The organism is Xanthomonas sp. CFBP 7698, assembly GCF_003600855.1.
Classification (GTDB): Bacteria; Pseudomonadota; Gammaproteobacteria; order Xanthomonadales; family Xanthomonadaceae; genus Xanthomonas; species Xanthomonas cannabis.
In genome coordinates this window covers 902,508-956,679 of the sequence record NZ_PRDN01000002.1, presented here as the reverse complement: position 1 = coordinate 956,679, position 54,172 = coordinate 902,508, and the positions used below count along the sequence as shown (strand labels likewise).

Here is a 54,172-nt window from a genome sequence, read left to right as displayed (position 1 = left end):
CAGTGGTTCCATTTCAGCGACTGGCCCAGGTAGAACGTCGAGAACCCGGCGAACACCAGCAGCGTGATCACTTCCTGCATGCCCTTGAGCTGCGGCGCCGAATACACCGCGCTGCCCAACCGGTTGCCCGGCACCTGCAGGCAGTATTCGAAGAACGCAATGCCCCAGCTGACCAGGATCGCGATCATCAGAGGGGTGCTCTTGTACTTCAGATGCCCGTACCAGGCGAAGGTCATGAAGACATTGCTGGCGAGCAGCAACAGGACCGGATACAGATAAGCAGTGAACGACGCGGTGGGCATGACGGCAGACGGCAGCGAAGGGGCCGGCAGCATAAGCCAGACCCGTTAAGCGCACGCGACCGTGCCGATGAGCCCGGCAAGCAGGCCAAGGCTGCTCAGGCATGGCCCGACGTGGCCGCGTGCAGCGCAGTCAGGTATCGGCCCCCGGCTGCGCCTCGCCGCCGCCGGGGACAGAGCCGCTAGCGCTGCATGCCCCAGCGCCGCACGGTGAGCCGCTCGATCGCCTGGAACACCACGCCCTCCACCAGCAGGCCCAGCACGATCACCGTGGCCAGGCCGGCAAACACCTTGTCGGTGTAAAGCTCGTTGCGGTTCTGGAAGATGTACCAGCCCAGCCCGCCCTGACCGGAGGTGGCGCCGAACACAAGCTCAGCGGCGATCAGGGTGCGCCAGGCGAACGCCCAGCCGATCTTCAGGCCGGACAGGATCGCCGGCAGCGCCGCCGGGATCAGCAGCTGCGCCACATAGCGTGGGCCGCGCAAGCCGTAGTTGCGGCCGGCCATGCGCAGCGTGTCGGGCACCGCCTGAAAGCCGGCGTAGGTGGTCAGCGCCAGCGGCCACAGCACCGAGTGCACCAGCACGAACACCAGGCTGCCGGTGCCCAGCCCGAACCACAGCAGGGCCAGCGGCAATAGCGCGATGGCCGGCAGCGGGTTGAACATGGCGGTGAGTGTGCCGAGCACGTCGCGGCCCCAGCGGGTGGAGGCGGCCACGGCGGTCAGCAGGAATGCCGACACCACGCCGAGCAGATAGCCCTGCGCCAGCACCTGCAGCGAAGCGCCTACCCGGCGCAGCAGTTCGCCCGACAGCAGGCCGTCGTAGAACGCGCGCGCAGTCTGCACGGCGCTGGGCAGCATCAGATCGTCGCCGACCACGCGTGCGGCGACCTCCCAGGCCGCTCCAAGGACCAGTAGCACTAGGGCCTTGCGCAGCCAGGCGGGTGCCTGCCATCGGATCGGCGCAGCGGCGGTCAACAGGGCCGGGTCCAGTGGCTGCAGCGTCAATTCGTATTCCGCGCGCACCGGTGGAATCGGCGGCAACGCCGTGGCGGGCGAGCGGCTCATGGCAGCGCCTCACGCTGCAGTGGGGCATTGCGACGCAATGGCGCCACCTTGTCGTCGTCCAGGGTGTCGTCGGGCAGATCGAACAGCAGGCGGTGAATCCGTTGCGCGGTCTGCTGAAACGCCACGCTACCGGCGCTATGCGGCCCGAAGGCATGTGCGTTGAGCTCGGCGCGCACCCGGCCCGGGTGCGGCGACAGCAGCAGGACACGGTTGCCGACCACCAACGCCTCTTCGATGGAATGAGTGACGAACAACAGCGTGAAGCGCGATTGTTCCCAGAGCTCCAGCACCTGCTCCTGCATGCGCGAACGCGTCAGCGCATCCAGTGCCGCGAAGGGCTCGTCCATCAGCAACACGCGTGGGCGCATCGCCAGCGCGCGCGCAATGGCGACGCGCTGCTTCATGCCGCCGGACAAGGTGTGCGGGTAGGCATCGGCAAACGCGCTCAGCCCGACCTGGGCCAGACTCTCGTCCGCCCGTTCGCGTGCTTCGGCGCGCGACAGCGTGCGCGCCGCCCGCAGGCCGAAGATCACGTTGTCGCGCACGGTCTTCCAGGGCGCCAGCTGATCGAACTCCTGGAACACCACCACCCGATCCGGCCCCGGCCCGGTCACCGCCCGTCCGTCCAGACGGATCTGCCCCTCGCGCGGGCCGACGAAGCCGGCCACCGCCTTGAGCAGGGTGGATTTGCCGCACCCCGATGGCCCCAGCAGCACGAAACGGTCGGCTTCATGCACATCGAAGCGCACCCGATGGGTGGCGCGCACCACCCGCTGGGCGGAGGCGTATTCCAGGCTGACATGATCGACCTGCAGCAAGGGCGTGCTCATCGCTCAGCTCCCGCCCGCAATCAACGGGTCGTCGAAGAAGTAGTCGCTGACCTTGGCCGGTGCCTGCTTGATCGCCCCGCTGTGCTGCATGAACTTGCCCAGCTTCAACGTGTTCTGCGGCGCCACGGTGAACTGCACCTTGGGGTCCTTGAGGATCTGCAGCACCAGCGCGCGGTCGATCCCCGAGCCATTGCGGCGCAGGAAGATATCCGCCGCCTGATCCGGATGCGCGGTGACGAACTTGGCTGCCTGGTCCAGTGCGGCGACGAAGGCGCGATAGGTCTTGGGATTGTCGCGGCGGAATTTTGCGGTGGCGTACAGCACCGTCGCCGACGAGGGGCCGCCCTCGATGTCGTAGGAACTGGTCACGATATGCGCGGCCGGGTTGCGTGCCAGCTCCTGCTCCTGGAACGGCGGACTGGCGAAATGCGCTGTGATTTCGGTGCGGCCACGGATGATCGCCGCCGCCGCATCCGGGTGCGGCAACGCCACCTGCAGCGGATCGAGCTGATGGGTGCCCTTGTCGCCCCAGCGCTGTTGCGAGGCATGCTGCAGAAAACGCGACTGCACCGACACGCCGGTGGCAGGCACCGCAATGCGGTCCTGCGGGGTGAAATCGCCGATGCTCTTGATGCGCGGGTTATTGCTGATCAGGTAGTACGGAAAATTGCCCAGCGAGGCCACCCCACGCACATTCTGCCGGCCACGCGTGCGGTCCCAGATGGTGAACAACGGTCCCACGCCGGCACCGGCGATATCGATCGACCCGGTGAGCAACGCATCGTTGACCGCTGCGCCACCGGAGAGCTGCAGAAACTGCACGTCGATGTCGACACCGGCGGACTTGCCCTGCTGCTCGATCAACTTCTGGTCCTGCGCCACATCCAGCAGCAGGTAGACGATGCCGAACTGCTTGGCGATGCGCAGCTTGCCTTCGGCCTGCGCCTGCGCGCTATGCAGCAGCGGCAAGGCGGCCAGAAACAGCAGCGCGATGGGCCGCAGAAAGCGTCGGCGCTGCGAAGGTGCGTGAGAAGTGACAGTCAAACGCATGCGGCGCTCCGGTCGATGAGGGAAGAGGGCAGGCGCGCGCTCAGAACGGCGCATCGCCTTCGATGGTGGTGCGGTTGAGACGGCGACGCAGGTGATCGGGCGTACCGGCGGCCAGGTGCATGACCGAGCGGTTGTCCCAGAACACCATGTCATGCGGCTGCCAGCGATGCCGGTACACCAGCGCCGCGCGCGTGCTGTGCGCAAACAAGGTCTGCAACAGCCCCCGGCTTTCGTCCTCGGGCAGGCCGACGATGCGCGTGGTGAAATGCTCGCTGACGAACAACGCTTTCTGGCCGGTTTCCGGATGCGTGCGCACCACCGGGTGCTGCACGGGCGTCACTTCGGCAATCTGCTCTGGCGTCAGTGCCGGCCGCCATGGATTGCGCGCGCGCAGCTCTTCGTACTTGGCGAGATAACTATGTTCGGCGCGCAGGTCCTGCACCGTGCGCTTGAGCGCGTCGGGCAGCGTTTGCCACGCCAGGTGCTGGTTGGCGAACAGGGTGTCGCCGCCCTCGCTTGGCAGCTCCTGCGCGTGCAGCAGCGAACCCAGGCTCGGGGTCTGCTTGTAGGACAGATCCGAGTGCCAGTAATGCCCGGCATCGCCCAGGCCGATCGGCTCGCCGTTTTCCTTGATGTTGGACACCACCAGCACTTCCGGGTGATCGCGCAGCTGGAAATTGCGCAGCACATGGATCTGCAACGGCCCGAAGCGACGGCTGAAATCCACCTGCTGCGCCGGTGTGATGCGCTGATCGCGGAACACCAGCACGTGGTGATCCAGATGCGCCCGATGGATGCGCGCGAACGTAGCCGCGTCCAGCGGTTGCGACAGATCCAGCCCGATCACCTCTGCGCCCAGTGGCGCATCGAACGGCACGATCCGTACGCCCGACGCAGCCGCGGTGGTGGCATCGGCACGCGGCGGTTGCACACGCGCGGCGGAACGACTGCTGGCCATGACCCTGGCACCTCGACAACGGCAAAGGCCGCCAACGGCGACCGGACTGGTCACTCTAGGCAGTCGTGCCGTCGCTGCGAACGTACGATTGGCAAGGTGCTTATGCGCTGCGGGTATATGAAATGCCGCCACCCGCACCGTGCTTCGCCGCCGCAGAGACCGTCGCGCCGATTCCCGCGTTGCCATCAGACGGCGCAGCACATGCCGTCGTCAGCCGGCACGGCGTGCCCGCGCCCAGAACGGCCGCAGAACGAAGCGCGCAACCGTCAGACGGGCGCGGACGGCGTGCGGTAATCGCTGTGTACCGGTGGTACGTGCGAATCCCGAACACCGGCCGCGCCCGCCTGGGGCCTGCGCAGCAGTCTGGTTGGCTGCTCTTATTCGCTGCGCAAGGCCAACGCCGGTGGCGTGGACAGGATGCGACGGGTGCCTGACCAACCGGCCAGCAGACTCAGGGCGAGCCCGAATGCGCCGCCCAGCAGCAGACGCGGCCAGTCCGGTGCCAGTGCGATCTCGAAGGCCTGTTGTCCGACCAGCGCGCCGATCACCGCCGCCGCCGTCACCGCCAGCCCCGCCGCCAGCAGCCCCAGTGCGCCAAATTCCACCAGCACTGCGCCGCGTAGCTGCCCGCGGCGCGCGCCCAGCGTGCGCAGCACGGCACTGTCGTAGCGGCGCTCGCCGGCGGTGGCCTGCAGCGCCGCCAGCAGCACCAGCACACCGGAGAGCAGGCTGAACCCCATCACCAGTTGCACCGCCTGTGCCACCTGGTCGATCACCTCGCGCACGCGGCCCAGGATGGCATCGATATCCAGCACCGAGATGTTGGGGTAGTCGCGGCTCAGCGACGCCAGCTTGGGGGCACTGCCGGGCGGCAGGTGGAAGGCCGAAATCAGGTTGTACGGCGCATCGCCGACTGCGCCCTCATTGAGCAGCAGGAAAAAGTTGACCCTGAACGAATCCCAATCGGCCTTGCGGATGCTGGTGACGGTAAAACTGCGTTGCTGTTCGCCCAGCAGCAGGGTGATGCGGTCACCGAGTTTGAGCTGGTAGCGCTGTGCCCAGCCTTCTTCCACCGAAGCTTCCGCTGCAGTGCTGTCGGCTGCCCAGAACTTGCCCTGCAACAGCGTATTGGCCGGCGGAAATGCGTGCCGCCAGGAAAAATTGACCGGGCGGTTGTCGCCGTCGCCATCGTCGGCCGGGTCGCGGTCGCCGCGCACCGGCGGCTTGTCGTTGATGGCGACCAGGCGTCCGGTGGAAAACGGCTCCACCGCTGCGTTGTCCACGCCCAGGCCGCGCAACGTCTGCAGCACCGGCTCGGTCTGCTCGGGCTGGATGTTCATCAGGAAGTAGTTGGGCGTGTCCGCCGGCAGACGGTCGCGCCATTGACCGAGCAGGCCCGGGCCGACCACCGCCAGCAGCAACAGCGCGCACAAGGACAGCGACAGCCCGACCAACTGCACCACGCTTAGCCCGCGTCGCCGTGTCAACGAGGCCAGGCCCAGCTTCCAGGCACCACGCAGGCGGTGCTGGATCGGCCGCAGCAGCGCGAGCAGGCCAAGGCCCAGCGCCATCGCCACCAGCGCCAGCGCCGCCAGTCCACCCAGCACCCAGCCAGCCAGCACCAGGTTGCCGGTGGCATACACGGTCAGCGCCAGCGTCGCGGCCAAGGCTGCGCCATACACCAGCAACGAGCTCGGCGGCACGGCGGCAAAACTGCGGTTGAGCACGCGCATCGGCGGCACGTTGCGCAGCCGCAGCAGCGGCGGCAGGCCGAAGCCCAGCAACAGGGTCAGGCCGATGCCCGCACCGGCCAGCGCAGGGGTAGCCTGCGGCAGCGGCAGGCGGTTCGGAATCAGGCTGCCGAGTGCCTGCACCAGGCCTTCCTGCGCCAGCATGCCCAGCCCGATGCCGACCAGGCAGGCCGGAATCGCGGTCAGCAGCAGCTGCAGCGACAGCATCGCCAGGATGTCGCGCTGCTTTGCGCCCAGGCAGCGCAATACCGCCACGGTGTCGATGCGGCGCATCGCAAACTGGTTGGCCGCCAGCGCGGTCGCCACGCCGGACAACAGCACCGCTAGCAAGGCCGACAAGGCCAAGAAGCGGCCGGCGCGATCGAACGCCGCACGCATGCCGCGTTGGGTGTCTTCGATGCCGACCAATCGGTATTCGCTGGCACGCGGCTTCAGCCAGGCGCGAAGATCGGCGATGGCCTCCGGTGCGCCGGCGAACATCAACCGGTAGGAGGCGCGGCTACCTGGCCCGAGCAGGCCGGCACCATCGATATCGGCGCGATTGACCAGCAACGGCGGCGACAGTTGCATCAGCTCGCCGGAGGCATCCGGTTCGGCGCGCAGCACGCCGGTGATGGTCAGGTGGCCGGCGCCGAATTCCAGTTGCTCGCCCACGCGCAGGCCCAGCGCCTCGAGCAGGCGCGGATCGGCATAGGCCTGGCCCGGCGGCGGTGCGCTGGCAACGCTGCCCTGCGTGCCGGCGCCGTCCCTGGACACCAGCAGCTGCCCACGCAGCGGGTAACCTGCACCAACGCCGCGGATATTGGCCATCTGGCTGGCATCGCCATGGAACAGCACGCTGGGGAAGCTGACCATGCGCGTGCTCTGCAGGCCACGTCGCTGCGCTTCTTCGGCGAAGTCGGCCGGAATCTCCTGGCGGCCGGTCACGCCCAGATCGCCGCCGAGCACTTCGGCCGCGCTGGAGGTCAAGGCGAGCGTCACCCGGTCGACCAGCGTGCCGACGGCGGTCATTACCGCAACGCCCAGCACCAGCGCAGCGAACACGGTGAGCAGGTCGCCGGCCAGGAATTCGCGGCGTACCGCGCGTGCGGCTTGTCGCAGCACGTTCATGCGGCCGGACCGGTCTGTGCGTGCAGGCGGCCGCTGTCGATGCGGTAGATGTGTTTGCAGCGCTGCGCCAGGGTCATGTCGTGAGTGACCAGCACCAGGGTGGTGTCGCTGGTGGCATTGAGCGCGAACAACAGGTCGCTGATCTGTGCGCCGGTGGCCTGGTCCAGGCTGCCGGTGGGTTCGTCGGCGAACAGGATGCGCGGGCGGGCCACGAATGCGCGCGCCAGCGCCACGCGTTGCTGCTCGCCGCCGGACAGCTGGCGCGGGTAATGGCGCGCACGCGCACTCAGGCCCACCGCTTCCAGCACTTCGCGCACCCGCGCCGGGTCTTCGCGCCCCGCCAGCTCCAACGGCAGCGCGATGTTTTCTTCGGCGGTCAGCGCCGGCAACAGGTGGAAGCTCTGGAACACGAAGCCCACTTCGCGGGCGCGCAGGGCGGCGCGGGCTTCTTCGTCCAGCTGGCCCAGGTCCTGGCCCGACAGCGCGATGCTGCCGCGGCTGGGCAGGTCCAGCCCGGCCAGCAGGCCGAGCAGGGTGGTCTTGCCCGAACCGGAGGCGCCGACGATGGCGATGCTGTCGCCTTCACTGACCGTCAAGCTCACGTTGTCGAGGATGTGGAGTGTTCCCTCCGGGCCACTGACGGACTTGCCGACCTCGCGGACGTCGATGGCGGTGCGGGTGCTGGAGCGGGGGGCCAGACTGTCGATGAGGAATCTCCGAATGCGTGAAAGAACACTGCGATATGGCGCGCTGGCCCTGTGGCTGCTGGCACTGTCCCTGCTTGCACCGGGGATTGCCTCTGCCAAAAGTCCGGCCACCACGGCACCGATCCTGGTCGTTGGCGACAGCCTGAGCGCTGCGCACAACATTCCGGTGCAGTCCGGCTGGGTGACCTTGCTGGACCAACGCCTGAAGCGTGACATGGCGACGCCACCGGCGGTCGTCAATGCCAGCATCAGCGGCGAAACCACCTCCGGTGCGCTGACCCGGCTGCCCGGCCTGCTGGAAAAACACCGTCCCGGCGTGGTGGTGATCGAGCTGGGCGGCAACGACGCGCTGCGCGGCCTGACCCCTGCCCAGCTCAAGGGCAACCTGGAAAAGATGATCCAGCTCAGCCAACGGGCCGGTGCCAAGGTGCTGTTGCTGGGCATCGACGTACCGCCCAACTACGGCCCGGCCTACCGCGAGCGCCTCAAGGCCACCTATGCAGACCTGTCGAAACAGTACACCACTGCGCTGGTGCCGTTCTTCCTGGAAAAGGTGGCATTGCAGCCGGGGCTGATGCAGAACGACGGCCTGCACCCGACCGCCGCAGCCCAGCCCAAGGTGCTGGAGACGGTGTGGCCCGCGTTGCGTCCGCTGCTCCCGCGCTAGACCCTGCGCGTCACAAAACGTTATCCGGTCTTCACGTTCTTTCCACCGCCGATCCGGCATGTTTCACAAAGCTGAAGACCGAGGAAAGTCCATGCGTCAGACCAAGGAAACGTCCGGCCTCGTGCTGGTCGTCGAAGACAACCGCAATATCTCCGAAATGATCGGCGAATACCTGGAAGGCCGTGGCTTCGAGGTCGACTATGCGCAGGACGGACTCGACGGTTACCGTCTGGCCGCCGAGAACAGTTACGACGTGGTCGTGCTGGATCTCATGCTGCCACGCCTTGACGGTATCGAAGTGTGCCGCCGCCTGCGTAACGACGCACGCAAGTCCACCCCGGTGTTGATGCTGACCGCCCGCGACACGCTGGACGACAAGCTCACCGGCCTGGGCTTCGGCGCCGACGATTACCTGACAAAGCCCTTCGCGATCCAGGAACTGGAAGCACGCCTGCGTGCCCTGATCCGTCGCGAGCGCCGCCAGGTGGGCTCGGAAGTGCTCAAGGTCGCGGATCTGGTACTGGACCCGGTGAGCATGCGTGCCACCCGTGCCGGCACCGAGCTGCAGCTCTCGCCGATCGGTCTGCGCCTGCTGACCATCCTGATGCGCGAATCGCCGCGCGTGGTGACCCGCCAGGAAATCGAGCGCGAAATCTGGGGCAATGGCTTGCCGGATTCAGACACCCTGCGCAGCCATCTGTACAACCTGCGCAAGATCATCGACAAGCCGTTCGACCGCCCGCTGCTGCACACCGTGCAGAGCGCCGGCTACCGCATCGCCGACATCGCCCAACCGATGGCCTGATGTCCTGGCCGGCCGCCGTCTGGCGGCCGGCCATTCCTGTAGGCGCTCGCGCGCCGCTCGTTCTCCCGTGCTGCCGGCTGGCTACACGACGGACTCACGGAAGCGTTGCCTATACTCCGGCGCTCTCCCCTGGATGCAGCAATGCCACACGGGCTCCCGCGAAAAATACGTCTTGCCTTCCTGCTACAGGTCGCGCTGGCGAGCCTGGCGATCGTGCTGGGCGGGTACCTGATTTCGCTTGTCATCAAGTACAGCCTGGTGCGCACGGTGCTCGCCGACGAGGCCGTGCATTTCTGGCAGATGCACAAGAGCGCACCGGACAATCGGCCGCCGAATACACGCAACATCCAGGGATATTTCGCACCTGCCGGCACTGGCGACCAGGCCATCCCGCGCGCGCTGCAGACCCTGTCGCCGGGCTTCAGCGAAGTGGCCGCCGCCGACGCGCTGGTCTATGTGGACCAACATCCGGAAGGGCGCTTGTACCTGGTCTTCCCGCGTTCGCGTGCAGCGCATCTGACCCTGTGGTTCGGGGTGGTTCCGGCGATCATCGTGTTGCTGGGGATCTATGGCGTGTCCTGGTTCACCTACCGCGTCTCCAAGCGGCTGGTGTCACCGATCAGCTGGCTTGCGCTGCGGGTGTCGCATTGGGATCCGCGCAACCCGGATGTGGACGAACTTTCGCCGGAGCGCCTGCCCGCAGAGTTGCAGGGCGAAACCCGGCAGCTGGCTGCTGCATTGCATGCGCTGGGGCAGCGGGTCAGCGAGCATGTCGCACGCGAACGCAACTTCACCCGCGATGCCAGCCACGAACTGCGCACACCGCTGACGGTGATCCGCGTCGCCACCGACATGGCACTGGCCGACGACGAGCTGTCACAGCGCACCCAGCGTAGCCTGCGCCGGATCCAGCGCGCCGGCCGCGACATGGAAGCGGTGATCGATGCCTTCCTGATCCTGGCGCGCGAAGCGGAGATCGACCCGCAGAGCGAGACCTTCGATGCGGCCGAGCTGGCCAGCGAAGAAGTCGAAAGTGCGCGCGAGCTGCTCGGCGACAAGCCGGTGTCCCTGCGCATGGTCGGTGACCGCAGCCTGCAGATGTTCGCGCCGCCGCGGGTGATGCGGGTGGTACTCAGCAATCTGCTGCGCAACGCCTGCGCCTACACCGACACCGGCAGCATCGAGGTCGAGGTGACACAGGACCGCATCGTGGTGCGCGATACCGGCATCGGCATGAGCGATGAAGCACGTGCGCGGGCATTCGAGCCGTTCTTCCGCGCCGACCCCACGCGCCCACAGGGCACCGGCCTCGGTCTGTCGATCGTGCGGCGCTTGTGCGACCGCTTTGGATGGCGGATCGAACTGGAAAGCGAGGCCGGGCAGGGGACCTCGGTGGCCGTGGTAGTTGCCTGACACCGGCGGTCTGCCCGCAGGCAGGCCGTCAGTGTCGGCTGCCTGGCGGGATTGATCGGAACGGCTGCGCGGCGAAGGGTCTTCTGCGTCCACGTTGCAGCTTGCCGTTGCGATCGACGCATCGGCGGCGTGCCGTGGCCAACGGGCCGTGCTACTGGTCCGAGCGGGATCACTCAGAGGTGACTACGGTTCCAGCACCGGGGCGACGGCCTTGCGCCAGATCGCGTAACCATCGGCGGTCATGTGCAGCATGTCCTCGCGAAACAGCTCCGGACGTGGCTTGCCGGCGGCATCGAGCATGGCCGTGTAGACATCCACGTAGTCCACCCGCGGCAGTGGCGCCAGCGCCGCCTTGATCAGGCGATTGGCGGTGATCACCGCCGGCAGCAATTGCGCGCGCGAGGGGCTGGGCTTGATCGACAGATAACTGATGCGCGCCTCGGGCAGATCGCGGCGAACGCGGGTGACGAAGGCCAGCACATCGTCGCGCACCTGCTCGGGCGTACGGCCGCTGTTGAGATCGTTGTCGCCCGCATACAGCACTACCTGGCGTGGTGCGTACGGGATCACGATGCGGTCGGCATACCAGGTGCTGTCGCGTACTTCTGAACCGCCAAAGCCGCGGTTGATGACCGGGGTGCCGGGGAAATCCTGCGCCAGCGTTTCCCAGAAGCGGATCGACGAGCTGCCGACGAACACGATGCCGTGCCTGGGCGGCGGTTGGCGCGCGTCGCTGGCGGCGAAGCGCTGCATGTCCTGTTCCCATGCGGTGTTGGACACCTGTGCGGGTACGGCCGGTGCCGCGTGCAGTGGCTGCGCATGCACCTGGCTGGACAGCAGAACCAGGGCGCACAGCAGCGTGCGCAAGTTGTGTCTGATCATGCGAGAAACCTGCAGCGATTGAGCGGGCTTGCCATGGTGCAGCAGTCTGCGAGCTGAGGGCAAACCGGACTGCGGCTGGCGATGCGCAGCGCCACGGTGCAAGATTCGCACTTTCCCCAGCAGCGACCATCCCATGCGTTTTCCCTGTTCTCAGACACGCCCTGCCGGGGCGCAAGCACCGACGCATGGCTGATCAACTGGGACACGTGCCGCGCGGCCCGCGCCGCATGCTCAAGGCGGCGATCTGGTCGTGGCAGGGATTGCGCGCCGCGTGGTTGCATGAATCCTCATTCCGGCTCGAAGTGTGCCTGGCGGCGGTCATGGCCCCGTTGGGGCTCTGGCTGGGGCAATCACCGCTGGAACGTATCGCGCTGATCGCACCGTTGTTGATCGTGCTGGCCGCCGAGCTGCTGAATTCGGCCATCGAAGCGGTGATCGAGCGTTACGGCCCGGAGCATCACGTGCTGGCCGGGCGTGCCAAGGACATGGGCTCGGCCGCGGTGTTCCTGCTGCTACTCAACGTGCTGCTGTGCTGGGGCTTGATCCTGTTGCCGCGGCTGTTCTGAAGGCCTTCGGCAGGACAGGAGGAATTGTCCCGGAGCGATTGCAGGGCCGCGCGTGCACCGTCGATACGGCGACAGGTGCGGGTATGGAGACATGGCTGGATGGCGATGCCGGCGCGTCCGGTGATCGGGTCGGATGAGTACCCGCCCGTCTGCCTTTGAAGTGCCGAAATCAGTGGCAACCCGCATCGCAGGCCTGGGACAGAGGGTGAGCGCCGCTTTATTGCCAGCCAGTTACCGGGGCGGGCGCTAGCCACCCGCGTACCGACCATCATTCGCGCTTGCCTGCTGCCGGCCTCTACAACGCAGGGCCGTTTCAGACGCGGGCATGTGCATGCGGGCTTGACCTGGCCCATGGCATGCTCGCGCCTTCTTTCAACGGAATCGCCTGCATGCCTGTCCTGATTCGCGCCCTGGTGTTGCTGATCCTGACCGCCGCGCTGTCCGGTTGCGGCTATAACGCGATCCAGCAGAAGGAAGAAGGCGTCAAGGCCGGTTGGTCGGAGGTGCTCAATCAATATCAGCGCCGCGCCGATCTGATTCCCAATCTGGTGCGCACCGTGCAGGGCTACGCGCAGCAGGAGCGTCAGGTGCTGACCGAGGTGACCAATGCGCGTGCGCGGGTCGGTCAGATCCAGGTCAATGCCGATGACGAAGCCTCGCTGAAGCAATTCCAGCAGGCCCAGGGCGAACTCGGGAGTGCACTGTCGCGGTTGCTGGTGGTCAGCGAAAACTATCCGCAGCTCAAATCCGACCAGTCCTTCCGCGACCTGCAGGTGCAGCTGGAAGGCACCGAGAACCGCATCACCGTGGCGCGCGGCCGGTATATCCAGACGGTGCAGGACTACAACACCTATATCCGTTCGTTCCCGCAGGTGATCACCGCCAAGATCTTCGGCTACCAGCCCAAGCCGAATTTCAGCGTGGAGAACGAAGCGCAGATTTCGCGCGCCCCGCAGGTGGATTTCGGTAACCAGCCGGCGCCGCAGCAGCAGCCGGCGCCGCAGCCTGCACAGTAATCTGCAGCCCGCGCAGTAATCGCCCTTCTCCCTGCGGGAGAGGGGTTGGGGTGAGGGTACGGCGCGAAGCTTCTGTGTCTTCCCATTGCACGTGGCTTCGCTCGCACCCTCATCCGCCTCTCGGGGCACCTTCGAGAAGGGAACGACTGAGCTGTTTTACGGCGTCAAATCGACAAGAGTCTGCAAAACGAATTTGCAAACCGTGTCCGAGCAGGCTATGAGCCCCTCTCCCCTCGGGAGAGGGGTTGAGGTGAGGGTACGGAGCGAAGCCTCCATGGTGTCGCGCTGCACGTGGCTTTGCGCGGACCCTCATCCGCCCATTTGGGACACTTTCCCCACAAGGGAGGACGGTGCCTCGATGGAGGAAGGAAACGACTGAGTTTCAGTACGCATCAGGTAGGAGTCGGCAATGCGGCGAACGTCTTTGAGAGCAGTGTGGATGATGATGGTGTTGCTGCTGCTGCCGGCATCGCTGCTGGCGCAGGATCTGGCTGCCATCCCGCCGCTGCGTTCGCCGGTCGTCGATGTCACCGGCACGCTGGATGCCGCGCAGATCCAGCAACTGGAGCAACAGGCGCTGGCCCTGCAGCAACGCAAGGGCGCTCAGCTGCAGATCCTGATCGTGCCGACCACCCAGCCGGAGGCGATCGAGCAATACACCCAGCGCGTATTCGACCAATGGAAGATCGGCCGCAAGGGCGTGGACGATGGCGTGCTGCTGCTGGTGGCCAAGGACGACCGTCGCGTGCGTATCCAGCCCGGGTACGGTCTGGAGGGCGCCATCCCCGACATCGTGGCCAACCGCGTCATCCAGGAGTATCTGGCACCGCGCTTTCGCGAGGGCGACTACGGCGGCGGCATCCGTGATGCAACGGCGACGCTGGCCGGACTGATCGAAGGCGAGGCGCTGCCGGCGCCGGTCAGCGGGCACGAGGGCGGTGCAGGCGCTGGCGCCAGTGGGGGCTGGATCATGGCGTTGTTCATCGGCTTCGTGGTGGCGATGGTGGCGCGCGGGATCCTTGGCGCGTTGCCGCGCCCGTTGCGTGCCGTGCTGACCGGAGTGGCCGCTGGTGGCGCGGCCTTGCTGTTCACCTCGTTGCTGTTCGCCAGCGCAGGCGCTGCGGTGATCGGGCTGTTGGCGGGGCTGGCCTCCGGCTCGCCGGGACGCTTCGCCGGCGGTGGCGGCTGGGGCGGTGGCGGCTTTGGAGGGTTCGGGGGCGGTGGCCGCGGTGGCTTTGGCGGCGGCGGCTGGGGTGGCGGCGGTGGATCATCGGGAGGCGGTGGCGCCTCGGGGAGCTGGTAATGCGACTGCTCAGGCATCTGTTCGCGCCCTCGGCGCAGCGTCGGTTTCCCGCCAGGTGCATGGAGACCATCACTGCCGCCGTGGCCGACAGCGAGCGCAGCCACACCGGCCAGATCATGGTGGCGGTCGAGGCGGACCTGCCGCTGGGGGCGCTGTGGCGCGGGCAAACGGCCCGCCAGCGCGCCGAGCAGGCGTTCGCGCAGCTGCGTGCCTGGGACACCGAGGGCAATAACGGCGTGCTGGTCTATCTGCTGCTGGCCGACCATGCCATCGAGGTGGTGGCCGACCGCGGTCTGCGCAGCCAGGTGCCGCAGGCGCAGTGGGACGAGGTGTGCCGGCGCATGCAGCAGTTCCTGCGCGAGGGGCAGTACGAGGTGGCGGTGCTGGCGGGCATCGAGGCAGTGACCGAGCTGCTGGCCGCTCACTTCCCCCGCGGCGCAGACGCGCCGCATGAAGACGAGCTGCCCAACCGGCCACAGCTTTTAGGCTGAGCGCGTCCAAGGTGTCAGAATAGCGACCTCGCTTTTTTGTGATCCGCGGTCCGCATGATCTATCTGCACGCCATCGACCCCATCGCCTTCTCGCTCGGCCCGGTGCAGGTGCACTGGTACGGCTTGATGTATCTGGCGGCGTTCTTCTCGGCCTGGGCGCTGGGTCGCTCGCGCATCCTGCGCGGCCGCCTGCCCGGGGTGGACATGGACGGTTTCTCCGACCTGCTGTTCTACGGCATGCTCGGCGTGGTGCTGGGCGGGCGCATCGGCTACATGCTGTTCTATGCCTTCGAGACCTTTCTGGCCAACCCGCTGATCCTGTTCAAGGTGTGGGAAGGCGGCATGAGCTTCCACGGCGGCCTGCTCGGCGTGCTGATCGCGTGCTGGCTGTGGGCACGCAAGCACCGGCTGCATTTCTTCGATGTCATGGATTTCGTGGCGCCGCTGGTGCCGCTGGGCCTTGGGTTCGGGAGGCTGGGCAATTTCGTCGGCGGCGAGTTGTGGGGCAAGTTCACGCAGGCCGGCTGGGGCGTGATCTTTCCGCATGCGCCGGAGCTTGCCAATCAGTTGCCGGCGCAGATCCAGGCGCAGTACGCCGCCGGCGCATTGAATCAGTTTGCACGTCATCCCTCGCAGCTTTACGAAGCGGCGCTGGAAGGCGTGGTGATGTTCGTGGTGCTGTGGGCGTTTTCGATGAGGCCGCGCGCACGCTATGCGGTGTCGGGCCTGTTCGCGCTGCTGTATGGCGTGTTCCGCTTCATCGTTGAATTCGTACGCGTGCCGGACGCGCCGATCGGCTACCTGGCCTTCAACTGGCTGACGATGGGGCAGATCCTGAGCCTGCCGTTGATTGCCGTGGGCCTGGTGCTGCTGGTGATGTCGCGCCGCGCGCCGGTGCTGCAGCCGCTGGTTGCAGCACCGGCCGCGGCGGAGGCGGTCAAGTGAGGCCGTATCTGGATCTGCTGCGGCATGTGCTGGAACACGGCGCCGAGAAGTCCGACCGCACCGGCACCGGCACGCGCAGCGTGTTCGGCTGGCAGATGCGCTTCGACCTCAACGACGGCTTTCCGCTGGTCACCACCAAGAAGCTGCATCTGCGCTCGATCATTCACGAGCTGCTGTGGTTCCTGCAGGGCGATACCAACATCGGGTATCTGAAAGACAACCAAGTGCGCATCTGGGACGAATGGGCCGACGCCAATGGCGACCTGGGTCCGGTGTACGGCAAGCAATGGCGACGCTGGACCGGCCCGGACGGCGTCGAGATCGATCAGATGCAATGGCTGGTGGACGAGATCAAGCGCAACCCGGATTCGCGTCGGCTGGTGATTAGCGCCTGGAATGTGGGCGAATTGCCGCAGATGGCGCTGATGCCGTGCCACAGCCTGTTCCAGTTCTACGTGGTGAACGGCAAGCTCAGTTGCCAGCTGTACCAGCGCAGTGGCGACATTTTTCTGGGCGTGCCGTTCAATATCGCCAGCTATGCGTTGCTGACCCACATGGTGGCGCAGGCCACCGGCCTGGGTGTGGGCGATTTCGTGCATACGCTGGGCGATGCGCATCTGTATTCGAATCACTTCGAACAGGCGCGCGAGCAGCTGGCGCGCACACCGCGCGCGCTGCCCAGCTTGCGCCTGAATCCGGAGGTGACCGACCTGTTCGCGTTCCGCTTCGAAGACATCGCCATCGAAGGCTACGACCCGCATCCGGCGATCAAGGCGCCGGTGGCGGTATGAGTCGGGGGGACAGCCGGCCCCGGCTCCACCTGATCGTCGCCCTCGACCGCAACAACGCCATTGGCCGCGACAACGACCTGCCGTGGAAATTGCCCGATGACCTCAAGCGCTTCAAGGCGCTGACGTTGGGCAAGCCGATCCTGATGGGGCGCAAGACGGCGCAGTCGTTGGGGCGTGCGCTACCAGGGCGGTTGAACCTGGTGCTGACGCGCTCGGGGCACGTGCCGTTCGAGGGCATGCAGGCGGTGGCATCGGTGGAGCAGGCCATCGAACGTGCCGCGCATGAGGGCGCGCAGGCGCTGTGCGTGATCGGTGGCGGGGAGGTGTATCGGCTGACCTTGGAACATGCCGATCTGCTGGCAGTGACCGAAGTGGATACCGTGGTCGCCGGCGCCGACACGCATTTCCCGCCGATCGATCCCGCCGTGTGGGAACCGGTCCAGCGCCAGGCGCATGCGGCCGACGAGCGCCATGCGTTTGCGTTCGAGTACGTGGACTACCGGCGCCGCTGAGCCTTGGCCGTTGCGCTGCGACCTTGCTGTTGCAGCATGCGCGCTCAGCCGTGCTGGTGGCTCGGCACCGTCATCCTGCGCCGGGCAGGCGCACCTCAGCCGGAGCGCGTGTTCACGACCAGTTCGCCCAGCGCGATCAGCCGTGCACGCACGACGTTGCGGCTGACTCCCAACAGTGCAGCTGTCCTGACCTGATTCTGGTCGCAGTGCCGATAGGCCGCACGGAACAGCTGCTCTTCGACCGTTGCGTGCAATGCAGCCTCGCCTGTTTCGAACAGTCTGGCAAAGGCCCGTGCAAGCAGCGCCTGGCCATCCGTGGGCGGCTCGTCACCGAGACGGGAGGGCAGGCGCTGTGGCGGCAGCTGGATGTCCTCGGCGCGGACCACGCCGTCGCGGTGCATCAGCAAGGCGTGGTGGATGACGGGGGCGAACGTGCGTTGCGCGATACGCGCGATTGCGTGCAGCAGATCACGCCATCAGCGCAGCATCGGCGGCTCAGGAATAGAAGCTCGGTGTGGGCGGCTGTTGCCGCAGTGCCCACTCACCGAGCTCGCGCACCTTGTAGTCGACCGGGTCGTGCAAGGTCTGGGTGCGCAGGTTGCGCCAGTAGCGGTCCAGCCGCAGTGCCGCATGCGTGGCACGCGCGCCGGTGACGTCGAACAGTTTGCTGCACACCTCCAGCCCGACACGCGTGCTGGCGACCTTTGCGGCGGCCACCGCCACGGCGACCTTTGCGCGTTCGTCGCGGCCCAGCGCATGCTCCTTGCGCCAGGCGGCGTCGAGCAATTCGGCAGCCCGCCCGGCCAGCAGGCGGGCGCTTTCCAGGCCCAGCCAGAAGTCGCCGTAATGGGCGAGGATGTACGGATCGTCGCTGGCCTGCTCGACCCCGGAGCGATGCCACGGCCGCGTTTCGGTCAAGGTATAGCGGCGTGCCTCCTCGAACGCGCCTTCGGTGATGCCGAGGAAGACATGCGCAAACATCAGCTGCGCCAGCAACGGACGCAGACACGCAAACGGCGTACTCAAGGGCCCGGGATCCAGCAGCAGTTCGCTCTCTTCCACGCGCACGCGCTCGAAGGTGGTGCTGCCGCTGTCGGTCTGGCGCTGGCCGATGTTGTCCCAGTCGTGACCCAGCGTAATGCCGCTGCGCGCGGTGGGAATCGCACCGATCAACAGCTTGCCGCTGCGTTCGTCCAGCGCCGAGGCGATCAGCATCTGCGAATCGATGGCGCCGGAACAGAAGCTCTTCCTGCCGGAAAACTCGCGCCAGCCATCGCATTGCACAGCCACTGTGCGCGTATCCAGCGGGTTGAGCGCGTTGCCCCAGAACCAGTGTTTGCGCGCGGTCTGCTCCAGCCAGGGCTGCCACTGCGCCTGCTGGCCGAACAGGCGCACGGTGGCCAGCATCAGGTGGTGGAAGCCGAACACATGCGCGATCGAACTATCGACCCGGGCGAACTCGCGCACGACCGTCAGCACCTCGCTCCAGCTGGCGCCCAGCCCGCCATACTGCACCGGGATGCTCAGGCCGAGCAGCCCGCTGGCGCGTAGCGCATCGCGCTCGGCCTTGGGCGTGCCGCCACGTGCATCACGTTCGACTGCCGTGGCGGCAAACTCGCTCGCCAGGCGCCGCGCGGTGTGCAGCGGATCGAGCAGGGGCGGTTGCGGTCGGCGGTCGGTCATGCGGGGATCTCGTTCAAGACGTAAAGGGTGAGCCGTGGCGGGGCTGGCAATCGATTCGGCAGCGCATGCGGTCACTGCCCAGCAGCGACGGATGCATCTGAGGACGGGCCAGCGGCTACAGCACGTGGATGTCGTGCAGTGCGGCCAGCAATGCCTGTCGCGCCTGATGTAGCGCTGGCGCATGGTCCTGGCGGTGGCGCGGACGCGGTGTGTCCAGCACCTGCGTCTGCACGATCGACCCGGGGTGACCGCCGATGACGATGGCGCGGTCGCTCAGATAGGCGGCCTCCTCGATATCGTGGGTCACCAGCAACACGGTGAAGCCGTGCTCGTGGGCCAGCCGCAGCAGCAGGTCCTGCAGCTTGATGCGGGTGAAGGCATCCACCGCGCTGAAGGGCTCGTCCAGCAACAGTACCTGCGGCTGCCGATACAGCCCGCGCGCCAGTGCCACCCGCTGCGCCTGGCCGCCGGACAACTGCTTGGGTAAGGCGGTGGCGTGGTCGAGCAGGCCGACCTCGGCCAGTAATTGCTGCACACGTGGCGATTGCCGTGCAGCGGCTGGCGACAGCCCGGTGTCGTCGGCGAAGGCGACATTGGCGGCCACATCCAGCCAGGGCAACAGACGTGGTTCCTGGAAGATGAAGCCGATGCGGCGGTCGGCGCCCTGCGCGCGCACGCCGTCCAGCACCACCTCCCCGGTGTAATCGCGTTCCAGGCCGGACACGATGCGCAGCAAGGTACTTTTGCCACAGCCGCTGGCGCCGATCAGGCTCAGGATCTGGCCGGGTGCCACGCGCAGGTCGATATCCTGCAGCACGCTGCGCTGGCCGAAGCGCTTGGCCGCGATCCGGATCTGCAGGCCGGCACTCATGCGTCGTGTGCCGCGCGCAGGTGGGCGTGGCTGTTCTGCAGGTTGTCGCGCCAGTGCAGCGTGCGCGTCTCGATCGCCTTGAGCGCGCCGTCGCTGAGTTTGCCGAGCAGTGCCAACAACACGATGGCACCGATCACGATGTCCGGGCGCGAGGTTTCACGTCCATCGCTCAACAGATAGCCCAGCCCCCGCGTGGCGGCGATCAGTTCGGCGGCGACCAGAAACATCCAGGCCAGGCTCAGGCTGGTGCGCAGCCCGGTGAAGATCGATGGCAGCGCGGCCGGAAGCAGGATCCTCCGTACCAGCCGCAGCTTCGACAGGCCGTAGCTTTCGCCAAGTTCCACCAGCGTGCGGTCGACCTGGCGCAGCCCGGTTACCACGCCCAGATACACCGGGAAAAACGCGCCGATGGCGATCAGGGTGATCTTGGGTGCTTCGTCGATCCCCATCCACAGCAGCAGCAACGGCACCCAGGCCAGGCTGGGCACCGCGCGCAACGCCTGGAAGCTGGGGTCGAGCAGGCGTTCCAGCCAGCGGCTCAGGCCCACCCCCACGCCGACCAGCACGCCGAGTCCGGCGCCGATCGTAAAGCCCGCCAGCACGCGCAACACGCTGGCGCCGATGTGGCCGGCCAAGCCACGGCCTGCCTCGTCGGCAAGCGTGGACAGGATCTGGCTTGGCGGCGGCAGCAGATAGCGCGGCGTCCAGCCGAACGCAGCGGACAATTCAACAGCGGCGAAGAAGCTGAGCGGCAGGAGCCAGCCAAGGCCGCTGGCCGGCAGCCTGAGTCGCGGCCGCGATGGCGTGCCGGCCAGCGTGCGGGAAACGCGCAAGGAGGTCTCGTTCATGGCCGCGCTCAGCCCTGCGCCACGTGTGCGCGTTTGGCGTAGCTGGCATCGATCAGCGTGGCCAGCACCCTGCTCAGATCGGTGCCGGGCCGGACCAGGCCTTCTTCGAGCAGGATCGGCGCAGCGCTCTGCAAGGCGGCATGTTGCTCGGCGCCGATCAGCGGACGACTGAAGTCGTTGCGCTGCAGCTGTAGCTTGGCCACCGGCAGCGAGACGCGTGCTTCCTCGGCGATCAGGCCGACCAGCGCGTCGGGATGCTCGATGGCCCAGCGGCGCGCCTTTTCATAGGCCTGCAGCACCAGCGGAATCTGCGCCGGGTAGGCCGCGGCAAACGCCTCGCTGGTGTTCAGGAAACCGTACGAATTGAAGGCCACGTTACGGTAGATCAAGCGTGAGCTGGCTTCGATCTGGCTGGCCGCCAGGTGCGGATCCAGGCCTGACCAGGCGTCCACATCGCCGCGCTCCAGCGCGGTACGGCCATCGGCATGCTGCAGATGGACGATGTTCACCGCGTTCTTGTCCAGCCCCGCCTGGCGGAGCGCACGCAGCAGGAAGAGATAGGCATCGGTGCCCTTGGTTGCCGCGATCCGCTTGCCCTTGAGCTCGGCCACGCGCTGGATCGGCGAACGCTTGCCGACGGCCAGTGCAACCCACTCCGGCCGGGAATAGACGTAGACCGCCTTGACCGGATTGCCGTTGGCGCGCGCCAGCAAGGCGGCCAGGCCAGCGGTGCTGGCGAAATCGATGCTGTTGCCGGCCAGGTATTCGAGTGCGCGGTTGCTGCCGGCCGACAGCACCCAGGTCACCGCGGTGCCCTGCGCCTTGAGCGCTTGTTCCAGCCAACCGAAGTGCTTGAGCACCAGCGAAGTGGGCGAGTAATAGGCATAGTCCAGGCGCAGTTGCTTGGGAACTGCGCGCTTGGCTTGCGCGAATGCGGCGCGCGACAACAGCGGCGAACTGCCGAGCGCGACGCCGGCGAGGGTTCCGAGTTTGAGCAGGTTGCGACGCTTCATGAGGGCTCCAGTCAGCGCGCCGAAGCGCGTGGCACGATGGTGTTGGCGATGACTTCGCCGAAGGGCCCGCTCAGTGCCTGGCCAGGAAGTTTCTGTTTGATCGCGCGCGGCAGCAGCGGAAACACCAGCTCAGCGAAACGGTAGGCCTCTTCCAGATGCGGGTAGCCCGAGAAGATGAAGGTGTCGATGCCGAGCGCGGCGTATTCCTCGATCCGCCTGGCCACGGTCTGCGGGTCGCCCACCAGCGCGGTGCCGGCACCGCCGCGCACCAGGCCGACGCCGGCCCACAGGTTGGGGCTGACTTCCAGATCGGCACGTGTCCGGCGCTGACCGCGGCCGTGCAGTGCAGCCATGCGTCGCTGGCCCACCGAATCCATGCGCGCAAACGCACTCTGCGCGCGCTCCACGGTTTCGTCGTCGAGATGACTGATCAGCGATTCCGCCGCCGCCCATGCTGCCTCGTCGGTTTCGCGCACGATCACGTGCAGGCGGATGCCGAAGGTGAGCGTGCGCCCGAGCGCAGCGGCCTTGCTGCGCACCGAGGCGATCTTTTCGGCCACCGCTTCCGGCGGCTCGCCCCAGGTCAGGTAGGTATCCACCTGCTCGGCCGCCAGATCGTGCGCGGCATCGGACGAGCCACCGAACCAGACCGGCGGATACGGCGTCTGCACCGTGGGATACAACAGCTTGGCCGCCTTGACCTGCAGGTGTTTACCATCGAAGTCGTAGCTCTCGCCGGTGTGGCTGTGGGCGATGATTTCGCGCCAGATGCGGATGAATTCGGCCGAGGCTTCGTAACGTTCGGCGTGGTCCAGGAACACGCCATCGCCTTCCAGCTCGCCGCGGTCGCCACCGGTGACCAGATTCACCAGCAAGCGTCCACCGGAGAGCCGGTCGAAGCTGGCCGCCGTGCGCGCGGCCAGCGCCGGTGCCATCAACCCCGGGCGCAGCGCGACCAGGAACTTCAACCGACGCGTGGCATTGATCAGGCTGGAGGCGATCACCCACGGGTCCTCGCACGAGCGCCCGGTGGGAATCAGCACGCCTTCGTAGCCCAGCGTGTCGGCAGCGACCGCCACCTGGGTGACGTACTCGGCACTGACCTGGCGTGCGCCGTCGCTGGTGCCCAGATAGCGGCTGTCGCCGTGGGTAGGGATGAACCAGAACATCTGCATCGTGGTGTCCTCAGGCGTGGATCGGTTGAGCGCTTCCTGCGTTTCAGCGCGCGTGCCGCTCAGGCGGTGCACACCGCCGGCGACTGGATCAGGCAATACGCAATAGCGCATCCGGTCGCGCACCAAGCACGCCGGCGGCACGTTCTGCGGCCAGCGCGATGCGCTCACGCAGCGCCGGATTGCTCACCCGGTAATCTTGAAAATCCGCTTCGGCGGCATAGATGCCGACCGGCAGGGCCAGTGCCTGGAAGAAGGCGAACAACGGGCGCAGCTGGTGGTCGATCACCAGGGCATGCCGCTCACTGCCGCCGGTGGCGGCGAGCAGGACGGGCGTATCGATCAAGGCGCTGATGTCGATGAGATCGAACAGATGCTTCAGCAGCCCTGGATAGGAACCGCGATACACCGGGGCGACCACCAGCAACAGCTCCGCGGTCTCGATCTGGCGCAGTGCGTGTTCGGTGTGCTCGTCCAGTTCGTTGCGCCACAGCGCTGCACCCAGTGGCCGGGCGATATCGCCCAGGTGCACGATGCTGGGCTTGATCGCAATGCGTTGGGCCAGTGCGGCCAGGGTCGCCTCGGTCAGCGCAAGGCTGCGCGACGGACGGGCCGAGCTGCCGGAGACAGCGACAACATTCAACGGTGTGCGCATGCAAAGGTTCCTATGGTGCGGCGGACCGGGTCATGGCAAAGCGGTATCCCGTCCCGGCAGCCCCACTGTTGCGATGGAGGCAGAATGTGCTGCGTTGCCACTGTGCGTGCGCAAGCAGCCAGCCATTTCAATCTGCCTGCCGGACCCAAGCGATGGCAATGCCTTGGCGCCTGTAAATGCCCGATGGCTTAGGAGGTTTGAGAATGATGTGATGAAAAAGTGCGCGACTCAGCGGAATCGCGCTGTTTCGCGTGCGTTTCCTCATACCTCTCGATGCATCAGGAAAGTGCGCCAGGAAATAAGCGCGTCATAACTGTTTATGGAAAAACATCTCTGCAGCAGTGTGTTGGATCACTCGATGAATAACCGCAGACGGTTGCAGGCCCGATCGTTGGAGATACCATCCATCCATCCATCCATCCATCCATCCATCCAGCCAGCCAGAGAGAAATTCGAAACAGGGATGCAAAGCGAATAGTGTTTTATTCAAACCATGAGGTGTGATGTGTTGCGATTCGCACGGAGTGATGGCGACGCATATCGCGGCGCTGCACGTAGTGCCCAGCACGATCGTTCGCGCCTCACCCAGGTTAAAGGGCCTGGCTGCGTCATCGGCTACAGCCGCCATGCGAGTGCCGCAATGGCATGGCCATTTACTCGGTCGGCGCAGTCAGCGGCAGAGCTGCAATGACGCGATTGCCTCAAGGTTCCGGCAAGCGGGACATCAGCAATTGATGCGGGCCTAGAACTGGCCAAAACCAGATCTAAGCATAAGCCTGGCGACCCTTACGTTCCTTCTGCGCATCGAAACGTCGGAATGCTACGAACGCGTAGCGTGCGTCCTGAGTCACAGCCCGCACGCTGCTGCATGCGGCGCGCATCGCGCGACCTTGCGAGAGTCAGCCAGACGCGCGTTGTGCCGCACGCCTCGCTGGCGAATCATTCTGTCGCCGGTGTGGCCGGCCGGTTGGGCGCCGTTGTGTTGTCGGCCCCCGTGTTCGCGCCACCGCCACCGCCATTGCCATGGCCCCGTCCACGGCCACGCCCGCGCTGGCGGCCCTGGCCTTCGCGCGGGCGCCGCGGCGCATGCGCTGCCGGTGCTGCCGGAGTGGGGACTTCGCGCCCGGGGACCTGCACGACGCGGAGTTCATCGGTGTCCAGCTGCAGGGCGGTGAGCTTGCCGCCCCACACCGCGCCGGTATCGATGGCGTGCACGCCCTGGGTAATCGTCAGGCCCAGCGCCGACCAATGCCCGCAGACGATCTTCAGATCGCGTTCGACCCGGCCGGGCACTTCGAACCAGGGATACAGGCCCTGTGCCTGGGTGCCCGGCGTGCCCTTGTCGTCGGTGGCGATCCGCCCGCGCGGGGTGCAATAGCGCATGCGCGTGAACAGGTTGATGATCGCGCGGCTGCGCTCATAGCCGCTCAGCCCCGGCGACCAGCCGGGCTGATCGCCGTACATGTTGCGCAACAGCTTGCGATAACCGCCGCCCTGCAACTGCTGCTCGACTTCGCGGGCATGTTTCTCGGCCATCTGGGTGGTCCACTTCGGGGCCAGCCCGGCATGGATCATCATCCAGCCCAGCTCGCGATCCACATGCGCCAGCTTCTGCATGCGCAGCCAGTCCAGCAGCACGTCGCGGTCCTCGGCCAGCACGATGCGCTGCAGGTCCGGATTGACCTTGCGCTGCTCCTCTTCCGAGCGTGCGCCGATCGCCAGCAGCGAGAGGTCGTGATTGCCCAGCACCACCACGCTATGCGCGCGCAGCGAATGCACCAGGCGCAACGTCTCCAGCGATTGCCCGCCACGGTTGACCAGGTCGCCGCAGAACCACAGCGTGTCCCGCGCCGGGTCGAAGTTCACCTTTTCCAGCAGGCGCTGGGTGATGTCGTAACACCCCTGCAGGTCGCCAATTGCCCAGACGCTCATCGCGCGCGCTCCATCAATCCAGCAGTCATCAGTGCAGCGTCCTGGGTACGCTCAGCACGAAGGCGGCGATCGGGGCGGTGAATTCGGTGCCATCGTCGGCCACCATGTCGTAGTGGCCCTGCATCTGGCCCTGTTCGGTTTCCAGCAACACCCCGGAGGTGTACTGAAAGGCTTCGCCGGGACGCAGCCAGGGTTGTTCGCCGACCACGCCTTCGCCATCGACCTGTTCGGTGCGACCGTTGGCATCGGTGATCCTCCAGTGGCGCGCCACCAGGCGCGCCGGCACCGCGCCCGCATTCTGGATACGGATGCTGTAGGCGAAGGCGTAACGGCCTTCTTCCGGGGTCGATTGGTGGGCGAGGAAGCGCGGCGAGACCTCGACCTCGACCCGATAGCGTGGATCATCGTGCATGGGAAAAGTCTAAATAAACCACTGTGGGAGCGGTGCTCAAGCCAGCTCGACATTGGCCAGCCGGATGAAATCGGCGACCTCGAGCTGCTCGGCGCGGGCATCCGGACGCACGCCGGCGGCCTCGAAATGCGCTGGTTCGCACACATTGGACAAGGCATTGCGCAGGGTCTTGCGGCGCTGCCCGAAACCGGCGCGCACCACATCGGCGAAGCGGCGGCGATCCTTGATCTGCACCGTGGCCGGGTCGCGCGGCACCAGCCGCACCACGGCCGAGTCCACCTTCGGCGGCGGCCGGAACGCGCCCGGCGGCACCACGAACAACGCGGTGACCTCGCAGTACGCCTGCAGCATCACGCTCAGCCGGCCATAGACCTTGCTGCCGGGACCGGCCGCCATGCGGTCGACCACTTCCTTCTGCAGCATGAAATGCATATCGGCCACGGCTGCGGCATGGTCCAGCGCATGAAACAGGATCGGCGAGGAAATGTTGTAGGGCAGGTTGCCGACCAGGCGGATCGGCGTGCCGTCGGCCAGTGCGGTGAAATCCACGCTGAGCACGTCGCGATGAATGATGCTCAGCGCGCCGATCGGCGCTGCGGCGTCGGTCAATGGAGCGATCAGGTCGCGATCGAACTCGATCACGGTCAACGCACCATGGGTGCGCAATAGCGGGAAGGTGATGGCGCCCTGGCCGGGGCCGATTTCGACCAGGTGCTGGCCGGCGCGCGGACCCACCGCCTGCACGATCCGGTCGATGTAATACCGGTCGGCAAGAAAGTGCTGGCCAAGCGACTTCTTGGCCGGTGCGCTGAAGGAAGAATTCATCTGCGCAGTTTAACGGAGCTGGCGGCTGCACGCCGTGTGGTGCGACGTGCGCGGCGTGTGCCGCCACGGCCAGTGACCCGCACGCAGCTTCGCAATGCCCTGCCGGGATGGTGGCTCAGCCGCGCGCCGCCAGCCGCGCGCACAACGCCGTGGCCGCCATCAGGCTGGACGGGTCGGCGGTGCCGCGTCCGGCCAGTTCCAGCGCGGTGCCGTGATCCACCGCCACGCGCGGGTAGGGCAGGCCCAGGGTGATGTTCACCGCCTGCTCGAAACCGCTGTACTTCAGCACCGGCAGGCCCTGGTCGTGGTACATCGCCACCACCGCGTCGAAGCCGCTCAGTTTCTGCGGCAGGAAGGCGGTGTCTGCCGGCAATGGCCCGATCAGCTGCAGGCCCTCGCCGCGCAGCTGCTGCAGAACCGGAATGATCACATCCAGTTCCTCGCGGCCCAGGTGGCCGTCCTCGCCCGCATGCGGGTTGAGGCCGAGCACGGCAATACGCGGCGTCGGCAGGCCGAAGTCGCGCTGCAAGGCGGTATGGGTGATGCGCAGGCACTGCACCAGCGCGTCGGCACTGATCGCATCGGCAACCGCGCGTAGCGGCAGGTGCGTGGTCACCAGCGCCACGCGCACGATGCTGTTGGCCAGCATCATCACTACCGGGCAGCCGGCCTGTTCGGCCAGCAATTCAGTGGTGCCGGTATAGGCGATGCCGCCGGCGTTGATGACCGCCTTGTGCACCGGGCCGGTCACGATGCCTTGCAGGCGCCCGGCCAGACAGTCGCCGGCGGCCGTGCGCAGGGCGGCAATCACCGCGGCGGCATTGGCAGGATCGGCATGGCCGAAGCGGGTCGGCACCGCCTGTCGAACCGGAAACAACGGCAGGTCGCCGGGGCGACGCGCCGGCTGGTCCGGATCGAGCAGGCGCACAGACAGCGACAGCGCCTGTGCGGCGCTGTGCAGGGTGTCGGGATCGGAGTAGGCGATCAGGTGCGCATCCGTGCGCGGCCGTTGGGCGAGCCGCACACACAGTTCCGGCCCGATCCCGGCCGGCTCGCCCGGCACCAGCGCGAGCGAGGGGACCCCCATCGGCTCAGCGCGCCGGCTGTGCCGGCGGCGGGGTCGGGGCAGCCGGTTCGGCCGGCTTGGTCGGCTCGGCAGTGGCATTGCCGTCGGCACGATCGCCGGTGCGGTAGCTCACGTACGCTTCGCCACGCAGTTCCTGCAGGTAGCGGTTGTATTCCTCTTCCAGCTTGCGGCGACCGATCGTTTCACGGATCTGCGCACGCTGGTTTTCGGAACTGACATCGGTCTGGCGGCTGCCGACGCGCTGCACGATATGCCAGCCGGCCTGGGTACGGAACGGCTCGGACACGGCGCCATCGGCCAGGCTCTCGACCTGCTTGCCGAAGTCCGGGCCGAACGCATCGGCCGGGAACCAGCCCAGGTCGCCGCCCTGGCTGCGGCTGTTGGTGTCCTCGGAGGACTCCTTGGCCGTCGCCTGGAAGTCAGCGCCGCCCGCGATGCGGGCGCGCAGCGTGTCGATCTTGGCCTTGGCCTGCGCGTCGGTCTGGTTGTCGCCGATGCGGACCAGGATGTGGCGCGCGTTGTACTCGGTGACCATCTTCTTCTCGCCGCCGGCATTGGCGTCGCGCATTTCCACCAGCTTGAGCAACTGGAAACCGCTGGGGCCACGCAGCGGGCCGGCCACCTGGCCAGGCTGCATGTCGCGAATCAGCTGGGCAAACGCGTTGGGAATCTCGTCCAGGCTGCGCCAGCCCAGGTCGCCGCCTTCCAGCGCATTCGGGCTATCCGAATAACGCACCGCCGCTGCCGAGAAATCCAGCTCGCCCTTGTCGATCAACGCCTTGACGCCATCGACCTTCTTCTGGCCGGTGGCGATCTGGTCGGCGGTCGCGCCTTCGGGCAGGCCGACCAGGATGTGGGCCAGGTGATACTGGCTGCCGGTCGTGGCCTGCTGGGCCAGCGCGGTATCCACTTCGCCTTCGCTCACGCTGATGCGGCTCTGCGCAAAGCTCTGACGCAGGCGCTGCACGATGATCTCCTCGCGCACCGACGAGCGGAAGTCGCCGTATGCCATGCCGTCGGCCGCCAGCTTCTGGCGCAGGCCATCGACGGTGGTGCCGTTCTGCTGGGCGATGCTGGCGATGGCGCGGTTGAGTTCCTCGTCGCTGACGCGGATCCCGCTTCCGTCGGCGCGGCCCACCTGCAGCTTGACCAGAACCAGGCGCTCGAGCACCTGACGCTGCAGGACATCGTCCGGCGGCAGCTGGTTTTCGCGGCCCGCATATTGCGACTTGACATTGCGCACAGCGCGATCGAGCTCGCTCTGCAGCACCACGTCCTCGTCCACGATGGCGGCGATACGATCCAGCGGCTGGGATTGCTGCGCCGAGGCCAGCGGCGAGACCGTGCTGGTGATCACCAGCAGCGAGGCAAGAAGAACAGAGAAAGGCTTGGTCATGGAATCAGGTTCGGATCGTAATCGTCCGGATTGCTCGTGGTGTTGGTGTTGCTGGGCGGGACCAGGTACAGGTCGTCGCGGTAATAGCCGAGAATAGCACGGCGCAAAGTGCGGTCCGTGTTCTGGCCAAACGAGCTCAAGCCCTTGAGCACGAACTCGAACTGGATGGAGTTGTCCATCTCTCCGTCGCGGTTACGCACGAATCGGCGTACCAGCGCGCGGACCGCAAGGCAGCAGCTGTCCCACTGCACGCCGCCGATGATTTCCAGCGGCTTGCGATCCAGCAGCGAGTAGTAATAACGGCCAACCGCACTCCAGGTGGGGTTGATCGGGTACAGGAACGAGAAGTCGGCCTGCTTGAGCTGGTCGCTGTCGTCAATCAGGTTGCGACGGTAGCGGTAGGCCAGATTGATGATGCCATCGTTATTGAGCAGGTAGCGAGTACGCAGGCTGGCCAGATCTTCCTTGCGTGAGTTGGGGTTCCACTGATACGTGGCGCCCATCGACCAGCGGTCGTTGATCGAGTAATTGCCATCGACCACCCAGGCAGATTTGCCCTGCTCGATCGGCTGCTCGCTACCGCCGGTGGCGGCATTGGTACTGTTGTTAATGGTGACCAGTGAATCGTTGAAGTACAGGATTTGGCCCGCGCTCAGCGAGAGCTTCTCGCGGCCATTGTCCTGTCGCAGCCAACGTGACGTTACGGCCAGGGTCAGCTGATTGGCATCGTTCTGGCGGTCGGCGCCGGTGTAACGGGTGTCGCGGAACAGCTGTCCATAGCTGAATGTGAACGGACGGGTGTCGAATACCGGCAGGTCGTCCTGATCGCGATACGGCACATACAGGTAGTACATGCGCGGCTCCAACGTATTGAGATAGTTGGTGCCAAAAAGCGAGGTCTCGCGATCGAAATACAGACCGGCGTCCACCGACGCGATCGGCAGGCTGCGCGAAGGCGAGCGATCGCCGGTCAACGGCGCGGTGTTGGCCAGCGTGGAATCCAGCTGATATGCGGTGTAGCGCCACGCTACGGTGGGCGTCAGAAACCATGCCGCGCCGGATAGCGGCATGGAGATATAGGGTTTGACATCCAGGCGCGCGCCGTTGCCGTAGTCCTTGTTGCGGATATTGGTGCGGACGTAATCGTCGTCGTCGTCATTTCCGCTGTTGCTGCCATTGATGGGTGGCCTGACGAAGTAAGAGTCGTCGTGGGTGAAGCGCACCGCTTCGGCATACACGCCAGCTTCGAAAATGCCGAAGGGCTTTTCCCAGGTGAAATACGCGCGCGGCTGCCGGTTGTAGGGCAGCGCCTGCTCGTCCAGGGTGTAGTCAGTCAACTGCCAACGATCGGCCATCAGTCCAGCAGTCCAGGTTTCGCCGGTGCCGTAGATGCCGATGGTGCTCTGCAGACTGGAGGCCGAGCCCATGCCGTTCAGGCGGCTGGTGAAGTCCTCCACATAGCGCGTATCGCTGACCCAGGAGATGCTGCTGCGCGCCTGCCAGTGGCTATTGACGTTGTGGTAGCCGCTATAGAAGACGCTGCCACGGTCCTTGTCGCGCAATTTGTCGTTGGGCAGGTAATTGCCGGTGATCTCACCGCGACCGCCCTCGTAGAGGTAACGGAATTCGGTGCCGAACATGAAGCCGCGCTTGCTCATGTAGCGCGGCAGCAGGGTGGCATCGTAGTTCGGCGCCAGGTTGAGATAGATCGGCTGCAGGTAGTCGAAGCCGTTGCGGCCGGACAGGCCGAACTGCGGAAACAGCAGGCCGGTCTGACGGCGGTCGTCGATCGGGAACTTGAACCATGGGAAATACAGCACCGGCACCTTGCCGATCTGCAGCACGGCATTGCGTGCCGTGCCGAAGCCTTCTTCATTGTCGACGTCGATCTCGGGCGCACGCACGCGCCAGATCGGCTGCGACGGATCGCAGGTGGTATAGGTCGAGCGGTGCATCTGGCCGACCTGGCCCTGCAGGTCCACCGATTCCGCACCGCCGTTGCCGCGCCGGTCCACCAGTTGGTACTGGATGTTGGTGACCTTGTGGGCGTCGGTGTCCTGATTGCCCTCGGCACGGTCGGCAATCATCCGGAACGAGCTGTCCTGGTACCGCACGTTGCCTTCGGCAATGTAGTTGCCGGTCTCGGTGTCCATGCGCAGGTTGTCTGCACCCAGGAACTGGTCGCCGCGCTTGAGCGCCACGTTGCCCTGGTATTGCGGAGTGGTACTGGTCCCGGACAGCTGGTCGCCTTCGATGTCGGTCGGCAACTGCGGGCGCATCTCGGCTGCCTTGGGGTCTGCGGCGGGCGCGCCGTCGAAGCCGGGTAGCGGGTCCACGGCCGGGCACAATCCCCAGTTCAACGGCTTGTCGGCAGCCATGGCCGGGAGGCAGATGGCAATGCTCAAGGGCAGGGGCAGCAGGCGGAGAGCTCGGCGCACGCGTGGTTCAACCAATAAAATGGCGACTAGCTTGCCGTATACCCCGCATAGGGGCAATGAAGAGCGCCTGCGCCGCGCGGGCGAGGTTCATCGCCGGCGGCCGCGTGCCCGGCGTGCCGACGGGGTCAGCGCAGGGCGGCGACGTGGGCCACGCTGCTCTCGCGCAACGCTTGCAGGTCGTATCCGCCTTCCAGCATGGACACCACCCGGCCGCGCGCATGCCGCTCGGCCAGGGTGCGCAGCGCGCCAGTCAGCCAGGCAAAATCGTCGTCGTCCAGCATCAGGTCGGCCAGCGGATCGCGCAGGTGCGCATCGAAACCGGCCGAGATCAGGATCAGCTGCGGGCGGAAGGCATCGATCAGCGGCAGCATCTCGTCCTCCCAGACATTGCGGAAGCGCAGCCCGTCGCTGCCCGGTGGCAGCAGCAGGTTGTGGACGTTGCCGACGCCGCGCTCGTGGACACTGCCCGAGTGCGGATAGAGCCCGGACTGATGGGTGCTCAGATACTGCACGGCCGGGTCGCGTTCGAAGATCGCCTGCGTGCCGTTGCCGTGGTGGACGTCGAAATCGACGATGGTGATGCGCTCCAGCCCATGCCGGTCGCGCGCATGCGCGGCGGCCACGGCGATGTTGTTGAACAGGCAAAAGCCCATCGACACCTGCGCGGTGGCGTGGTGGCCGGGCGGGCGCACTGCGCAGAAGGCGGTGCGGGTCTGGTCCTGCATCACTGCGTCCACAGCCGCGATGCCGGCGCCTGCAGCGCGCAGGGCGGCCGCACGCGAGGCGGGCACCATCCGCGTGTCCACGTCCAGTTGGCGATAGCCGTCGAAGGCGGTTTCCAGCACCGCGTCCACCTGCTCGCGCTCATGCACGCGGCACAGGTCGCCCAGCTTGGCCAGCGGCGCCTCGCGCCAGTCCAGGTCCGGAAAGGCGGCGCGCAGGGCGTCGACCACCGCTTCCAGGCGGGCGGGGCTTTCAGGATGCTCGGGGCCGGCGTCGTGACCGAGGCAGGCGGGATGGGTAAAGACCAACATGGGACGACTCTAGCCTCTCCGCCGTGCCGGGCACAGGGTCAACCGCGCCGGCGGTCGTGCCGCCAGAGCACTTCCTGCTGGCCATCGACCCGCGCCAGCACGCGCGCCAGGACGAACAACAGGTCCGACAGCCGGTTGAGATAGCCGATCGCCTCGCTGCGCACCGCTTCCTGACGCGACAGCGCGACGGTCTCGCGCTCGGCCCGGCGCACGATGGTGCGGGCCAGGTGGCAGCGCGCGGCCGCTTCGCCACCAGCCGGCAGGATGAAGTCCTGCAGCGGCAGCAAGCCGTCGTTGTAATGGTCCAGGTGGCGCTCCAGGGCGGCGATATCGGCCGCCTCGATCGCCGCATGCCCCGGGATGCACAGCTCGCCGCCCAGGTCGAACAGCTGGTGCTGCACGGTGGTCAGCAGGTCGGCGACCGGGGCGGGCACGCCGGGCGCGGCCAACAGCACGCCGAGCGCCGAATTGGCCTCGTCCACCGTCCCGTAGGCGTTGACGCGCAGCGCGTCCTTGCCGGTACGGCTGCCGTCGCCCAGGCCGGTGCTGCCATCGTCGCCGGTGCGGGTATAGATGCGCGAAAGCCGGTTGCCCATGACCTAGCCGGCGTGGGACTGGTGCTGCGGCGCTGCCAGGCGCTCGGTCGCGACCTGGAGCAACGCGGCGGCGGCGACATACAGCGCCGCACTGCGCAGGTAGGGCCACAGCCAGTCGGTGTAGTTCTTGAACCAGCCGGCCAGCGTGGGCTCACTGACGCTGGCACTGATCCAGTAGAAGCTGCCCTGGGCGATCAGCTGGCACAGCGCCACGCCGATCAGCAGGGCGGGCACCAGCCGGGCGAGCGCGTTCCAATGGGCGCCGTGGTAGTGCCGGCGCAGCCAGACGCCACCGGCCCACAGCGCGAAGTACGCCGGGATCAGGCACCAGTAGGCCGGCGAGACACAATAGTGCTGCCAGAAGCTCAGGCCCTGGCGGGTGATCACCAGCCAGTCCACCGCCACCGCAAGCCCCATCAACAGCGGGAACGCCAGCCGCGTGCGCGCGGCCAGGTGAAAGCCGCCGATGAAGAACACCGCCCAGGACGCATCCGGGACCGGCGCGAAGTGATTGATCCGCGTGGCCGCCATCAGGAGGGCGAGCAGACTCAGAATCAGGGTGTCGTGCGAGCGAGACGTCATGCGCGAAGGTGGCCAGGTCACAGGTCCGGAAGTGTAGCGTGGAACCCGGCATGCCCGTGCCGGCCCGGCAGGCGCGCGATCCGTCGAGCGTCTGCCGGAATGGGCGTGCCGGCGACGCGGGGTAGACGGGCCGGGCGCGGCAATCTGTCTCAACGCCCGGCGGCAACCTGCCTGGGGCCAGGGCTTATCATGTGGCGATGACACATCCACATGACGTTTTGATCGTTGGCGGCGGCCTGGTCGGCTCCAGCCTGGCGATTGCGCTGGACCGCCTCGGCCTGGATGTCGGGTTGGTGGAAGCCACCCCGGCCGGCGCGCCACCGGCGGTATTCGACCAACGCAACCTGAGTTTTGCCGCCGCCACGGTCAATGCATTGGGCGCGCTCGGGGTCATGGCAAAGTTGCGCAACCCGCCCGGGCCGATCCGGCGCATCCACGTCAGCCGTGCAGGCGACTTCGGGCGCGTGCAGCTGGATGCCGCCGACTACGGGCGCGACAGCTTCGGCCAAGTGGTGGTGGCGCGCGATTTCGGCGACGCCCTGCAGGCGCGTCTGGACGAGCTGACCCGGTTGCACCGGTATCGCCCGGCACGCTGCATCGGCGTGGAGCCGGTGCAGGACGGCCTGCGCGCAGTCCGCCTGGCGGCCGCCGACGGCGAGCGACTGGTCCGCGCCAGGCTGGTGGTTGGCGCCGATGGCAGCCACAGCGCGGTGCGCGAGCTGCTGCATATCGGCACCGACGCGCACGATTTCCTGCAGACCCTGTTCGTGGCGCGCGTGCGGGCCGCCAGGCCGCCCGATGGCACTGCCTGGGAGCGCTTCGGCGAACACGGGCCAACCGCATTGCTGCCGCGGGGCGACCGCCATTACGGCGCCATCCACTGCGTGGCGCGTGCCGATGCCGAAGCGGTGGCGGCCCTGGACGAGGCCGGCTGGCTGGCACGGCTGCAGCGCGCGGCCGGCTGGCGTGCCGGGCGCTTCATCGCCAGTGGCGAGCGCAGCGCCTACCCGTTGGTGCAGGTGCTGGCGAACAGCCTCATCGCCGAACGCGTGGTGCTGCTGGGCAATGCCGCGCAGACGCTGCATCCGATCGGCGCGCAGGGCTTCAATCTCGGGCTGCGCGATGCGCTGACGCTTGCCGAACTGATCGAACACGATCGCAGCGATGCCGGTGCCGGTGCGCTGCTGGATGCGTATCTGGCGCGTCGACGCGTGGACCGCGAGCACGCGATCGGCTTCTCCAGCGGGTTGGCGCGGCTGACCGGCAATCCGGCGCCTTTGCTACGGCCGCTGCGCAGCCTGGGCCTGCTGGCGACCTCGCAGGCCGCCCCGTTGCAGTCGATGCTGGTCGGGGGCGCGATGGGCTTCCGTGGCGAAGTCCCGCAGCTGTGCCGGGGTGTGGCATGAACCGGCGCACGCCGCGCGATGCGGTGATCGTCGGTGGCGGTGTGGTCGGCGCCGCCTGCGCCTTGGCGCTGGCCGATGCCGGGCTGCAGGTCGCGTTGGTGGAAGGGCATGAACCCGCGCACTGGCACGCCGACCAACCCGACCTGCGCGTCTACGCATTCGCCGCCGACAACGCCGCGTTGCTGGACAGCCTGGGCGTGTGGTCGGCAGTGCGTGCCGCCCGCGTGCAGCCCTACCGGCGGATGCGGGTCTGGGATGCCGGCGGGGGCGGCGAGCTGGGCTTCGATGCCGACACGCTGGGGCGCGAACAGCTGGGCTGGATCGTCGAAAACGCGCTGCTGGTCGATCGCCTCTGGGCGGCCGTGCACGCAGCCGGCGTCGAGGTGCATTGCCCGGCGCGCGTGGTCGAACTGGAGCAGGACAGCGGCAGCGTGCGTCTGCGGCTGGACGATGGCAGCCGCCTGGAGGCGGCGATTGCGATCGCCGCCGATGGTGCTGCGTCCACCTTGCGTGAATTGACCGGGGTGCCGGTCTCGCGGCACGCCTACGCGCAACGCGGCGTGGTGGCCTTCGTGGAGACCGAGCGGCCGCACGAGTCCACCGCCTGGCAGCGCTTTTTGACCACCGGGCCGCTGGCGTTCCTGCCGTTTGCCGAAGGCCGCAGTTCGATCGTATGGACCTTGCCGGATGCCGACGCCGCACGTGTGCTGGCCCTGGATGATGCGGCGTTTTCGCGCGAGCTCACCCAGGCCTTCGCCGCACGCCTTGGCCAGGTGCGGGTGGCCTCGCCGCGCGCTGCCTTTCCGCTGCAGCGGCAACTGGTGGAGCAGTACGTCAGCGGTCGTGTGCTGACCCTGGGCGATGCCGCGCACGTGGTGCACCCCCTGGCCGGGCAGGGCGTCAATCTGGGGTTGCGCGATGTCGCTGCGCTGCGCGAGCAAGTGCGCAACGCGCGCGCCAAGCGTGCCGACTGGGCAGCGCCGCACCGCCTGCAGCGCTGGGCGCGAACCCGTCGCAGCGACAACGCCGTCGCCGCCTACGGCTTCGATGCGATCAATCGGGTGTTTTCCAATGACGAGATGCACCTCACCCTGCTGCGCGGTTCGGTGCTCGGCCTGGCCGGCAAACTGCCGCCGCTGGTCGATGTGTTGTGGAAGCGCGCCTCCGGCGGTGCGTGAGCAGCGCCGCGCCGGCCGGCGTGAACGCGGATAACCGGCGCAGCCTTTGTTATATGCCTGAAAACTTATAGCGAAGGCCGCATCTTCCATACGACGGACGCGCACGGCCTAGCTACAGTCGGCGCATGACCTCGGTTGCGCACCCACCCAAGCCCCCCTTGCTGCTGCTCTGCGGCCTGCTCTGCGATGCCGCGATCTGGCAGCCGCAGCGCGAGGCGCTGGGGGACCTGGCGGAGGTGCAGGTGCTGGACTTTCCCGGTTTCGACAGCATCGTGCAGATGGCCACCCACGTGCTGGCCGGTGCACCGCCGCAGTTCGCGCTGGCCGGGCACTCGATGGGCGGACGCGTCGCGCTGGAGATCATGCGCCAGGCACCCGAGCGCGTGACCCGGCTGGCATTGCTCGATACCGGCATCGCCCCACGTCGCGAGGGCGAGCGCGAAGAGCGACAGGCGCTGGTGGACCTGGCCCGCACCCAGGGCATGCAGGCGCTGGCGTCGGCCTGGTTGCCGCCGATGCTGCACCCGGACTGTGTCGACGATGCCGCGTTGATGGAGCGCCTGACGGCGATGGTGCAGCGTCAAAGCCCGCAGGGGTTCGCCGGCCAGATCACGGCCCTGCTGGAGCGCCCCGATGCCGCGCCGGTGCTGGCACGGATCCGCTGCCCCACCTTGCTGGGTGTCGGGCGCCAGGACGCCTGGAGCCCGTTGGCCCGGCACCAGGACATGGCGCGGCACATCCCGCAGGCGCGCCTGGTGGTGTTCGAAGACAGCGGGCACATGGCGCCGGTGGAGGCGCCGGCGGCGGTGACCGCCGCCCTGCGCGACTGGCTGCAGGCCGCGTGATGGCCAGCAGGCCACGCCACCGGCGGTGACGCAGCGGTCGCTGGCGGCGCCGATACGTTTTGCTGAAATCCAAGGAGGCTGCATGCACGACGAGGCATCGACCATCATTGCCTGCGAGCAACTGATCCGCAGGTTCGCGCTGTACAACGACCGCCACGATCACGAGGCGCTTGCTGCCTTGTTCACCGACGATGGCGTGTTCGCACGGCCCAGCGCACCCGATGCACCGGTGCGTGGGCGCGAGGCCATCCTGCAGGCGCTTCGTGCGCGTCCGCCGCGCACCACCTGCCACCTGATGCTCAATACCCTGGTCACCGTTCAATCGCCGACCCTGGCGCACGCGCACAGCAATGTGCTGCTTTACACCGCCAGCCAGACCTCTGCGCCACCGCCGTTCGCCGCGCAGTCGCCGGCCTTGCTCGGCAGTTTCGACGATGTGCTGGTCTTCGAGCAGGAGCGTTGGCTGTTCAAGCAGCGGCTCGGTGCGTTGCTGCTGCAGATCGGTTCCTGAGCCGCCATCGCTAACGCGCAAGAAGCGTTGCAGCCGCCATCGGCCTGCAGCGCTGTCGTATCGCTTTCTCCCCCACGCCGCGCCCGCTGTCACCCACCTGTCCGCACCGGAGATTCGCCTAGTGGAACGCGTCCGTTTGTCTGCTCATTGTCGTTCGGTGTTGCTGCGCGCCCTGTCGCATCGGCAACGGTCATGGATTGTCGGCGCCACACTCGCTGCGGTGTTGCCGGGCACGGTGATGGCGCAGGCCGTACCGGAAACGGCGGCACCGCCGCAGGGCATCAATGTGGGGGGCACCAGTTTCATGGACGGGTTTGGCTCGTTGACGCCCGGCTGGACCGTCATCGAATACCTGCGCCATTACCACTTCAATTCGATCCGGAACGCCAGCGGCGACGATTCGCCGGCCTTTCGCGACCCGCAAGTGGACGTCAGCGTGCTGTTGACCCAGATGATCTATGTCACGCCCTATACCTGGAAGGGAAGTTCGTTGAGCTTCAATGCCATCGTGCCGTTGGTCAATTACGACACCGCATTTGCCGCAGACAGCCCCGTGCAGCTGAGCAGCAATGGGTTCGGCATGGGCGATATCTCTTTCGGGCCTGCCTTGCAGATGCCGCCGGTCATGCGCGACGGGCGCGTGTTCTTCTTCCAGCGCTTTGCGATCGACGCCTTTGCGCCGGTCGGCAAGTTCGATCGTGATACCGCGATCAACCAGAGCACCGGGTTCTGGTCGGTGGCCCCGCACTGGGCATTCACCGTGCAACCCAGCGATCGCTGGGAAATCAGCGGGCGCCTGAATTATCTGTACAACTTCCGGACCAGCCGCGCCGGCGGAGTGCCGCCGATTCCCGGCTTCCGCTTCCGCAACGGACAGGCGGGCGACCTGGTCTGGCTCAACTTCGCCACCTCGCTGAAGCTCAACGAGCAGTGGCGGGTGGGGCTCAATGGCTACTACCTGCAGCAGTTGAAGGACAACCGCACCAACGACCAGCGTGTGCCGGACAGCAAACGCAGGCAGTTCTATATCGGCCCCGGTCTGTCCTGGCGCATGAACGAAAAGAACCTGTTCAACTTCAATGTGTACCTGCCGGTGGATGTGGAAAATTCGGTCGCCGGCAATAACTTCAATCTGATGTTCGTGCATTCGTTATAGGCGTCCACCGCCGCCATGCGCAGCGCCTGCGACGGGGCGCTGCGCATGGCGGGGTAACTGCCGTTGCCACCTGCACGAGCCGGTAGCAAGGTGGTCGCTCAATGGGTGCCGCGTGGCGCGTCTGCGGTGTTGGCGCAGGTGCCTCGTGCTCAGCTCCGGGGCGCGGTAGTCACATCCCCATGCTGTGCCGTTGCGTATGCGCATGTTCGCGGAACAGCAGTTCCGCACGTGCTCCGTCGCGTTGTTCGATCGCCGAGACGATCGCCCCATGTTGGCGGTGCCCGTAATACAGATCGTCGTAGGCCACGGTGGCCGAGCGCTGGCCGAACACCACATGGCTGGGGCTGACGAACGGCACCACCGTGCAGCGGTCCACGGTTTCGGTGAGGATGGGCTTGTTGGCCGCCACCACGATGGTGCGATGGAAGCGGGCATTCATCGCGGCATAGGCCTGCTCGTCACCGGCATCGAGGCTGCGCTTGGCGAACAGGCGGTCGCCTTCGCCAAGACAGCCGTGCAGGGTGGCGAGCACCTCGGCCGACGCGCCCTGCTCGGCCAGCGTGCGCGCCGCCAAACCTTCCATCAGGGCGCGCACGGCCAGGGCATCCAGGCTTTCCTGCTGGCTGAAGCGGCGCACCGCATAGCCGCGGTTGCCTGTCTGCGCCAGCAGGCCTTCCTGGCACAGCGCCGGCAGAGCCTGGCGGATGGGCGTGCGCGAGATCGCCAGGCGTTCGGCCAGGGCCGCTTCGGTGATGCGTTCGCCCGGGGCAAAGGTGCCGCACAGGATCAATTCGCGTAGCTGCTGGACCGCTTGCAATCGGTGGTTGTTCGCCATTGGCTCCATTCTCTCGCGCCGTACCGCAGCGCACGTTCCTTGGAAGGGGAAAACTCGCAAATGCGTGTATAAAAACCTTGCGGACGAGATCGCTTGATGGCAATTTGGATCCCAAGGATACCTTTTTGGCAATCCGGAGTGCTCGATCGTCCCTGTTGGGATCCATTGCATCGCCGGTCCCGACCCAATCAATGACGCGCGCCCGGCCTTCCTCGGCAGCGCCGCGTCGCAGGAGCGCAGCATGGCAAGCATCATCGGCGGCATCGGAACCTCGCACGTTCCCACCATCGGGGTGGCCTACGACAAGGGCAAACAACAGGATCCGATATGGAAACCGTTGTTCGACGGCTACGGGCCGGTCGCCGAGTGGTTGGCCCGGCAACGGGCCGACGTGCTGGTGTTCTTCTACAACGATCACTGCACCACGTTCTTTTTCGATCTGTACCCGACCTTCGCGTTGGGCGTGGGCGAACGTTTCCCGGTAGCCGACGAGGGAGCGGGCTTGCGCAACCTGCCGCCGATTCGCGGCGATGTGCAGCTGCAGGCGCATATCGCCGAGTGCCTGGTCAATGACGAATTCGACCTGACCGTGTTCCAGGACAAGCCCATCGACCATGGCTGCGCGGCACCCTTGCCGCTGCTATGGCCGCATGTGCCCGACTGGCCCGGCACGGTGGTGCCCATCGCGATCAACGTGCTGCAGTACCCGCTGCCGACCGCGCGCCGCTGCTACCGGCTGGGTCAGGCGGTGCGGCGTGCCATCGAGTCGTATCCGGAAGATCTCAGGGTGGTGGTGGTCGGCACCGGCGGTTTGTCGCACCAGATCCATGGCGAGCGCACCGGCTTCAACAACACCGAGTGGGACATGGAGTTTCTGGACCGCTTCCAGCATGCCCCCGAGACCCTGACCGACCTGACCCACACCGATTACGTGCGCCTGGGCGGGGCCGAGAGCGTTGAGCAGATCATGTGGCTGGCCATGCGTGGTGCGCTGGAGGGTCCGATCCGCAAGTTGCATCAGAACTACTACCTGATGACCACCACCGCGATGACCGTGGTGGTGTACGAGCCGGGCGAAGAGGCGGCCGATGCGCCGCGTTCGGCAGAGCTGTTGGCGCGTACCGCCAACGCGGCATGAGGGCCTGCACATGAATCCGCAAGTCAACGGCATGGACAAGATCGACGGGACCTATCTGTTCGATCTACGCACCAGCAACCGCGCGCTGCGCCTGAATCGCTTTTTCTGGCAGATGATCCGCGCGCCGTGGCGCGACCGCTTCTTGCAGGATGCAGAAGTGCTGATGCAGGAGGCCGGACTCACCGAGCAGGAGAAGGCGCTGATCCGCGCACGCGACTGGCTTGGCCTGGTGCAGTACGGCGCCAATTTTTTCGTCATCGAAAAGTTCGCCCGTGTGGTGCGCATGACCAATCTGCAGGTCTACGCCATCATGCGCGGCGAATCGTTCGAAGCGTTCATGCAGACCCGGCAGGTGCCCGAGGCGCGCTGAACTGCGCGCCTCGGGCATCTGCCGGGTGCTGTCACCCGACTTCCCAACGTAAGGCCCACCCCCCCATGACCATGTCCTCCGTGTTCTTCGAACACCGCATCAAGGTCCGGCATCTACGTGTCATCGAGGCGCTGGACCGGCAAAAAAGCCTGCTCCGCGCCTCGCGCGTCTTGAATGTGACCCAACCTGCGCTCACGCGTGCCCTGCAGGAGATCGAAGAGATCGTCGGGGCACCGCTGTTCGAACGTCACTCACGCGGCGTGCGTCCCAACGCCATGGGCGAGGTGCTGGTGCAGACCGCGCATGTGGTGCTGGGCCAGTTGCGCCGCGCCCAGGACACGTTCGAGGGTCTGCTGCAGGACGACGCGCTCACGATCACCGTGGGCGCCCTGCCGGTGGCGGCAAGCGGCCTGTTGCCGGCCGTGCTGGCGGCGCTCTACCGCGCCGAGCCCACGCTGCGGGTGCGGCTGTTGCATGGCCGTACCGACGAACTGCTGCCCAAGCTGGCCGGCAACGAAGTCGATCTGGTCGTGGGCCGGCTCTATCCGCTGGCACGCTACGACGCACTGGTCCGCAAGGTGCTGTACCAGGATCCGATCGCGCTGGTGGCGCGCAGCGACCACCCCCTGTTTGCAAACGGCCCGGTACGCATTGCCGAAGCCGCGGCATATCGCCAGGTGCTGCCGACGCTGAGCCAGCACGTGGAGCGCGACGTGGCGCAGGTCATGCGCGAGCATGGGCTGGCCACGCGCGACCAGCTGCGTTCCAGCTCGGCCAGCTTCACCCGCGAGATTCTGCTCGGCACCGACAGCATCGCGGTGATGCCGAGCATGATGGTGGCCGGCGACATCGCCCGTGGCGAGTTGCGTGCCTTCCAGTTGCAGCAGCCGTCGCAGGCGCGTGCAGGTGGGGTGATCTACCGCGACAACAATGCCATTCTCAAGCCGGGCGTGCGCCTGCTGATGCGCGAGCTGGAGCACCAGTTGGCGCTCATGGCCGAGCAGGGCGCTGTGTGGGTGGACGACCATGTCGGCGAAGACGACATCCTGCTGGATGCGTCCGCGTAAGCGATGGCGTGCCTGTCTGCTCGTGCTGCAGTGAAAGGCACGATGCAGGCGGTCTGAGTAACGCACATCGGGCAGCCAGGGCTGCCCGACTGCGTATTGGGACAGTGGTGCTCACGGCGGTGTCTTCAGCACTCGCCCTGCGCGTGCGTTGGATGCAGGGCGAGTGCAGCGTGCTGGAGTCAGGGACGCACAGCGACACACACACGCTGCCAAGGCCAATCGGCGGGCACGTCGCCGCCGGGCAACGTGTCCGCCCAAAAGCGGCCAACAAAACCTAGCGTGCGGTCGTCAGGCGGGTGCGGACGGCGCGGAGGAACCGGCGTGTACGTGTGGTACATGCCGGTTCCGGGCACCGGCCGCGCAGTCGTTTTGTCAGCTGCTCTGCGTCCGACGTGCATCAGCAGGCGCTACGCGTCGTTCGCGAGCGCATCCTTCAGGCGCGCCTTCTGCAGTTTGCCTGTCGCGGTGCGTGGTAACGCTTCCACCACGCGTAGATGCTTTGGCACCTTGTACTTGGCCAGGCGCTCGATCAGGTAGCTGCGGATCTGCTCCAGATCCGGGTCCTCGGCGGCTGGCACGATCGCCAGATACCCCACCTCGCCCCATTGCGGGTCGGCCATGCCCACCACCGCGCATTCGCGGATCTGCGGGTGATCCGCGAGCACGGCTTCGATCTCCGCGGGGTAGACGTTCTCGCCGCCGGAAATGAACATGTCCTTCTTGCGGTCCACCACAAAGAAGAAGCCATCGGCATCGCGCTTGACGATATCGCCGGTACGGAACCAGCCCTGCGCATCGCGCATCTCGGCAGTGGCCTTGGGGTCGCGCCAATAGCCGGGGCTGAGATTGGGCCCGCGCAACAACAGCTCGCCGGGAACACCTGTCGGGCAGTCGTTGCCGTCGCCATCGACGATGCGGGTCTGCACCGTCGGCGAGCAGATGCCGGCCGCGCCCAGCTTGGTGCGAATGACCTCGCAATCGACCGACATGCCGAACACCGTGCCGGCCTCGCTCATGCCGAAGCCGCAAACCATGGGAATGCCGTCGTCCACCCAGCCCAGCAGGTCGTCGCTGGCGTGTGGCGCGCCGCCGCTGACCAGGGCAGTGAGGTGACGCAGCGCTGCGGGGTCGAAACCCGGTTGAGCGCGGAAGGCCTGCATCATCTGCGGCACACCGACGTAGTGGGTGATGCCCAGCGCCGGATTGCCGAGCCAGCCCAGCGTGCGCTGCGGCTCGAAACCGCTGGAGACCTGGATCGACCCGCCCACCGCCAGTGCCGGCCGCACATTGGTGGCCAGGCCGATGATGTGGAACATCGGTGCTTCGCACAGGAAGCTGCTGCCCGCATCCACGCGGGTGGTGACGCCGAAGTTGTGCGCCACCTGCTGCAGGTTCTGCTCGCTCAGCATCACGCCCTTGGGCTGGCCGGACGTGCCCGAGGTGAACAGGATCAGGCTGACGCGGTCCGGCGGAATGTAGGACGTCTCGGCCGGCGCGAGGCCCTTGGCGGTCTCGATGAAGTCCGTCAGCGCTTCGACATGCGCGCGCCCGGCGGCGACATCATCGCCCAGCAGCAAGCGCGGCTCGGCGCGTTGCAACAGGGCATCCAGCTCGGTGGCGCTCAGGCGCCAGTTGAGCGGCACGTAGATCGCGCCCACGCGTCCGCACGCGAAGTGCAGCGCCACCTGCCAGACCGAATTGCGGGCGAGCACGGCGAGCCGTTCGCCGTCGATGCAGCCGCGCGCCTGCAGGAGGGCGGCGAGGCGGCCGATCAGCTCGTCCAGTTCGGCGTAGGTCCATTGCTGATCCAGCAACAGGTCGCGCGCGGCGAGGCGTTGCGGTGTGAGGCGGGCATGGAAGGAAATCGAGTCAGTCGGCATGGTCATGGCGCTGTCTTCCGAATGCGGTTTGGGGGAGTGGCTGGCGTGAGTGCGACGGCAACGGTAGAAGGTTCACGCGCACGCCCGATGACGCAGCGGGCATTCACCAGCGATGGTGTGAACCGGTTGCAGGAGAACGGCAGAGCCGCGGCGTTAGCGCCGCGAGGCGAGCGCGCACCGCTGGCCGGTACGCGCTCGGGTGGTGCCCGGCTAGCTGAGATAGACGGTTTTGGTTTCCAGGAAGGCGTGCAGCCCTTCGATGCCGCCTTCGCGGCCGACGCCGGAGTGCTTGAAGCCGCCGAACGGCATGTCGATGTCCACCCACATGCCGTTGATCGAGTGGCTGCCGCTGCGCACGCGGCGTGCGATGCGGTACGCGCGGTCGACATCCTCGCTGTAGACGGTGCCGTGCAGGCCGTAATCGCTGGCGTTGACCTTGGCGATCAGGTCGGCCTCGTCGTGGTAGTCGATGAAGCTGACCACCGGCCCGAAGATTTCCTCGCGTGCGATGGTCATGTCGGGTGTGACATTGGCGAACACCGTCGGTTCGAGGAAAAACCCGCGTGGCAGATGCACTGGCCGGTTGCCGCCCATCACCAGCTGCGCGCCCTCGGCGCTGCCCTGCGCAATGTAGGACTGCACGCGTTCCAGCTGCCGGCCGAGCGCCAACGGGCCCATGCCGGTGTCGGCGGCGAACGGGTCGCCGAGCTTGAGTGCGCCCAGGGCCGCGCAATACGCCTGCAGGATCTCCTCACGCCGTTGCGCCGGGACCAGCACCCGGGTCAGCGAGAAACACACCTGGCCGGTGATCGGCATGGAGTAGGGCACCAGGCTGGGCAACACCTTGGTGAGGTCGGCATCCTCGAGCACGATGGCGGCCGACTTGCCGCCCAGCTCCAGGCCGACACGGGCCAGCCGTTCGGCGCAGGCCACACCGATCAGCCGCCCCGCCTGGGTGGAGCCGGTAAAGCTCACCTTGTCGACGAGCGGATGGCGGATCAGCTGTTCGCCAACTTCGCGACCGGCCGGCAGCAGGTTGAACACGCCATCGGGTACACCGGCGGCGCTGATGCATTCGGCCAGGATATAGGCATCGATCGGGGTTTCCGGCGATGGCTTGGCCACCACCGTGCAACCGGCGGCCAACGCGGCGGCGACCTTGTAACAGAGCAGCACCAGCGGCGCATTCCAGGGCGTGATGGCGGCGACCACGCCAACCGGTTCCTGCACCACGTGCACGCGGCCGCCGTTGGCACGTGCGCGCGGTTCGACGAACGGGTGGGTGGTGATCAACTCGCCGTAATAGTCGAACAGCCCCGGTGCCTGCTGCGAGGCGCGGCGGCTGAAGCCGATGGTGGCGCCGACCTGGCCGGTCCAGGCCTCGGCCAGTTCCGGCAGGCGGGCACGCAACTGGTCGGCAACCCGCTTGAGCACCGCACCGCGTTCGGGCGGCGACAGCTGCGGCCACGGGCCGGTATCGAAGGCGGCACGCGCCGCGGCCACGGCGGCCTCGGTATCTGCGTGCGAGGGTTCGGTGTAGCGCAGCAGGCGCTCTTCGTTATGCGGGGCGACCACGTCGACATGCCGGTCGCCGCTGCTCGCGCGCCACTGGCCATCGATGAACAGGCCCAGGGGCCCACGCGCGGCGATTCCGCGCAGCGTTGCGGATAAGGCTTCCATACTCCCTCCTCGGTGCAGAAAACCACTGGCGGCGCCAGCGATGCGTGGCGTGCACGCAGCGCTGCAGGTGCCGTTGGACGTGCTCAGGTGCTCTTTTTGGTCAGGTCGTATTCGCCCAGGCCGGGCTTGTAGCTCTTCTCGTCGATGAACTGACGGATGCCTTCCTTGCGCGCGTTGTTGTCGAAGGAATTGGCCGCTTCCTGCATGCGCACCAGATAGTCCTCGGCTTCGTCGTAGGTCATGGTGCCCACGCGACGGACCGCATCCTTGGCGTATTTCAGCGCCACCGGGTTCTTGCGCAGCAGCAGCTCGGCCACTTCGCGGGTGCGCGCTTCCAGGTGCTCCAGCGGCACGCTTTCGTTGACCAGGCGCCACTCGGCGGCCTTCTTGCCATCCACCATTTCGCCGGTCAGGGTCATCCACATCGCATCGCGCATGGACAGCAGTTCCACCGCCACCTTGGTCACCCCGCCGCCGGGCAGGATGCCCCAGTTGATTTCCGACAGGCCGAACTGCGCCTCGTCGGCGGCAATGGCCAGATCGCACGCGAACAATGGGCCGAAGCCACCGCCGAAGCACCAGCCGTTGACCATCGCGATGGTCGGCTTCTGATACCAGCGCAGGCGCCGGAACCAGCCATAGGATTCGCGTTGCGAACGGCGCACGCCACGCAGGCCCTGCGCTTCGGTTTCGCGGAAGTATTCCTTCAGATCCATGCCGGCCGACCAGGCGGTGCCTTCGCCGCCGAGCACCAGCACGCCGACGTTGTCGTCGAACTCCAGCTCGTCCAGCACATCCATCATGCGGCGGTTGAGCGCGGGGCTCATCGCGTTGCGCTTGTCAGGGCGGGCGAACTTCACCCAGGCAATGCGGTTTTCGATGCGAACCGATACCACGTCATGCTCGTTCAAGCGGCGTCTCCTTCAAGTCGGGGGCTGCGGGGATCAGAAATCTTCGGCCAGCGCGGGGTCCGGCGCGGTCGTCCGTTCCAGCGTGGCGCTGGCGTTCAATTTGCATAGCAGGCGCAGCAGGGTCTGCTGCTCGCTGGCCTGCAGGCCGGCGCAGGTGCGTTCGACGGCGCGCGCAAGGCAGCCCTGCGCCACTTCCAGCGTGCGCTGGCCGTGCTCGGTCAGGTACAGGCCCTTGCTGCGGCGGTCGCGGCCGGCCAGGCGTTCGATCAGGCCCTGCTCGGCCAGCGCATTGGCGATCTTCATGCCGGCGGCGCGGTTGACCAGCAGGCGATTGCCGAGTTCGGTCTGGTCGCAGCCGGGCTGGTCGCGGATATGGATCAACGCGGTGACACGCGCCGGTGTCAGGTGCAGTTCGGCCAGCTCCTGGCGCGCAGCGTGGCTGGAGGCCAGGGTGGCCAGTTGCAGTTGGTAGCCGAGGTCGGCGGCAAGTGCCAGGCGAGCGGTCATCGATCCATCCAAATTGTATCCGTTAAATACAATCTAGCCGAGCGAAGCGAGCGCTGCAAGGGGGTTGGTGCGTCAAAAACGAAGGCCGGCGCGCGCCTGCGTAGCGTCGGCGCGCGTGGCTGCCATGCGGATGCGCCAGGGCTACTGGATCAGCCAGCCGGCCAGCTGTTCGCGGGTGAGATAGCCGCTGTGACGGCTATCCAGCGCATCGAATTCGTCGGCCAGTGCGGGGTTGGCCTGGGCTTCGGTGCGACTGATGCGGCCATCGCCGTCCACGTCCATGGCCTGGAAATCGATGCGGTAGCTGCCCGCCACGCTGCTGGGCTGGATCGAGCGCACGATCACGCTGGATTCGCCGCGCGGGCGCTCCAGCTGGGTCTGATGGGTGACCTCGCCGCTGGCGAGCGGCTGGGTGCGGATGACGTTGGGTACCTCGATCAGCGGCATGCTGCTGGCTGGTGAGGGTGCTTGCTGTGCGGGCGCGGCGCCGCACGCGAGCAGCATGGCAGTGAGGGTGGCAATACGGCTGGTGGTCATCAGATCCCCCTGATGTGGAACAGCCGGTAAGGATAGTGGGTGTCGAGCCGATTGCGGTGGGCACCGCTTGCACGCTGGCCGCGGCGCGCCACGCGGGCGACCGCCAGCGTGCGGGCACCGGCGCGTGGCCGCTGCCCTGCATGTCGCTCAACCGGGAATGAAGGGAAACACGATCTTGAGCAACCCCTTCAGTCCGCCCTCGGCGGTGCTGGCCACGGCCTTGGCGCCCAGGCTGTTGAGTGCGCGGCGCACATCGTCCCAACGCAGCTGGGCGATGTCTTTTTTCAACAGGTCCGACACCTCTTCGGCGGTGGGGGTGAGCTTTTGCAGTGCGCGGATGGCCGCCTGCGGGTCCTGCTGCAGATAGCCCCAGCGTTCGGCAATCTTCAACAACGTGTCGAAACGCACCGCCACCACTTCGCGATTGCGTTCGTACACCGGCAATGCGCCAACGTCGAGAATGGCCTGCTCGAACTGTTGCGCGTCATCGGGGTGCTCGATGCGCACTGCCAGGAAGCCTTCCTTGCGGCTGCGTTCGCTGACGTGCTTGGCACCCGAGCGCAGGTTGTCCTCGGTCAGCACGTTGGCCACGATGCGCTGCATGGCCGCGTCGCCTTCCTCGGGCACCAGCGCACGCCAGCGGGCATAGCCATCGCGACGCAGCGCCTTGACCTTGGCCGAGGTGACCCGCAACTGCAGTGCGACCACGGCATTGGCGCTGTTGCGCGAGATGGCGCCATCGCGTTCGAGCAGCACGAAGATCAACAATTCCAGGTCGCGCTTGGTCAATGACTGAAACCCCTGCAACAGGGTCAGTCGCAGGAATTCGCTGCCGAAGGCGGCTGCGTCCTTGAGTTCGATCGGTTGCATGGGGAGTCCTCCGCGGGTGACCTGCACAATGCCAGCACCCGGTTGCGCGGGCTGAGAACCGATGCGACGCGCACAGCAGTTTCAGTGTCCGGTTTCGCGCCCGGGGCGGTCGGATCTGAACGTTTCAACTGCGCCGCGATCTTGCAGTGTCACAAAGACCTGTTTGCCGTCGCTGCCGCCGAAGGCGACGTTGCTGGCCTTGCGCCCCTTCAGCGCAACCGTGCGCAGCAGCCTGCCCGTCGGCGACACCACGGCGATCTGCCCGGCATCGTAGCGGGCGATGTACAGATTGCCATCGGCATCGCAGCGCATGCCATCCATGCCGAAATCGGGGAACGCGATCAGCAGGCGCTTGTTGCGCAGGCTGCCGTCATCGCGACGGTCATACACCCACACCTTGCGCGACATGCTTTCGTTGACGTAGAGGCGCTTGCCGTCCGGGCTGACGTCCAGTCCGTTGGGGGTGGTCATGCCGGACTCCAGCAGCCGCACCGCGCCGTCGCGCCCGATGTGCCACAAGCGCCCGCTGTTGTCCTTCCAGTTCGGGTCGCTGGCGTAGAAGCTGCCGTCCGGTGCAAGCGCCAGATCGTTGGGACCATCGGCGTCGGGCAACGCAGCGAACGTGGTCACGGCACGCGTCTGCATGTTCACCTGCAGCAGTTTGTGGCCGGTGTAGTCGGCCACGTACATCGCCCCATCGCGAAAGCGGATGCCGTTGCCGGTGCTGCCTGCTGGCAAGGTGACGAACACTTGTGCGTTGGCACTGCCGTCCGGCTGCAGGGTGATGCGTGCGATGGTGCCATCCTTGCCCAGATTCACGGCGTAGAGCGCGCCATCCGGGCCGGTGGCCGGGCCTTCTGCGTTATGCGTGAAGGCGCCATCGCCGATCAGGTCACGCGCAACGAAGGGCGCGTCGGCCGCGGCAGCGAGCGAACTGGACAACAACAACGCCAACGTCAGGCAGCGGGCGCGTGCAATAGCCATCATGCGGAATGCTCCAGGCGGGATCGTGCGCAGTGTGCCAGAACGTGCAGCGCGACCATGGCGGTACTCACGCGCGATCAAGTAAGGTGCGCGGGCGGTACCGAACCAGTGCAACGTGCAGGCGGCAGCTTCTGCTCAGGCAGGCGATGGCGTGACGCATACGTGTCCTGCGTACCGCATGACATCGCGACGTCACCGCTGCCTGCATGACGTCGCTTGCCAGTGCTGGTCGCCATTCTCACTTGAAGGAGGTTTGCATGTCCGTGGAATCCTTGACACGTCGCCGCTTGCTCGCCGCCTTCGGCAGTGCCGGCATCCTGCTGGGCGCGCCGGCCTGGGCGCTGCCCAAGAAGAAGCCGGGAAAGCCGCTCAATGTCGCCCTGGCCGGTCTCGGCAGTTATGCCAGCGAACAACTCGCGCCGGGTCTGGCCTTGACCAAGCACTGCAAGCTTGCCGGTATCGTCACCGGCACGCCGTCGAAGATTCCGCGATGGCAATCCAAGTACGGCATCGCCGATCGCAATGTCTACAGCTACGAGAACTTCGACAAGATTGCCGATAACGACGATATCGACGTGGTGTACATCGTCACCCCGACTCATTTGCACGCGCCGCTGACCTTGCGCGCAGCGGCAGCCGGCAAGCACGTGTGGTGCGAAAAGCCGATGGCAATGCATGCCGGCGAATGCGAGGCGATGATTGCCGCCTGCAAGCGCAACAAGGTGGCGCTGACGATCGGCTACCGCATGCAGCACGAGCCCAACACGCGGCGGCTGATTGCGATGGCCAGCGAGAAGCCGTTCGGCGCCATGCAGCGCGTGCGTGCCGAGGCCGGTTACAACGGGTATCGCGATACGACCAAGGCCGATCGCCCATGGCGGTTGCGCTCGGAATTCGGCGGCGGCGCGATGTACGACATGGGCGTGTATCCACTCAATGCCGCACGCTACACCGTGGGTGCCGAGCCGCTGGCAGTCACCGCCAAGCGCTGGACCGACCGTCCCGAACTGTTCGATGAAGTGGACGAGCATATGGATTTCACGCTGGAATTCCCCAATGCCGTGCGTGCGGCGTGCAAAACCAGTTTCGGTGCCAACATGAATGTGCTGCGTGCCGACTGCGAGCGCGGCTGGTACGAACTGTCGCCGTTCCAGAGCTACCAAGGCGTCACCGGCAAGGCCAGCGATGGCCGTGTGTTCGATGCCAAAGTGCCGCACCAGCAGGCCTTGCAGATGGACGAAGACGCATTGGCCATCATGAATGGCACGCCGCTACGCGCGCCCGGCGAAGAAGGCCTGCGCGATATCCGCATTGTCGATGCGATCTACCGATCTGCTCGCGAAGGCAGCAAGCGCATCGTGCTGTAAATGAGCCAGCTCCGGCGGCCGACTGCCGCCGGGGCAACCGCAATAGCGGCGGCGGCTCAGGACCGCTGGGCATGGCAGCACACAGCGGCAACCGACAGCGGAATCTAGAGCGAGCAAGCAGCCAATGGGCCGCAGTGCATCACACCTACAATCAACGCTCGACAGCGGCGCGCAGCACGCCAGCGGCAGGCAGCGCCCACAGGTCGCAGAAACGTCGATGCAGTGAGTGGCAGTGAGTGACGGACAAGCGTCGTCAACACGCGGGACCAACCATCTCCAGAACTCCCGCTCCACGCCCTGGGTGCGCTTCAGACGCTCATCGCTTCGCTGTGCAGGAGTTGTTCAAACGCTCAGTGAGCTGCGCGCGGTCGTCGAGGGAATGGACGGCGGCACATACAGACAGGGCGCCAACCAACCGCTTTTACGATTCCCGATTCCCCATTCCCCATTCCCAGCCTCAGTCCCGCATCGCCAGCACCGTGATCTCTTCGCGATCGTGATACAGCTGCTTGGCCCGCACGGTCAGCGACTTTTCGGCCTGCTGCTCGAATAGATCCAGGCACAGGCGGGTTTCGTCCCAGCGTTTTTTCATCGGCAGCTTGAGGTTGAACAGGGTGTGGCGACACCAGCCTTCACGCACCCAGGTGGCCATGCGCTCGGCGACGCGGCGTGGTTGCTCGACCATGTCGCAGACCATCCAGTCCAGCGCCTGTGCCGGTTTCCAGTGGAAGCCATCGGCGCGCAGGTGCTCGACCAGGCCGGTGTCCAGCACGTGCTCGCGCAGCGGGCCGTTGTCCACGCTGGTGACATGCAGATGCTGGCGGGTGAGCACCCAGGTCCAGCCGCCGGGCGCGGCGCCCAGATCGGCAGCGCGCATGCCGGGCTTGACCAGGCGTTCGCGCTCGTCGGGCGTCAGCAAGGTGAGCAGTGCTTCGTCGAGTTTGAGCGCCGAACGCGACGGTGCGTCGGGCAGCAATTTGAGCCGCGGAATGCCCAGAGGCCAGGGCGCGCTGTCGTCGGCATCGGCCACCGCCAGCAATGCGTGGTCGCCATCGAGGAAACACACGTGCAGGCGTGGTAGGCGCGGCTGCGGCTTGTCGGTGAGCAGGCCGGCCTTGCGCAGGGCCGGGCGTAACGCATTGCCAAAGCTGCGCGCCAGGCCTGCCAGCGGTTTGCCTGCATCCGAATCCGGATGCTCCACCCACAGGTCGCCAAAGCGCGGTTGCCCGTGCAGTGCGGCCAGGATCGGGGTGATGCGATCGGTCGGGTCGATGCCCTTGAGTTCGGCCAGGACGACCAGCTTCTGCCGCGCGAAGATCAGCTCGCGCCACTGCAACCTGGCGGCCAGCTGCGCGGCTTCATCGCAGACGAACACCACATAGCCATCGTTGCGCTGCGTGCGCGCATAGCCGGCGATGCCGACGAACGCGGCGCGTGCGCTCAGTTCTGCGGCCAGTTCCGGCTCGAAGCCCTGGCGGCAGTAACACAGCAGCCCGCTCATCGCAGCGCTCGCAGGGAGAGGTCAATAATGGTCACCGCCGCCCTCGCCGTAACTGCGCAGCACCGCGCACGCCTGCTCGCGCTGTACGTCGCGCACCACATCGATGCCGCGGCGGGTGAGCTCGCCCACCCAGTCGGCGGGCAGCGGGCCTTCGTCGAATTCGGTCAGGGCCATCACGTCTTCGGCGCGGGCGCCGATCAGCAGCCGGTCGATGCCCGCCCATACCGTGGCGCCGTAGCACTGGCAGCACGGTTGCGCGGAGGTCGCCAGGGTGATGGGCGACAGCACATCGTTCAGGCGCGGGGTCTGCAGGCGCTGCTGCGCCAGCATATAGGCCATGTTTTCGGCGTGCGCCAGCGAGGTGGTCTGCGGCACCACACGGTTCACGGCTGCGGCGATGATGTGATGGTCCGGGCCGAACACCACTGCGCCAAAGGGGCCGCCGCTGCGCGCTTCGACGTTCATCCGCGACAACGCGATCGCCAGCGCCACCTTCTCGTCGTCGCTGGGATAGGCGCGACTGGCATCCACGAAATCATGGATCCAGGCGGGCAAGGTGAGGTGGACTTGCGCGTAGAGCATCACGTGACGACCGGTAGGAGAGGGGGAAGGGGCGGCGCAGTGTATCGGCCCGGGGGCAGCGCGCAACACCAGGAGGTGGCCGGAGATGAATGCCGTCACTGCCGGCCACGCTTTGCTGCACGCCAGGCGGCAACCAACGTACGCGATCGCTACCGGGGGCCAGCCGCTTCACTGCACGCATGGGCCCTGCGTGGTCCTACTTGGCGGCGCACTGGCCGGAGACGCATTGGCAGCCGCTGATGTCCTGAAAACCGCACACGCTCATCATGCCGCTGGACTGGCATTGCGCCATCACGCCCTTGGGGTCGGTGGCGCTGTTGACGTTGACGCAGGCCGGGAACGCCCCGCAACAGTTGCCGACGTTCTTTACCGTGCAATCGGCATCGACCTTGCACGTGGTGATGACGGTGACGGGTTTGGCGGTCGCCGCAGGTGGCGTGGCGGCCTCGGTCGGCGGTGCGGCGACACAACCGATCAACGTGAACACTACCAACAGCAACAGGCTGCTCAAATACCAGGACAAGGCACGGGACATGCGGTTGCTCCGATCAGGACAGGTGAGAGGTCATGGTAAGCCTTGGGCGCGCCCTGGGGTGCGGCCAAGCGGCCCTGGCGTTGATCGCTGCGCGTTTCGCGACTGCATGTCGCTGGCGTCAACAGGCGTTGCCGCGCGCAGTGTGACCACTGAGGTGGACGACGTCTGGTGGCTCAGCCGGTTTGCGGGGCACCGGCGGCACCGGCTGTCGCGGTCGTGCAGAAGACCACGGGTCCCCATCCACGGCTCGCTGTCCTGCAAGCGCGTGGTCAGCGCCCTCGGGTCAGCGCAGAACCGCAACGGCTGGCCAGCGCCAGTTGCTGCATGCTTTCGTCGCGGCGATCGCTGGGCAGTTCGTCGTCCGGCGGGTGCGGAACGAACAGGCACAATGCCTCGGCCGGCGTCACCGCTTGCGCGTTGTGCGGCGGCGGCGAACAGGCCGTCAGCCCGAGGGAGAGCGAAAACACGGCGCCATACAGCGTCCGCGGGCTGGGGCGTGGCAGGCACATGGCGGCGTTCCAGTGGACACAGCCTGCAATCTAGGCGCAGCGCCTCGACAGCGCTGGGCGTCAATTCGCTTCCGAATGCAGTGCTGCGCACCACAG

56 protein-coding genes and 1 other RNA gene (2 of these 57 only partly in view) are annotated in these 54,172 nt (G+C 66.7%); 19 read left to right on the top strand and 38 right to left on the bottom strand.

Translation table 11 applies throughout. The annotated features are described in order from the left end of the window. The 7 genes from XnspCFBP7698_RS12235 to XnspCFBP7698_RS12205 all read right to left on the bottom strand — a co-directional run. Positions 1–302 carry the 5' portion of a DMT family protein gene (locus XnspCFBP7698_RS12235; RefSeq protein ID WP_039408585.1) on the bottom strand. 52 nt of this gene lie to the left of the window's left edge, so 302 of the gene's 354 nt are visible here — the first part of the coding sequence; it begins with the start codon at positions 300–302; its stop codon lies beyond the left edge, outside the window. Positions 303–481: 179 nt separating this feature from the next. Further along, positions 482–1,366: an ABC transporter permease gene (locus tag XnspCFBP7698_RS12230; RefSeq protein WP_104580932.1), complete on the bottom strand. Its 885-nt coding sequence runs from the start codon at positions 1,364–1,366 to the stop codon at positions 482–484. Further along, entirely contained in the window at positions 1,363–2,196 is an 834-nt protein-coding gene (locus XnspCFBP7698_RS12225) for an ABC transporter ATP-binding protein (RefSeq protein ID WP_104580931.1), read from the bottom strand. The genes XnspCFBP7698_RS12230 and XnspCFBP7698_RS12225 overlap by 4 nt, the downstream gene beginning before the upstream one ends. Before the next feature lie 3 nt (positions 2,197–2,199). Beyond that, positions 2,200–3,246 carry an ABC transporter substrate-binding protein gene (locus XnspCFBP7698_RS12220; protein WP_104580930.1) on the bottom strand — a complete coding sequence of 349 codons (1,047 nt, stop codon included), beginning with the start codon at positions 3,244–3,246 and terminating at the stop codon, positions 2,200–2,202. A gap of 40 nt (positions 3,247–3,286) precedes the next feature. After that, complete coding sequence (locus XnspCFBP7698_RS12215; RefSeq protein ID WP_104580929.1) at positions 3,287–4,204, bottom strand: TauD/TfdA family dioxygenase; 918 nt, start codon at positions 4,202–4,204, stop codon at positions 3,287–3,289. Between the two features lie 377 nt (positions 4,205–4,581). Continuing rightward, positions 4,582–7,065 (bottom strand): FtsX-like permease family protein, encoded by a 2,484-nt coding sequence (locus XnspCFBP7698_RS12210; RefSeq protein WP_104580928.1) that lies wholly within the window; start codon positions 7,063–7,065, stop codon positions 4,582–4,584. Next, positions 7,062–7,667: an ATP-binding cassette domain-containing protein gene (locus XnspCFBP7698_RS12205; protein ID WP_255404431.1), complete on the bottom strand. Its 606-nt coding sequence runs from the start codon at positions 7,665–7,667 to the stop codon at positions 7,062–7,064. The genes XnspCFBP7698_RS12210 and XnspCFBP7698_RS12205 overlap by 4 nt, the downstream gene beginning before the upstream one ends. A gap of 103 nt (positions 7,668–7,770) precedes the next feature. Between XnspCFBP7698_RS12205 and XnspCFBP7698_RS12200 the strand changes: the two genes are divergently transcribed. The 3 genes from XnspCFBP7698_RS12200 (at position 7,771) to XnspCFBP7698_RS12190 (ending at position 10,657) form a co-directional block, all read left to right on the top strand. Continuing rightward, positions 7,771–8,439, top strand: a complete 669-nt coding sequence (locus tag XnspCFBP7698_RS12200; RefSeq protein WP_184376169.1) for an arylesterase — start codon at positions 7,771–7,773, stop codon at positions 8,437–8,439. Between the two features lie 91 nt (positions 8,440–8,530). Further along, the gene (locus tag XnspCFBP7698_RS12195) at positions 8,531–9,244 is read left to right on the top strand and encodes a response regulator transcription factor (RefSeq protein ID WP_002811889.1); all 714 of its coding nucleotides are present in this window, start codon (positions 8,531–8,533) and stop codon (positions 9,242–9,244) included. 141 nt (positions 9,245–9,385) lie between these two features. Beyond that, positions 9,386–10,657 carry a HAMP domain-containing sensor histidine kinase gene (locus XnspCFBP7698_RS12190; RefSeq protein WP_047696465.1) on the top strand — a complete coding sequence of 424 codons (1,272 nt, stop codon included), beginning with the start codon at positions 9,386–9,388 and terminating at the stop codon, positions 10,655–10,657. 183 nt (positions 10,658–10,840) lie between these two features. On the opposite strand, the gene XnspCFBP7698_RS12185 is transcribed toward XnspCFBP7698_RS12190, so the two are convergent. Next, a complete protein-coding gene (locus XnspCFBP7698_RS12185) occupies positions 10,841–11,539 on the bottom strand; it encodes an SGNH/GDSL hydrolase family protein (protein ID WP_104580927.1) in 699 nt (232 codons plus the stop codon). Positions 11,540–11,724: 185 nt separating this feature from the next. Here XnspCFBP7698_RS12185 and XnspCFBP7698_RS12180 point away from each other — a divergent pair, with 185 nt between their 5' ends. The 7 genes from XnspCFBP7698_RS12180 (at position 11,725) to XnspCFBP7698_RS12150 (ending at position 17,163) form a co-directional block, all read left to right on the top strand. Then, the gene (locus tag XnspCFBP7698_RS12180; protein WP_039408580.1) at positions 11,725–12,105 is read left to right on the top strand and encodes a diacylglycerol kinase; all 381 of its coding nucleotides are present in this window, start codon (positions 11,725–11,727) and stop codon (positions 12,103–12,105) included. 389 nt (positions 12,106–12,494) lie between these two features. Continuing rightward, positions 12,495–13,121 (top strand): LemA family protein, encoded by a 627-nt coding sequence (locus XnspCFBP7698_RS12175; RefSeq protein WP_104580926.1) that lies wholly within the window; start codon positions 12,495–12,497, stop codon positions 13,119–13,121. 409 nt (positions 13,122–13,530) lie between these two features. Beyond that, a complete protein-coding gene (locus tag XnspCFBP7698_RS12170; RefSeq protein ID WP_104580925.1) occupies positions 13,531–14,424 on the top strand; it encodes a TPM domain-containing protein in 894 nt (297 codons plus the stop codon). Beyond that, the gene (locus XnspCFBP7698_RS12165) at positions 14,424–14,915 is read left to right on the top strand and encodes a TPM domain-containing protein (protein ID WP_104580924.1); all 492 of its coding nucleotides are present in this window, start codon (positions 14,424–14,426) and stop codon (positions 14,913–14,915) included. The genes XnspCFBP7698_RS12170 and XnspCFBP7698_RS12165 overlap by 1 nt, the downstream gene beginning before the upstream one ends. Before the next feature lie 54 nt (positions 14,916–14,969). Next, positions 14,970–15,860, top strand: coding sequence for a prolipoprotein diacylglyceryl transferase (gene lgt, locus XnspCFBP7698_RS12160; protein ID WP_104580923.1), 891 nt, complete (start codon positions 14,970–14,972; stop codon positions 15,858–15,860). Then, positions 15,857–16,651, top strand: coding sequence for a thymidylate synthase (locus XnspCFBP7698_RS12155; RefSeq protein ID WP_104580922.1), 795 nt, complete (start codon positions 15,857–15,859; stop codon positions 16,649–16,651). The genes lgt and XnspCFBP7698_RS12155 overlap by 4 nt, the downstream gene beginning before the upstream one ends. Next, positions 16,648–17,163, top strand: coding sequence for a dihydrofolate reductase (locus XnspCFBP7698_RS12150; protein WP_104580921.1), 516 nt, complete (start codon positions 16,648–16,650; stop codon positions 17,161–17,163). The genes XnspCFBP7698_RS12155 and XnspCFBP7698_RS12150 overlap by 4 nt, the downstream gene beginning before the upstream one ends. Before the next feature lie 95 nt (positions 17,164–17,258). Here the strand turns inward: XnspCFBP7698_RS12150 and XnspCFBP7698_RS12145 are convergent, their stop codons facing one another. The 16 genes from XnspCFBP7698_RS12145 to XnspCFBP7698_RS12070 all read right to left on the bottom strand — a co-directional run bounded on the left by XnspCFBP7698_RS12145 (position 17,259) and on the right by XnspCFBP7698_RS12070 (position 33,707). Beyond that, entirely contained in the window at positions 17,259–17,564 is a 306-nt protein-coding gene (locus tag XnspCFBP7698_RS12145; protein ID WP_123137430.1) for a hypothetical protein, read from the bottom strand. A gap of 94 nt (positions 17,565–17,658) precedes the next feature. Continuing rightward, positions 17,659–18,846 carry an acyl-CoA dehydrogenase family protein gene (locus XnspCFBP7698_RS12140; RefSeq protein WP_104580920.1) on the bottom strand — a complete coding sequence of 396 codons (1,188 nt, stop codon included), beginning with the start codon at positions 18,844–18,846 and terminating at the stop codon, positions 17,659–17,661. Between the two features lie 115 nt (positions 18,847–18,961). Next, positions 18,962–19,717 carry an ABC transporter ATP-binding protein gene (locus XnspCFBP7698_RS12135; RefSeq protein ID WP_104580919.1) on the bottom strand — a complete coding sequence of 252 codons (756 nt, stop codon included), beginning with the start codon at positions 19,715–19,717 and terminating at the stop codon, positions 18,962–18,964. Next, positions 19,714–20,565: an ABC transporter permease gene (locus XnspCFBP7698_RS12130; protein WP_104580918.1), complete on the bottom strand. Its 852-nt coding sequence runs from the start codon at positions 20,563–20,565 to the stop codon at positions 19,714–19,716. Before XnspCFBP7698_RS12130 ends, XnspCFBP7698_RS12135 begins: the two co-directional genes overlap by 4 nt. A gap of 8 nt (positions 20,566–20,573) precedes the next feature. Then, positions 20,574–21,578, bottom strand: a complete 1,005-nt coding sequence (locus tag XnspCFBP7698_RS12125) for an aliphatic sulfonate ABC transporter substrate-binding protein (RefSeq protein ID WP_104580917.1) — start codon at positions 21,576–21,578, stop codon at positions 20,574–20,576. 11 nt (positions 21,579–21,589) lie between these two features. Beyond that, on the bottom strand, positions 21,590–22,753 hold the full coding sequence (ssuD, locus tag XnspCFBP7698_RS12120; RefSeq protein ID WP_047695451.1) for an FMNH2-dependent alkanesulfonate monooxygenase: 1,164 nt from the start codon (positions 22,751–22,753) through the stop codon (positions 21,590–21,592). A gap of 88 nt (positions 22,754–22,841) precedes the next feature. Next, entirely contained in the window at positions 22,842–23,405 is a 564-nt protein-coding gene (msuE, locus tag XnspCFBP7698_RS12115) for an FMN reductase (RefSeq protein WP_104580916.1), read from the bottom strand. Positions 23,406–24,344: 939 nt separating this feature from the next. Then, positions 24,345–25,337 (bottom strand): symmetrical bis(5'-nucleosyl)-tetraphosphatase, encoded by a 993-nt coding sequence (locus tag XnspCFBP7698_RS12110; RefSeq protein ID WP_104580915.1) that lies wholly within the window; start codon positions 25,335–25,337, stop codon positions 24,345–24,347. Between the two features lie 28 nt (positions 25,338–25,365). Beyond that, positions 25,366–25,749, bottom strand: coding sequence for a Co2+/Mg2+ efflux protein ApaG (apaG, locus tag XnspCFBP7698_RS12105; RefSeq protein ID WP_104580914.1), 384 nt, complete (start codon positions 25,747–25,749; stop codon positions 25,366–25,368). 36 nt (positions 25,750–25,785) lie between these two features. Beyond that, positions 25,786–26,574, bottom strand: a complete 789-nt coding sequence (rsmA, locus tag XnspCFBP7698_RS12100) for a 16S rRNA (adenine(1518)-N(6)/adenine(1519)-N(6))-dimethyltransferase RsmA (protein ID WP_039413030.1) — start codon at positions 26,572–26,574, stop codon at positions 25,786–25,788. Positions 26,575–26,689: 115 nt separating this feature from the next. Further along, positions 26,690–27,661, bottom strand: coding sequence for a 4-hydroxythreonine-4-phosphate dehydrogenase PdxA (gene pdxA, locus XnspCFBP7698_RS12095; protein WP_104580913.1), 972 nt, complete (start codon positions 27,659–27,661; stop codon positions 26,690–26,692). Between the two features lie 4 nt (positions 27,662–27,665). Further along, positions 27,666–29,057, bottom strand: a complete 1,392-nt coding sequence (locus XnspCFBP7698_RS12090; RefSeq protein ID WP_104580912.1) for a peptidylprolyl isomerase — start codon at positions 29,055–29,057, stop codon at positions 27,666–27,668. Beyond that, on the bottom strand, positions 29,054–31,495 hold the full coding sequence (gene lptD, locus XnspCFBP7698_RS12085) for an LPS-assembly protein LptD (protein ID WP_104580911.1): 2,442 nt from the start codon (positions 31,493–31,495) through the stop codon (positions 29,054–29,056). Before lptD ends, XnspCFBP7698_RS12090 begins: the two co-directional genes overlap by 4 nt. A 125-nt stretch (positions 31,496–31,620) precedes the next feature. Further along, entirely contained in the window at positions 31,621–32,529 is a 909-nt protein-coding gene (locus XnspCFBP7698_RS12080; RefSeq protein WP_039413038.1) for a histone deacetylase family protein, read from the bottom strand. 38 nt (positions 32,530–32,567) lie between these two features. Then, positions 32,568–33,125 carry a cob(I)yrinic acid a,c-diamide adenosyltransferase gene (locus XnspCFBP7698_RS12075; RefSeq protein WP_123137429.1) on the bottom strand — a complete coding sequence of 186 codons (558 nt, stop codon included), beginning with the start codon at positions 33,123–33,125 and terminating at the stop codon, positions 32,568–32,570. 3 nt (positions 33,126–33,128) lie between these two features. Then, the gene (locus tag XnspCFBP7698_RS12070) at positions 33,129–33,707 is read right to left on the bottom strand and encodes a hypothetical protein (RefSeq protein WP_104580909.1); all 579 of its coding nucleotides are present in this window, start codon (positions 33,705–33,707) and stop codon (positions 33,129–33,131) included. Between the two features lie 197 nt (positions 33,708–33,904). Here XnspCFBP7698_RS12070 and ubiH point away from each other — a divergent pair, with 197 nt between their 5' ends. The 5 genes from ubiH (at position 33,905) to XnspCFBP7698_RS12045 (ending at position 38,803) form a co-directional block, all read left to right on the top strand. After that, positions 33,905–35,113 (top strand): 2-octaprenyl-6-methoxyphenyl hydroxylase, encoded by a 1,209-nt coding sequence (gene ubiH, locus XnspCFBP7698_RS12065; RefSeq protein WP_104580908.1) that lies wholly within the window; start codon positions 33,905–33,907, stop codon positions 35,111–35,113. After that, entirely contained in the window at positions 35,110–36,291 is a 1,182-nt protein-coding gene (locus tag XnspCFBP7698_RS12060; protein ID WP_104580907.1) for a UbiH/UbiF family hydroxylase, read from the top strand. The genes ubiH and XnspCFBP7698_RS12060 overlap by 4 nt, the downstream gene beginning before the upstream one ends. 125 nt (positions 36,292–36,416) lie before the next feature. Continuing rightward, on the top strand, positions 36,417–37,136 hold the full coding sequence (locus XnspCFBP7698_RS12055) for an alpha/beta hydrolase (protein ID WP_104580906.1): 720 nt from the start codon (positions 36,417–36,419) through the stop codon (positions 37,134–37,136). Between the two features lie 82 nt (positions 37,137–37,218). Beyond that, positions 37,219–37,647 (top strand): nuclear transport factor 2 family protein, encoded by a 429-nt coding sequence (locus tag XnspCFBP7698_RS12050; RefSeq protein ID WP_104580905.1) that lies wholly within the window; start codon positions 37,219–37,221, stop codon positions 37,645–37,647. A 121-nt stretch (positions 37,648–37,768) separates the two neighbouring features. Beyond that, positions 37,769–38,803: a transporter gene (locus XnspCFBP7698_RS12045; RefSeq protein WP_104580904.1), complete on the top strand. Its 1,035-nt coding sequence runs from the start codon at positions 37,769–37,771 to the stop codon at positions 38,801–38,803. Between the two features lie 169 nt (positions 38,804–38,972). On the opposite strand, the gene XnspCFBP7698_RS12040 is transcribed toward XnspCFBP7698_RS12045, so the two are convergent. Next, complete coding sequence (locus XnspCFBP7698_RS12040) at positions 38,973–39,647, bottom strand: GntR family transcriptional regulator (RefSeq protein WP_039413062.1); 675 nt, start codon at positions 39,645–39,647, stop codon at positions 38,973–38,975. Positions 39,648–39,879: 232 nt separating this feature from the next. Between XnspCFBP7698_RS12040 and XnspCFBP7698_RS12035 the strand changes: the two genes are divergently transcribed. The 3 genes from XnspCFBP7698_RS12035 to XnspCFBP7698_RS12025 all read left to right on the top strand — a co-directional run bounded on the left by XnspCFBP7698_RS12035 (position 39,880) and on the right by XnspCFBP7698_RS12025 (position 42,213). Continuing rightward, positions 39,880–40,776 (top strand): gallate dioxygenase, encoded by an 897-nt coding sequence (locus XnspCFBP7698_RS12035; RefSeq protein WP_039413073.1) that lies wholly within the window; start codon positions 39,880–39,882, stop codon positions 40,774–40,776. 10 nt (positions 40,777–40,786) lie between these two features. After that, positions 40,787–41,146, top strand: a complete 360-nt coding sequence (locus XnspCFBP7698_RS12030; RefSeq protein ID WP_039563931.1) for a protocatechuate 3,4-dioxygenase — start codon at positions 40,787–40,789, stop codon at positions 41,144–41,146. 65 nt (positions 41,147–41,211) lie between these two features. Next, positions 41,212–42,213 (top strand): LysR substrate-binding domain-containing protein, encoded by a 1,002-nt coding sequence (locus XnspCFBP7698_RS12025; protein WP_039414712.1) that lies wholly within the window; start codon positions 41,212–41,214, stop codon positions 42,211–42,213. A gap of 262 nt (positions 42,214–42,475) precedes the next feature. On the opposite strand, the gene XnspCFBP7698_RS12020 is transcribed toward XnspCFBP7698_RS12025, so the two are convergent. The 8 genes from XnspCFBP7698_RS12020 to XnspCFBP7698_RS11985 form a co-directional block, all read right to left on the bottom strand. Continuing rightward, positions 42,476–42,551, bottom strand: a non-coding RNA gene (locus tag XnspCFBP7698_RS12020) — sX9 sRNA. A 69-nt stretch (positions 42,552–42,620) separates the two neighbouring features. Beyond that, complete coding sequence (locus XnspCFBP7698_RS12015) at positions 42,621–44,099, bottom strand: AMP-binding protein (RefSeq protein ID WP_104580903.1); 1,479 nt, start codon at positions 44,097–44,099, stop codon at positions 42,621–42,623. Positions 44,100–44,303: 204 nt separating this feature from the next. Next, positions 44,304–45,773: an aldehyde dehydrogenase gene (locus XnspCFBP7698_RS12010; protein ID WP_104580902.1), complete on the bottom strand. Its 1,470-nt coding sequence runs from the start codon at positions 45,771–45,773 to the stop codon at positions 44,304–44,306. 83 nt (positions 45,774–45,856) lie between these two features. Next, positions 45,857–46,684: a p-hydroxycinnamoyl CoA hydratase/lyase gene (locus XnspCFBP7698_RS12005; RefSeq protein ID WP_047695330.1), complete on the bottom strand. Its 828-nt coding sequence runs from the start codon at positions 46,682–46,684 to the stop codon at positions 45,857–45,859. Between the two features lie 33 nt (positions 46,685–46,717). Then, positions 46,718–47,191, bottom strand: coding sequence for a MarR family transcriptional regulator (locus tag XnspCFBP7698_RS12000; RefSeq protein ID WP_039563926.1), 474 nt, complete (start codon positions 47,189–47,191; stop codon positions 46,718–46,720). Between the two features lie 141 nt (positions 47,192–47,332). Beyond that, positions 47,333–47,728 (bottom strand): EF-hand domain-containing protein, encoded by a 396-nt coding sequence (locus XnspCFBP7698_RS11995; RefSeq protein WP_166743961.1) that lies wholly within the window; start codon positions 47,726–47,728, stop codon positions 47,333–47,335. 147 nt (positions 47,729–47,875) lie between these two features. Beyond that, positions 47,876–48,598: a hypothetical protein gene (locus tag XnspCFBP7698_RS11990; protein WP_039414730.1), complete on the bottom strand. Its 723-nt coding sequence runs from the start codon at positions 48,596–48,598 to the stop codon at positions 47,876–47,878. A gap of 81 nt (positions 48,599–48,679) precedes the next feature. Continuing rightward, positions 48,680–49,585, bottom strand: a complete 906-nt coding sequence (locus XnspCFBP7698_RS11985; protein WP_047695332.1) for an SMP-30/gluconolactonase/LRE family protein — start codon at positions 49,583–49,585, stop codon at positions 48,680–48,682. A 254-nt stretch (positions 49,586–49,839) separates the two neighbouring features. On the opposite strand from XnspCFBP7698_RS11985, the gene XnspCFBP7698_RS11980 reads away from it, so the two are divergent. Next, positions 49,840–50,949: a Gfo/Idh/MocA family oxidoreductase gene (locus XnspCFBP7698_RS11980; RefSeq protein WP_104580900.1), complete on the top strand. Its 1,110-nt coding sequence runs from the start codon at positions 49,840–49,842 to the stop codon at positions 50,947–50,949. A 457-nt stretch (positions 50,950–51,406) separates the two neighbouring features. On the opposite strand, the gene rlmM is transcribed toward XnspCFBP7698_RS11980, so the two are convergent. From rlmM to XnspCFBP7698_RS11955, 5 genes are all read right to left on the bottom strand, one after another. Further along, on the bottom strand, positions 51,407–52,450 hold the full coding sequence (gene rlmM / locus XnspCFBP7698_RS11975; RefSeq protein WP_104580899.1) for a 23S rRNA (cytidine(2498)-2'-O)-methyltransferase RlmM: 1,044 nt from the start codon (positions 52,448–52,450) through the stop codon (positions 51,407–51,409). A gap of 21 nt (positions 52,451–52,471) precedes the next feature. Beyond that, the gene (locus XnspCFBP7698_RS11970) at positions 52,472–53,032 is read right to left on the bottom strand and encodes a nucleoside deaminase (RefSeq protein WP_039409968.1); all 561 of its coding nucleotides are present in this window, start codon (positions 53,030–53,032) and stop codon (positions 52,472–52,474) included. A 196-nt stretch (positions 53,033–53,228) separates the two neighbouring features. Next, positions 53,229–53,567, bottom strand: a complete 339-nt coding sequence (locus XnspCFBP7698_RS11965; RefSeq protein ID WP_039410073.1) for a hypothetical protein — start codon at positions 53,565–53,567, stop codon at positions 53,229–53,231. A 269-nt stretch (positions 53,568–53,836) separates the two neighbouring features. Continuing rightward, positions 53,837–54,076, bottom strand: a complete 240-nt coding sequence (locus XnspCFBP7698_RS11960; protein WP_104580898.1) for a hypothetical protein — start codon at positions 54,074–54,076, stop codon at positions 53,837–53,839. Positions 54,077–54,136: 60 nt separating this feature from the next. After that, positions 54,137–54,172: the end of a DMT family transporter gene (locus XnspCFBP7698_RS11955; protein ID WP_104580897.1), read on the bottom strand. It continues 894 nt past the right edge of the window; only the last 36 of its 930 coding nucleotides appear in the window; its start codon lies off the right edge, out of view; its stop codon occupies positions 54,137–54,139.

What these genes read in the sequence shown, in the direction of transcription:
- XnspCFBP7698_RS12190 (WP_047696465.1), top strand. Translation starts at nt 9,386, where the DNA reads ATGCCACACGGGCTCCCGCGAAAAATACGTCTTGCCTTCCTGCTACAG.
- XnspCFBP7698_RS12075 (WP_123137429.1), bottom strand. Translation starts at nt 33,125, where the DNA reads ATGGGCAACCGGCTTTCGCGCATCTATACCCGCACCGGCGACGATGGC.
- XnspCFBP7698_RS12185 (WP_104580927.1), bottom strand. Translation starts at nt 11,539, where the DNA reads ATGATCAGACACAACTTGCGCACGCTGCTGTGCGCCCTGGTTCTGCTG.
- XnspCFBP7698_RS12210 (WP_104580928.1), bottom strand. Translation starts at nt 7,065, where the DNA reads ATGAACGTGCTGCGACAAGCCGCACGCGCGGTACGCCGCGAATTCCTG.
- XnspCFBP7698_RS12125 (WP_104580917.1), bottom strand. Translation starts at nt 21,578, where the DNA reads ATGAAGCGTCGCAACCTGCTCAAACTCGGAACCCTCGCCGGCGTCGCG.
- XnspCFBP7698_RS12130 (WP_104580918.1), bottom strand. Translation starts at nt 20,565, where the DNA reads ATGAACGAGACCTCCTTGCGCGTTTCCCGCACGCTGGCCGGCACGCCA.
- XnspCFBP7698_RS12080 (WP_039413038.1), bottom strand. Translation starts at nt 32,529, where the DNA reads ATGTTGGTCTTTACCCATCCCGCCTGCCTCGGTCACGACGCCGGCCCC.
- XnspCFBP7698_RS12060 (WP_104580907.1), top strand. Translation starts at nt 35,110, where the DNA reads ATGAACCGGCGCACGCCGCGCGATGCGGTGATCGTCGGTGGCGGTGTG.
- XnspCFBP7698_RS11985 (WP_047695332.1), bottom strand. Translation starts at nt 49,585, where the DNA reads ATGATGGCTATTGCACGCGCCCGCTGCCTGACGTTGGCGTTGTTGTTG.
- XnspCFBP7698_RS12140 (WP_104580920.1), bottom strand. Translation starts at nt 18,846, where the DNA reads ATGACCGACCGCCGACCGCAACCGCCCCTGCTCGATCCGCTGCACACC.
- pdxA (WP_104580913.1), bottom strand. Translation starts at nt 27,661, where the DNA reads ATGGGGGTCCCCTCGCTCGCGCTGGTGCCGGGCGAGCCGGCCGGGATC.
- XnspCFBP7698_RS12145 (WP_123137430.1), bottom strand. Translation starts at nt 17,564, where the DNA reads ATGCACCGCGACGGCGTGGTCCGCGCCGAGGACATCCAGCTGCCGCCA.
- ubiH (WP_104580908.1), top strand. Translation starts at nt 33,905, where the DNA reads ATGACACATCCACATGACGTTTTGATCGTTGGCGGCGGCCTGGTCGGC.
- XnspCFBP7698_RS11960 (WP_104580898.1), bottom strand. Translation starts at nt 54,076, where the DNA reads ATGTGCCTGCCACGCCCCAGCCCGCGGACGCTGTATGGCGCCGTGTTT.
- XnspCFBP7698_RS12230 (WP_104580932.1), bottom strand. Translation starts at nt 1,366, where the DNA reads ATGAGCCGCTCGCCCGCCACGGCGTTGCCGCCGATTCCACCGGTGCGC.
- XnspCFBP7698_RS12225 (WP_104580931.1), bottom strand. Translation starts at nt 2,196, where the DNA reads ATGAGCACGCCCTTGCTGCAGGTCGATCATGTCAGCCTGGAATACGCC.
- XnspCFBP7698_RS12000 (WP_039563926.1), bottom strand. Translation starts at nt 47,191, where the DNA reads ATGACCGCTCGCCTGGCACTTGCCGCCGACCTCGGCTACCAACTGCAA.
- XnspCFBP7698_RS12215 (WP_104580929.1), bottom strand. Translation starts at nt 4,204, where the DNA reads ATGGCCAGCAGTCGTTCCGCCGCGCGTGTGCAACCGCCGCGTGCCGAT.
- apaG (WP_104580914.1), bottom strand. Translation starts at nt 25,749, where the DNA reads ATGCACGATGATCCACGCTATCGGGTCGAGGTCGAGGTCTCGCCGCGC.
- XnspCFBP7698_RS12175 (WP_104580926.1), top strand. Translation starts at nt 12,495, where the DNA reads ATGCCTGTCCTGATTCGCGCCCTGGTGTTGCTGATCCTGACCGCCGCG.
- XnspCFBP7698_RS12055 (WP_104580906.1), top strand. Translation starts at nt 36,417, where the DNA reads ATGACCTCGGTTGCGCACCCACCCAAGCCCCCCTTGCTGCTGCTCTGC.
- XnspCFBP7698_RS12090 (WP_104580912.1), bottom strand. Translation starts at nt 29,057, where the DNA reads ATGACCAAGCCTTTCTCTGTTCTTCTTGCCTCGCTGCTGGTGATCACC.
- XnspCFBP7698_RS12025 (WP_039414712.1), top strand. Translation starts at nt 41,212, where the DNA reads ATGACCATGTCCTCCGTGTTCTTCGAACACCGCATCAAGGTCCGGCAT.
- XnspCFBP7698_RS12180 (WP_039408580.1), top strand. Translation starts at nt 11,725, where the DNA reads ATGGCTGATCAACTGGGACACGTGCCGCGCGGCCCGCGCCGCATGCTC.
- ssuD (WP_047695451.1), bottom strand. Translation starts at nt 22,753, where the DNA reads ATGCAGATGTTCTGGTTCATCCCTACCCACGGCGACAGCCGCTATCTG.
- XnspCFBP7698_RS11995 (WP_166743961.1), bottom strand. Translation starts at nt 47,728, where the DNA reads ATGACCACCAGCCGTATTGCCACCCTCACTGCCATGCTGCTCGCGTGC.
- XnspCFBP7698_RS12150 (WP_104580921.1), top strand. Translation starts at nt 16,648, where the DNA reads ATGAGTCGGGGGGACAGCCGGCCCCGGCTCCACCTGATCGTCGCCCTC.
- XnspCFBP7698_RS12110 (WP_104580915.1), bottom strand. Translation starts at nt 25,337, where the DNA reads ATGAGCGTCTGGGCAATTGGCGACCTGCAGGGGTGTTACGACATCACC.
- XnspCFBP7698_RS12070 (WP_104580909.1), bottom strand. Translation starts at nt 33,707, where the DNA reads ATGACGTCTCGCTCGCACGACACCCTGATTCTGAGTCTGCTCGCCCTC.
- XnspCFBP7698_RS12170 (WP_104580925.1), top strand. Translation starts at nt 13,531, where the DNA reads ATGCGGCGAACGTCTTTGAGAGCAGTGTGGATGATGATGGTGTTGCTG.
- XnspCFBP7698_RS12010 (WP_104580902.1), bottom strand. Translation starts at nt 45,773, where the DNA reads ATGGAAGCCTTATCCGCAACGCTGCGCGGAATCGCCGCGCGTGGGCCC.
- rsmA (WP_039413030.1), bottom strand. Translation starts at nt 26,574, where the DNA reads ATGAATTCTTCCTTCAGCGCACCGGCCAAGAAGTCGCTTGGCCAGCAC.
- XnspCFBP7698_RS12050 (WP_104580905.1), top strand. Translation starts at nt 37,219, where the DNA reads ATGCACGACGAGGCATCGACCATCATTGCCTGCGAGCAACTGATCCGC.
- rlmM (WP_104580899.1), bottom strand. Translation starts at nt 52,450, where the DNA reads ATGAGCGGGCTGCTGTGTTACTGCCGCCAGGGCTTCGAGCCGGAACTG.
- XnspCFBP7698_RS12035 (WP_039413073.1), top strand. Translation starts at nt 39,880, where the DNA reads ATGGCAAGCATCATCGGCGGCATCGGAACCTCGCACGTTCCCACCATC.
- XnspCFBP7698_RS12015 (WP_104580903.1), bottom strand. Translation starts at nt 44,099, where the DNA reads ATGACCATGCCGACTGACTCGATTTCCTTCCATGCCCGCCTCACACCG.
- XnspCFBP7698_RS11980 (WP_104580900.1), top strand. Translation starts at nt 49,840, where the DNA reads ATGTCCGTGGAATCCTTGACACGTCGCCGCTTGCTCGCCGCCTTCGGC.
- XnspCFBP7698_RS12030 (WP_039563931.1), top strand. Translation starts at nt 40,787, where the DNA reads ATGAATCCGCAAGTCAACGGCATGGACAAGATCGACGGGACCTATCTG.
- XnspCFBP7698_RS12195 (WP_002811889.1), top strand. Translation starts at nt 8,531, where the DNA reads ATGCGTCAGACCAAGGAAACGTCCGGCCTCGTGCTGGTCGTCGAAGAC.
- XnspCFBP7698_RS11965 (WP_039410073.1), bottom strand. Translation starts at nt 53,567, where the DNA reads ATGTCCCGTGCCTTGTCCTGGTATTTGAGCAGCCTGTTGCTGTTGGTA.
- XnspCFBP7698_RS12135 (WP_104580919.1), bottom strand. Translation starts at nt 19,717, where the DNA reads ATGAGTGCCGGCCTGCAGATCCGGATCGCGGCCAAGCGCTTCGGCCAG.
- XnspCFBP7698_RS12165 (WP_104580924.1), top strand. Translation starts at nt 14,424, where the DNA reads ATGCGACTGCTCAGGCATCTGTTCGCGCCCTCGGCGCAGCGTCGGTTT.
- XnspCFBP7698_RS12200 (WP_184376169.1), top strand. Translation starts at nt 7,771, where the DNA reads ATGAGGAATCTCCGAATGCGTGAAAGAACACTGCGATATGGCGCGCTG.
- lgt (WP_104580923.1), top strand. Translation starts at nt 14,970, where the DNA reads ATGATCTATCTGCACGCCATCGACCCCATCGCCTTCTCGCTCGGCCCG.
- XnspCFBP7698_RS12040 (WP_039413062.1), bottom strand. Translation starts at nt 39,647, where the DNA reads ATGGAGCCAATGGCGAACAACCACCGATTGCAAGCGGTCCAGCAGCTA.
- XnspCFBP7698_RS11990 (WP_039414730.1), bottom strand. Translation starts at nt 48,598, where the DNA reads ATGCAACCGATCGAACTCAAGGACGCAGCCGCCTTCGGCAGCGAATTC.
- XnspCFBP7698_RS11970 (WP_039409968.1), bottom strand. Translation starts at nt 53,032, where the DNA reads ATGCTCTACGCGCAAGTCCACCTCACCTTGCCCGCCTGGATCCATGAT.
- msuE (WP_104580916.1), bottom strand. Translation starts at nt 23,405, where the DNA reads ATGCGCACACCGTTGAATGTTGTCGCTGTCTCCGGCAGCTCGGCCCGT.
- XnspCFBP7698_RS12220 (WP_104580930.1), bottom strand. Translation starts at nt 3,246, where the DNA reads ATGCGTTTGACTGTCACTTCTCACGCACCTTCGCAGCGCCGACGCTTT.